This is a genomic window from Kitasatospora sp. NPDC058032 (genome assembly GCF_042885845.1).
In the GTDB taxonomy this organism is placed as follows: Bacteria; Actinomycetota; Actinomycetes; order Streptomycetales; family Streptomycetaceae; genus Kitasatospora.
This window is the reverse complement of the sequence record NZ_JBHVRK010000015.1, coordinates 1-56,033: the sequence shown is the minus strand read 5'-3', so window position 1 is coordinate 56,033 and position 56,033 is coordinate 1. Positions and strand designations below refer to the sequence as shown.

The window sequence follows — 56,033 nt, the reverse complement described above, 5'->3', positions numbered from 1 at the left end:
CGCAGCGTGTGCAGGTGGAACGGCCAGCCGCTGCGCAGCGCGTCGTACTCGTCCTCCCAGTCGTCGCCGAGCAGGCCGCTGTGCACGACGCGGAGCACGGTGGCGGCGCCCTCGCGGCCCTCGATGAGGTACTCGAAGGCCATGAAGCGGCCGTTCCCGGCGGTGGCGGTGCGGGTGGCCAGACGCTTGCCGGGCTCGTAGGCGGTGATCACCGCGTCCTCGCGGTGGCCGCCGATCTCCATGGTCGCGGTGCCGCCCTCGCGCGGGTCCAGTTCGTTGCGGCCCATGAACCAGGAGTCCAGGCCCGGTCCGGTGGCGATCGCCGCCCAGACCTCGTCCGGGCTCGCCGGCAGGACGGTCTCCAGCTCGATCTCGAACGGGTGGGTCATCGTGCGTGCTCCGGTCCTGGTTCGACGGCGGGGGTGGGGTCGCCCGGTGCGGGGGCGGGGGCGGGGGCGGCGGGGATCTGGTGGAGCCCGACGACCACCCGGTGGGTGCGGCCGCCGGTCGCGGACTCGTCGTGGTAGCGGCTGACCAGGACGGCCACCGCCTGGGCGAGTTCGTCGGCGAAGGCGGTGCGGTCGGCCGCGGAGGCGAACCGCACCTGCGCGTCGATGCCGAAGGTGGCGACCCGCCGCCGGGCCCGGGCGGCGCCGGTGAGCAGCGTGCCCACCTCCTGCACCAGCCGGGAGCCCAGCGCCAGCAGCCACCGGGCGGAGAGCTGGTCGGGCGAGCGGGACGGGTCCGGGCTCACGGCGGCCAGCACGGCGGGCGAGATCACGTAGGAGGCGGCGGTGGCCCGGTACACCCGTTCGGTGACGTTGCCCTTGCGCCGTTCCTCGGCGAGTTCGACCAGTCCGTGCCGCTCCAACTCCTTCAGGTGGTAGTTGACCTTCTGCCGGGGCAGGCCCAGCCGCCCGGCCAGCATGGCGGCCGAGCCGGGCTCGGCCAGGGCGGCGAGGATCCGGGACCGGATGGGGTCCAGGGACGCCTCGGCCGCGGCGGGTTCTTCGATCACAGCGACGTCCAGCACGTCTCCAGAGTGCGACCGACAAAAAAATTTGTCAAGGAAAAAACACCTGTCGGTGGCGAGTCGCCCGGAAAACCGCGCGGGGCCCACGCGTGCGCGTGGACCCCGCTCCCGGCCGCTCCCGGTCAGCCTGCGACGACCTGGACCTTGTCGGCCTGCAAGCCCTTCTGGCCCTGGACCGCCTCGAACGTCACCTTCTGGCCCTCGGCGAGGGACTTGAAGCCGCTCCCCTCGATCGCCCTGAAGTGCACGAACAGGTCAGGGCCGGACTCCGGGGTGATGAAGCCGTAGCCCTTCTCGTCGTTGAACCACTTCACGGTGCCGTTCTGGCGCTCGGCCATGTCTTCTCCTTGCACGCGGATCACGCTGACGGCGCCAGTCTCTCACGCAGTGGCGCCGGTTCAGCACGAAGCGTGACGGCGGACTCAGCTGTCCGCGTGCAGGTTCCCGTGGACCCGCAGATCGGCCTGGATCGCCACCTTCTCGTCGGCGGTGTGCAGGATCCACCCGGCGGTCTTGCTGCGGACCGACAGGTGGTCGTTGGCGTTGACCTTCCCGTGGAAGGCCGACTCCCCGCCGACCCGGAAGGCGTCCCGGACCGACACCTTCTCCTCGCTGACGTGCAGGATCCACTCGCCGCCGCTGCGGACCGACAGGTTCTCGTTGGCGTTCACCTTCTCCTCGAAGACCGACTCGCCGTGGACGGTGAGGGCGTACCCGCCGCCGGTCGTCAGCTTGCCGCCGACCGTCAGGTCGCTCGCGGTGACCGTGCCGCCGACCTCCAGGTTCCGCAGCGGACGGACGTCGCCGTGGACGGTGAGGTCGCCGTCGACCACCAGGCCGCGGTTGGCGTGCACCTCGTCCTGCGCCTCCAGCCGGCCGTGGACGATCAGGCGGGACGGGCCCTCCTGCGTCTCCAGCACGTCACCGACCGTCAGCCCGCCCTGGATGGTCAGCCGCTCCTTCACCAGCGCGCGGGCGGTGACCAGGTCGTCCAGGTCCGCCTTGCCGGCCGCGACGGTCCCCCACTGCCGGCTCCCGGCACCCTGGAACACGTTGACGCCCGCGGGCGGGAACTCGATCCACCCGGCGCCGCCGTCCCGGCCCTGCACCCAGGCGGTGTTGACGCCGGTCACGTCGGCCCGGTGGGCGGTGACGGTGCCCGCCTCCTGCTGCGGGCCGTGGAAGACGTTCACGCCGCTCGCCGGGAAGTCGATCCCGCCGTCCGCCTCGCCCCGGCCCCGCACCTGCCGCGACTTCACCGTGTCCGCGTCCACCGTGCCCAGGTCCCGGTTCGGGCCGTGGAACACCTCGATGCCGGTGTCCGGGAAGTCGATCCAGCCGGCGCTGTCGGTCCGCCCCTGCACCCACTTGGTCTTCACGCTGCTCACGTCGGCCTGGTTAGCGGTGACGTTGCCCGCCTCCTGCTGCGGACCGCGGAAGACGTTGATGCCGCTCGCCGGGAAGTCGATCCACCCGTCGGCCTCGCCCCGACCCCGCACCAGCACCGTCTTCACGCTCTGGACGTCGGTGCTGTCGGCCACGACCCTGCCCGGGACGTGGTTGCCGTCCTGGACCTTCTGGACCTCCACGCCGTCCGCGGAGAAGCGGACACGGCCCTTGTCCGCCACACCCTCGATCCACGGCGTGCGCGTGCCACTCCCGAACTCGGGGACCAGGGCGTGCACGGTGGTGGTGAGGAAGTAGCCCGCCTGCGGCCGCCCGGCGTCGGCCGCCGCGGCCACCAGGGTGTAGGTGGTGCCCCGCTGCGGGGCGTCGAGGAACGGGGAGTAACTGTCCTGCGTCACCGGGCCCTGCCGGGACGCCGGAGCGTGGTGGACCTCGTTCCCCGCGGCGTCGAGAACCCAGTAGTCGAGGTTGTTGGGTCCGTCCCACTGCAGGACGAGGGGGGCCGCGGCGTCCGCGTCCAGCAGCGAGGTCTCCGCGCGGAAGTTGCGCGGCGCCTTCGACGTCTGCTTGGTCACGCCCAGGGTCGTGGTGTAGTGGCCCGACCGTTCGGCCACCACGGCGTCCCCGCCGTAGGACCGCTCGTGGATGCTCAGCCTGACCAGGCCCTCCGCGCGGGAGACGGGGATGTTCTCCAGCTTCAGGACCAGGGCCTCGCCGCCGCGCAGGGCCACCCAGTCGTCGTAGGGGTCCTTCGCCCGGAACCGCGAGTCGCCCTCCCGCACGACGGACGGCGCCACCCGCCAGACCCGCCCGCCCGTCTGGCTGATGCTCGCGTTGATCGCGGCGGGATTCTCCGTCAGGTGCTCGGGGTCCTTGCCGGTCGGGATCTCGATCTCGATGTACTGCCAGTTCACCGAAGCCTGGTGACTGTTGGACGCGATCACGTACACCGTCCCGACCGACGGGACCCCGTCGGTGGAGACGTGGAGCGATGTCGGATCCGTGACGATCTCGTAGTGCAGCAGAGCGGGCACGAGAGGACTCCCAACCTCGGCGTTTCACACGATGCGGGCAGGACGTGCAGCGGAGGACCGGTACGGGGGCACGAGGAAGCGATGCCGACCAGCCTTTCGACGGTACGCGCCGCCCGGCGGCCCACGAACCGCGATGCCGGGAGCTGACCCGAACCGGACCCCGGCTGGCCTGAACCACCTTGAGCTGAGGTCCACATGACGACACATCAGCTTCGAGGGAAAGGCTCGCGCCGACCCGGACCGAGGCCGCCCGGAGCTCCCCGGCACCGGCCGGGACGGTGCCGCCCGCGCCCGCCGACTCAAGATCGTGTCCAGCATGCCCGTCCGGCATACTGGTCGTGGCCAGCGCGTTCGCGGCCACGCGGAGGCACACCCCTTCCCGATCGAAGGGCGGCCCCCGAACGGTGACGGCGCGGCAGGCCCTGGGGAGGGGACAGCTGTGGAGGACTGGCGCGCGTCCGGCGCACTCGGCACCGCGGAGCCGCTGATCGGCCGGGACGACGACCTGCGGCTGGTCCGCAACCGGCTGCGGATCGGGGCCGGCGGCGGTGCGCTGCTGCTGGCCGGGGAGGCCGGCGTCGGCAAGAGCGCCGTCCTGGACGCGCTGGCCTCCTCCGCGCGGGCGGACGGCGTCCGGGTGCTCAGGGCGGCGGGTGTGGAGTTCGAGGCCGACTGTGGCTACTCCGGCCTGAACCAGATCCTCTTCCCGTTCCTGGGCGCCCTGGAACACCTCGACAGCGCGCTGCGCGACGCCCTGCGGGTGGCGCTCGGCTTCGACGGCGGCCGGGCGCCGGAGCAGCTGCTCGTCTCCAACGCCGTGCTGCGGCTGCTGCAGACGGTGGCCGGCGGGAAGCCGCTGCTGGTGGTCGTCGACGACCTCCCCTGGGTCGACCACGCCAGTACGGCGGTGCTCGGCTTCGTCGCCCGGCGGGTGGCCGGACTGGGCGTCAGCTTCGTGGCGGCGGCGCGCACCGGCGAGCCGCGCCCCAAGGGGGCCGACGCCCTCCCCGGCTACGACCTCCCGCCGCTCGACGACGAGTCGGCGGCGCGGCTGCTCGGCAGCAGGTTCCCCGGCCTCGCCCGCGGCGCGCGCCGGCGGCTGCTGGCCGAGGCGGGCGGCAATCCGCTGGCGCTCCTGGAGCTGCCGGCCGCCCTGCGGCCCGCCACCGCGGACTCCCCCGCGGTCCTGCCGCTCAGCAGCCGGCTGGAGACGCTGTTCGGCTCACGGGTCACCGGCCTGCCCGCCGCCGCCCGGCGGCTGCTCCTGCTGGCGGCCCTCGAAGGGACCGGTGACCTGGGCGTGCTGCAGGCGGCGGCCCGCCGTGCCGGGAGCAGGTCCGGCCTGGAGGACCTCGCACCGGTCGAACGCGAGCGGCTGGTGCAGATCGAGGAGGGCGGGCAGCGGCTGAGGTTCCGGCACCCGCTGATCCGCTCCGCCGTGGTGGCCCAGGCGCTGAGCAGCGAGCGGCGCGCCGCGCACAGGGCGCTCGCCCACGCGCTCGCCGACCGGCCCGAGCGGCACGCCTGGCACCTGGGCGAGGCCACGGTGGAGCCGGACGAGGACGTCGCGGCGCTGCTGGAGCACGCCGCGGGCCTGACCCTGCGCCGCGGGGACGCCGCCGGGGCGATGCGCACGCTGATCCGCTCGGCGTCCCTCTCCCCCGCGGGCCCGAACCGCAGCCGCCGCCTCGCCGAGGCCGCCTACCTGGGCGCCGAGTCCACCGGGGCCCTGTCCAGCGCCCGCAAGCTCCTGGACGACGCCCGCCGGGCCGCCCCCGAGGCGTCGCTGCACTCCGCCACCGCGTCCGCGATGCTCATGCTGAACGGCGACGGCGACGTGGCGGCGGCCCACCGGCTGCTGACCGACGCCATCGAGTCCGCGGCCGGGGCGCACGGCTACCGGGCCGACGACAAGGCGCTGGTCGACGCGCTGCACGTGCTGGCGGTGGTCTGCTTCTTCGGCGCCCGGCACGACCTGTGGCAGTTCTACTACCGGGCCGTCGGGCGCCTCACCCCGCAGCCGCCGGCCGTGCTGGCCGTCCTGGGACTGACCTTCTCCGATCCGGCCCGCACCGGGGCGGCGGCGCACGGGCAGCTCGACGCGCTCATGGCGTCGCTGTCCGGGGAGCCCGACCCGGTGCGGATCACCCGGGTCGGCACCGGAGCCCTCTACCTCGACCGCCTCGGCGAGGTCCGCGACGCGGCCTGGCAGGTGGTGCGCGCGGGGCGCGACGGCGGCCCGGCCCGGCGGTACATCTCCTCCCTCATCCACCTCTGCCTGGACGACTACCTCACCGGGCGCTGGGACGAGGCCGTCGAGCTCGCCGACGAGGGGCTGGGGGCCTGCGAGGACCACGAGTACAGCGCCTTCGCCTGGTACTTCCTCTACATCCGCGCCATCGTCCTCGGTGCCCGCGGGCACGCGGAGGAGAGCCTGGCGACGGCCGGGCGGATCATCGGCTGGGCCGCGTCGCACGGCGCGCCCTGCGCCGCGCACTACGCCCACCACGCCGCGGCCGTCGCGGCCCTGGGTCGCGGGGACTACGCGCTCGCCCACGAGCACGCCGGCGCCGTCAGCCCCGCCGGCACCCTCGCCTCGCACGCCCCGCACGCCCTGTGGGTGGCCGCCCACCTGGTCGAGGCGGCCGTCCGCGGCAACCGGCGCGAGGAGGCCGCCGCGCACGTGCGGGCGATGCGCGAGGCCGGCCTCGCCGCCGTCTCCTCCCGGCACGCCATGCTGACGGAGGCGTCCGCCGCGCTGTGCGCCGAGGACGACGAGGAGGCGCTGCGCCTGTTCGCCCTGGCGCTCGGCACCCCCGGCGGGCAGCGGTGGCGCTTCGACCACGCCCGCGTCCAACTCGCCTACGGCGAGCGGCTGCGCAGGGCCCGGGCCACCGCCGGGTCGCGGGCCCCGCTGCGCGCCGCGCTGGCGGCCTTCGAGGAACTGGGCGCCCGGCCGTGGGCCGAGCGGGCGGTGAAGGAACTGCGGGCGACCGGCTGGGGCAGGCGCCGCCCGGACGCCGCGCACGGCAGCGCGCTGAGCGCCCAGGAACGGGAGATCGCCGATCTCGCCGCCTCCGGCCTGACCAACAAGCAGATCGCCGAACGCCTCTTCATCTCCCACCGCACGGTGGGCGCCCACCTCTACCAGATCTACCCGAAGCTCGGCATCACCTCCCGCGCCATGCTGCGCGACGCCCTCACCGCGCTGCCCGAGGACCCCGCCGCTCCCTGACCGGCGGACCACGACGACCGGGCGCCGTCACGGCGCCGGTCACTTGCCGAGCGCGTGTCGGGCCCCTGGAAGCCGCCGACGCGCGGAGGGGGCCCGACCCAGGACACGGCTTCGATCAGGCGGCGGCCCCGCGCACGGCCCGTTCCCAGAGGTCCAGCCCCGCGCGGAGGAGTTCGCGCACGGCCGCGGTCTCCTCGACCGTCCAGGCCTCGTCGCCGCCGGCCGGATCGAGGGCTCTGCCGCCGAAGATCTTCTCGTAGGCGCTGTCGTGGACCGGTCCTTGGGCGGGAAGGGACGGGTCGGCCCGCACGCTGCGGGCGAGGTCCTCGAAGAAGTTCCAGGCCTCCAGCAGCAGTCCCGCCGAGGCGGAGTCGAGGTCCGGCCGCTCGGCCCACCGCCGCACGACGAGCAGATCGAGGTCGCCCTCGCCCTCCCGGATGAGCTCCCAGCCGTTGCGATCACAGCATTCCTGCAGCGGCGCGCGCTCCCGGAACGCGAGCAGGCGCCCGAGTTCGTCCACGGCGAGCCGATCGGGCTCATCGCCGTCCCCGGACCGCCAGATCACCGTCAAGTCCCCTCTCCTGGTCCCGATGCGATACGGGAAGTGGTCGGCCATACGGATCTCCCTGATGCCGTGTCGGCAGGCCCCGACCGGGAAACCGGTCGAGGCCCGTGCGGTGCGGCCCGCGAACGACGGAACCGGCAATTCCCCTTCCACCGGGCCGCCGATTCCCACTATAAATGGAGGAAGGAAATCCAGATCCCGGGCCACCGTCGGACAATTCCACCGGCCCAGGCGATTTCCGGCTGTTCGCCCTATGGGCGACAAGGGCACCCGAGAGGCCAAATTCCCACAGCTGTACGGCAAGAGCCAAGATTTGACCGAAATATGAGTCGCATGCGATTCATCGTTATTCGATCGAAACTCTTAAAGATTCCTGAGAACTCCAAGGGCATGAAAGGTTCTCTGCCGAGCCAGAAGGCTTGCACCGTCTTGGCGATCTCTCGACGAGGATCTGATGTCACGACGTTCCACGGTCCCGCCCGCTGCGGCGGGCGGGACCCCTTCCATGTCCATGCGCTGGAAACGCGCCATGTCGGCGGCCGTGACGCTGGGTCTGCTGGTACAGACCGGCGTGGCCGTCGAAGCGTTGACCGCCTCCTCCGCCTTCGCGGCGCCGGCCCCGGAAACACCGCAGGCCAATGCGGCGGCCGGCACGGTCACCGAAGCGCCCGACGAGGCCTCGGCCCTGCTGTCGGCCCGCCTTCAGGGGCACCGTATCGAAGTGGTGAGCGCGCGAACCGAGTCGACCACCCTGTGGGCGAATCCGGAGGGCACGCTCACCTCCGATCGCTCCACCGGACCGGTCCGGATGAAGTCCGGCGGCTCCTGGGTTCCGGTGGACACCACCCTGGCGCCGACGCCGACGGGCAAGGTGGCGCCGAAGGCCCACCCCGGCGCCCTCGTCCTCGAGGGCGGCGATCCCACCGTCACGGTGGGCGACAGCCTGCCGGGTACCAACGGCGCGCCGGCCTCCGGGGATTCCCCGGCCTCGACCACCACCACGCTCCAGGAGCGTGAACTCGCCAGCTACGGCTCCGGCGACCAGAAGGTGGGCTTCGGCTGGCTGGGCAGGCTGCCCAAGCCGAAGCTGGAGGGCAACAAGGCGACGTACGTCGACGCCCGGCCGGGCGTCGACCTCGTGGTCAAGGCGACCCGGACCGGCTTCGAGCAGTTCCTGATCGTCAAGAACCGCTCCGCCGTCGCCCAGGCCAGCACGATGACGATCCCGATCGACACCACCGGCCTCAACGTCGCGGCGCAGCAGGACGGTTCGATCCAGCTGCTGGACAAGACGACCGGCAGGCTCGTCGTGAAGATCCCGTCGCCGGTGATGTGGGACGCGGCGGTGGACCCGGCCTCGCAGGAGCACCTGAACCGCGCGCCGGTGACGATGCAGCTGCGCGGCCAGGGCGCGGACACCGAGCTGGTGTTCACCCCCGACGCGGCGTTCCTGGCCAACACCGGCACCCAGTACCCGGTCACCATCGACCCGGTGGTGGGCGGTGTCTCCGCCACGTACGACACCTATGTGCAGAACAACGAGAACTGGGACGCCTCCGGCTCCGAGGACCTCAAGCTGGGCAGCTACAACGGCAGCGTCAAGGCGCGCTCGTACCTCACGATCCCGGGCGGCCAGTTCAACGGCAAGCAGATCCTGGACGCCAAGCTGCACCTGTTCAACTACCACTCGTCCTCCTGCGTCCCGAAGCAGTGGGAGGTGTGGAACGCGGGCGGCGCGGCCTGGTGGACCCGGTGGGGCAACGAGCCCCAGTGGGGCCAGATGTGGACCCGGACCTACGAGACCTACGACGTCGACGGCGGTGACAGCCACCAGTGCACCGCCCCGGACGGGTCCGCCTGGACGAACACCGACATCACCGACATGATCCGGTACTTCGCGCAGCACAATTCCGCCGACTACGGCCTGCTGCTGAAGGCGACGGACGAGAACAGCAACCTGTCCTGGAAGCGGTTCGGCTCCGCCGAGAGCGACGTCCCTCCGTACATCTCGATCACCTACAACGCGGTGCCGTCGGCGCCGTCCGGCATCGAGGTGCTGCCCTCGCAGCCGGGTGAGCCGCGGTACACCAACTCCGCGACGCCGCGTTTCCAGGTCCGCGCGGACGACCCCGACGACGGCACGGTCGGCGTGAACGTCGACCTGTGGCGCAACGGCAGCTTCGTCAACAGCATCTATCGGCAGGTCCCGGCCAACACCTACCTCCAGGTGGGTCCCGCCGACCTCGGTGTGGCGAAGCTGGACGAGGGCGTCCCGTACTCGGTGTGGACCAAGGTCTCCGATGCCAACTCGTCCTCCGGCTGGTCCGGCACGAGCTTCGTCGTCGACACCACCGCCCCCGGCACCCCGACCGTCACCTCGGCGGACTACCCGTCGGACGGGACGTGGCACGGCGCGGCCAACCAGGCCGGTTCGTTCACCTTCACCCCGCCCGCGGGGACGAACGACCTGGCCGCGTACGTCTACACCCTGGACGGCACCACGCCGGTGACGGTCAACGCCACGGCGGGCCTGACCACCTCGATCACCCCGGCCACCGAGGGCCGGCGGGTGCTCAAGGTGCAGGCCAAGGACCGCGCGGGCAACCTCTCGCAGGCGGCCGAGTACGTGTTCCAGGTGGGCCAGGCCGGCATCAGCTCGCCGGTGAACGGCACCCAGGCGGCCAAGCGCGTCAAGCTTTCCGTCGACGCCCAGGCGCAGTTCAAGCGGGTGGTCTACGAGTACCGCCGCGGCCCCGGCGCCACCGAGTACACGGTGCCCCGGGTGAACCTGACCAAGGCGGACAACACCCCGGTCACCGAGGACAAGCCGCTGCTGTCGGACCTCGGCCCGCACGCCAACTGGAACGTCCTGGACACCCTCGGCAACGTCGGCGGTGTCGTCCAGGTGCGCGCCAAGCTGTTCCCCGAGGACGGCTCCGGCAACGGCTACACCACCGTCTGGAACACCCTGACCGTGGACCGCAACGCGGACGGTGCCGCGAGCGCCGACGCGGGCCCGGGTTCCGTGAACCTGCTCACCGGTGACTACAGCACCAGTGCCACCGACACCAGCGCGTTCGGCATGTCCGTCACCCGCACCTCCTCCTCGCGGGGCACGGACCGCGGCTGGCAGACCCAGGGCGAGCGCCTGACCACCAACCAGCGCCAGATCGGCACCGACACGGCCGGCTTCACCGCCGGTCCGGCGGACATCAGCCGCTCGACCGCGCGCGGTCACGACAGTTCCACCGACTCGCTGCTGGTCAAGCCCAACGGCAGCCAGAACTCCTACGTCGAGATCGGCACGGGATACAACCTCGGCCAGGGCATGAAGCCGGGCCGGACCTACCGGCTCACCGGTTGGATCTACGTGCCGGGCTCGACCGGCCTGAACCCCGACCGCGCCGACATCGGCCTGCGTCTCGTCGGCGTCCACCGGACGCCGGCCGGCTACACGGACGTGCCGTCGCCGAAGGCGTCGTTCACGGACGGCTGGCAGCAGCTGAGCGTCGACATGACGGTGCCGAAGGACGCCACCGAGGCGTGGTTCCGGCTGGTCAACGGTTTCGCCGGGGCGGGCCAGGAGGTCTACTTCGACGACCTGTCGCTGAAGGAGATCGTCGCGCCGTTCGGTCCGCAGTGGGCCGGCGGCCCCGACGCGGGCGCCGGCTCCGACTTCCGCTCGCTGTCCTTCCCGCAGTCCGACCTGGTCGAGATCAAGGGCAACGACGACGGCACGCTGACCTTCGCCAAGGGCACCGACGGCACCTTCTTCCCCGAGCCGGGCGCGGAGTCGCTGACGCTCAAGGCCGTCGCGGCCACCTCCGGCGCGCTGCTGCTGAACAGCAGCGGCCAGTGCCTGGAGGTCCCGAACGGCGCGGCCGGCAACGGCGCCAACCTCCAGGCCACCACCTGCACCGGTGGCGCCAACCAGCAGTGGACCCGCGGCGACGACCAGACGCTGCGGCTGCTCGGCTACTGCCTGGACAACCCCTGGGGCCAGGTGGACAACGGCACCCAGCTGGTGCTGTGGGGCTGCAACGGCGGCGCCAACCAGAAGTGGGACGTGCGCACCGACGGCCAGGTCATCAGCCTCTACTCCGGCAAGTGCCTGGACACCGACCACGGCGCCTCGGTGTGGGTGTGCTGGGCCGGCCCCAACCAGGTCTGGGACGTGCAGACCAACGCCACCACCTACGAGCTGACCGAGCTGGACGGGACCAAGACCGTCTTCGCCCGCCAGGCCGGCTCGAACAGTTACCAGGTCGTCAGCGAGACCGGACCGGGCGCCCCCTCGGCGACCCGCTACCTGTACGACACCACCGACGGCCGCTCGCTCGTCAAGCGCGTGATCCCGCCGGTCGAGGCCGGGGTGGACGACGCCAACAGGTGCTCGGTGGAGCCGCTGCCGCGCGGCTGCGAGGTCATGGAGTACGAGTACGCCAAGTCGACCACGGCGACCGCGACTTCTCCCGGTGACTACCTGGACCGCGTCAAGGCCGTCAAGGTCTGGTCGTGGAACCCGGCGACGTCGAAGGAGGAGGCCGTCGAGGTCGCGCACTACGCGTACGACGACAAGGGCCGCCTGGCCGAGACCTGGGACCCGCGCCTGACCCAGCCGCTGAAGACCACCTACGGCTACGACGACGCGGGCCGGGTCACCCGGGCCACGCCGGCGGGTCAGCTGCCGTGGAACTTCGACTTCGGCAAGGCCGCCGCCGACCAGGACCCGGGGCGCCTGCTCAAGGTCCGCCGCCAGGCCCTGACCCAGGGCTCGAAGAACCAGGTCAACGGCGAGACCGCCGTCAACGTCGTCTACGACGTACCGCTGACCAGCGGAACGGCCGGCGGTCCGTACGACCTGTCCGGCGCGGAGGTGGCGAGGTGGTCCCAACTGGACGCCCCGACCGACGCCACCGCCGTCTTCGATCCCGAGGACGACCCGGGCACCAACACGGCGACCGCCGTCAAGCCGGGCAAGGACGGCTACAAGCCGGCCACCGTGCACTACCTCAACGCCAACGGCCAGGAGGTCAACACCGCCACCCCGTCCGTGACTCCGGGCGGTGACATCGACACCAAGGAGTACGACCGCTACGGTCATGTGGTGCGATCCCTGGAGGCCACCAACCGCGCGATCGCGCTCGGCACCCACGCGGACACCGGCCGGTACACGGCCGAGCTGAACCTCCCGACCGACTCCGCGTCGCGGGCCCGGCTGCTGGACTCGCGCACCGTCTACACCGCCGACGGCCAGGACGTCGCGGAGACGCTCGGCCCGGTCTACCGCGCCTCGCTGACCGAGCAGGTCAACGGCCAGAGCACCCCGGTCACCTCGACCTGGGAGGCGGAGAAGCTGCCGCAGCTCGGCGCCACCGCGCCGGTGCGGGTCGTCAACGACAACGGTGCGCTGACCTGGTCCGGCGGAGCGCAGCTCAGCCTGGCCGGCACGCAGGCGGGCGCCTACGACGTCATGCGTGTCAGCGTGCCGGAGGAGGGCGAGTACGTGCTCTCCGGTCAGCTGACCCGCTTCAGCGACCACGGCATCGTCCAGTTCGCGATCGACGGCCAGAACGTCGGCCAGCCGATCGACACCTTCGACGCCAACCCCGCCGGCTCGACCGCCCCCTACACCGCCGGCCGGTCCGTCCGGCTGACCCGCGGTGACCACGAGCTCAAGGTCACCGTCACCGGCACCAACGCGGGCACCCAGGGCGACCGTTACCACGCGGGCCTGGACACCATCACCCTGACCAAGAGCACCGTCAACCCGACGCTCGCCGCCGGGGCGCCGGTGGTGGTCCGCGACCACAACACCAACACCTACGACGAGAACAAGCCCGACGGCCAGGCGTACCACCTGGTCACCACCGCCACCGACGGCGCCCGCATCGACGGCTACGCCGCGGACGCGGAGGTGCGGGTCACCCAGAACGGCTACGGGACGCCGCTCGGCGGCACGTCCGGCTGGACGGTGAAGAAGCCGACCACGGTGACCACCGACGCGCTGGGCGCCAAGCTCACCACCACGACCCGCTACGACGCGCAGGGCCACCCCGAGGAGATCCGGGTCCCCGGGTCCGAGGTAGCCGACGCCAGTACCACCAAGTACACCTACTACACGGCGGGCGCCAACGCCGCCAACGCGGCCTGCGCCAACCGTCCCGAGTGGGCCGGCCAGCCGTGCGTCACCTCGCCGGGTGCCGCGATCACCGGCGGCGACGCGGCGCGGATGCCGACCACCCTGCCGGTCAAGCAGGCTACCCGGTACTCGCGCACCGGCAAGGCCGAGGAGGTCGTCGAGACCAACGCCGGCAAGACCCGGACGACGGTGACGGTCTTCGACGCCATCGACCGGACGGTCTCCACCGAGGTCACCGGCGACGAGGGCCAGGCCGTGCCGAAGGCCGTCACCGCCTACGACCCGGCGACGGGCGAGGCCGTGTCGACCACGGCCGCCGGCAAGTCCGTCGCCACCGTGAAGGACGTCCTCGGCCGCACGATCTCCTACACCGACGCGGACGGCGCGACCACCACGACCGAGTACGACAAGTTCGGCAAGCCGGTCAAGGTCACCGACCCCACCGGCGTCACCACCTACACCTACGACCGGACCAAGGAACCCCGCGGCCTGCTCACCTCGGTGAACGACAGCAAGGCCGGTGAGTTCACGGCCAAGTACAGCCCGGACGGCCAGCTCGTCGAGCAGACCTACCCCGGCGGCATCGTCCGCAGGGACACCCTGAACGCCTCCGGCAAGGCCGTCGCCCGCACCTACGCCCGCACCTCCGACGGCAAGGTCGTCTGGGCACAGAACGAGGAGGTCTCCACCCAGGGGCAGGTGACCAAGGACAGCAGCACCAACGGCATCAAGTCCTACGCCTACGACCGCCTCGGCCGCCTGGTCAAGGCCGAGCAGTCCACGGCCGCCGCCGGCTGCACCACCCGCACCTACACCTACGACGTCCACTACAACCGCACCGCGAAGAGCACCACCGGCCCGGCCGCCGACGGCACCTGCACCACCACCGGTGCCACCGCGGTGAACTCCACCTACGACAGCGCCGACCGGATCACCACCGCGGGATACACCTACGACGCGTTCGGCCGCACGCTCACCACGCCGAGCGGCACGGCCCTCGGCTACCGGGTCAACGACATGGTCGCCTCCCAGGAGACCGCGACCACGAAGCAGACCTGGACCCTCGACCCCGCCGGCCGCCTCAACGGCAGCACCACCGCCACCAAGCAGGCCGACGGCAGCTGGTCCACCACCGCCACCCGCGTTCACCACTTCGGCACCGGCGCCGACAGCCCCCGCTGGATCACCGAGAACGCGGCCGGCGCTTGGACCCGCAACGTCCCCGGCACCGACGGCAACCTGTCAGCGACCGTCACCGACCAGGGCACCGTCAAGCTCCAGCTGACCAACCTGTTCGGCTCGGTGGTGCTGGTCACCGACACCGCCCTGACGAGCCCGGTGCTGCTCGACTCCGACGAGTACGGCAACCCGACCGCGGGAACCGCGGCCGCCCGCTACGGCTGGCTCGGCGGCAAGCAGCGCTCCGCCGAGGCCCAGGACGGCATCGTCCTCATGGGCGTGCGCCTCTACAACCCCGCCACCGGCCGCTTCCTCTCCGTGGACCCCGTCCCCGGCGGCAGCGCCAACGCCTACGAGTACTGCATGGCCGACCCGATCGGCTGCACGGACCTCGACGGGCGCAAGGGCATCAAGGAGTGGTGGAAGAAGAAGGGGTCGATGTCCGTGGGGAAGGCCCTCGGCGGTATCTCGGCGGTCACCGGCGTCATGGGCATAGTGAACCCGCAGATGAAGGCAATCTCCGCAGTGACCGGAGCCCTGGCCACCGCCTCCTATGCCTCGGGCGGCCACTGGCAGCAGGCCAAGCGGCAGGCACGCAACACCGTGCTCAACGCGGCCGTCGGCGGCTTCGGGCGCTTCACCGCGGCGACGAAGGTCGGCGGTATGGCAAGCCGGTACAACGCGCTGACAGAGCGCTGGGCCGCCGGCATTCCCGGTCTTGCCGCACGGAGCACCTACTTCCTCAGGCCTACCTCGTTCGAGGCAAGGTTCCACAAGTACGCGGCCTTGACCATCGTCGGAGGCAACCAGCTGGCCACGAAGTACGAGTACATCTACTACGACATGGTCCAGCAGAAGATCGACGACATCAGCGAGCGGGGACGGAGGTTCCGGGATCTGGTGGCCTGATCCGGCTTCGTGCGGAACTGAACTGAACTAGAACCCACCCGGCAGCCGGCCATCGGTCGGCTGCCGGGCAACACCGCTTTCGGCAGGGAGGACGACGGCATGGCAGCGACGTACGGCCCGCTCCGGTACGAAACGGGCGGCGCCTACCTGGGGCGCGGGGAACGAACCACCGGAGTACCGGTCTTCGACCGGGACGGCTTGCGTCAGGAGGGGACGGAGGGCTTTCGCTGGGACGAGATCAAGGAGATGGATGTCGAGGTCCAGGACATCGGTAGCAAGTCCCTGGCGCAGAACATCGCGATGTTCCTCCTCACCGTCGGCTCGGTGACACAGCGGGCACCGGGCACCGAGGAGTCGTGGCTCTGGCTGCAGCCAGTGCACGGGAAGCCGATGGTGTGGAAGTTCGACGTACCGAAGCGTTCCGAGGCACGGTGGAGTCCAGGGGCTGTACGCCGGTTCGTTCGCCGCCTCGACAAGACCGGCAAACAGGCCCACCTGGGATCGCCGGAACTCGCGGCAAGCCTGGAAGCACTGCACCGGGTACCGCACTTCCCACCCTGGAAGCGGGACCGGGCGGTCGACCGGCTCGTTGACGCGCTGCCCGCCCCCGAGCCCGGCCTGGGCCGGGCTCGGGGGTGATGGACTCGTACCCGGAGGTGGCGCCACGATCGGATCGAGCCACTTCACTGGTGCACATGAGGTGGATGCCCTTGGCGACGGCTCCGACGTCGGTTGTCTGGAGGTTTCATGGTTGATCGCGAACTCTGCGGGTCGAACAGGCACCTCGTCGTCAAGGCCGAACCGTTGGACGGTCCGATCCATGCCGTTTCATGGTGGAGTTCGTTGAAGTACGGCCTTGCCGGCATGGGATTCCTGGCCGCTTTCTCAGCCTTCCTGTTCGTGGTCGCCGGCGTGACTCCCGGAGTCTTCGTCATCGCCCTTTCGCTGGCCCTGTTGATCGTATGCTCGGCCTGCTTCTTGATAGCGGGGCACAACTCCTCATGCGCGGTCAAGAAATCACTGGTGACGGTGTTCGACTGGTGGCAGTCCATCTGACGGCCTTGAGACGAGGAAGCCACTGATCCGGCTCCGTGCGGAACCGAACCGAAGCAGGACACTGCCCGGCAGCCGCCCACCGGTCGGCTGCCGGGCAACACCGCTTTTTGACGTCCCTTCCGCTCCTGGGGCTCATCCTCGGATGGCGCGGCAGCGTCCGGAGGAAGGGGAACCGGAAGCCCTGACCGCGGTGCGTGACGCGGGCAGATCGCGCCGGGCCGCCCGGAACTGACGCCCCTGCGGCCCTACTGGCCGGCGTCGCAGTCCTGGCAGCGGCTCACCGCGGAGCGCTTGAGGTTTCCCGCAGTGGCGTGCAGCGGGCCGGAGTCGGAGAGTCGGCGCCAGGCACCCGGGGCGGGGTCCAACACCCATCCGTAGACCGGGGGTTGCACGTCGGCCGGGACGATGTGGGGGCAGCCGGGCAGATGGGCCTTCCGGCTGGTGTGGATGATGATCGCCGACGGCGGCCAGCCGTCCCACTCGGCGCCGGGAGCGCCCACGGCAGCGGCCCGCGCGGGCGGGGCGCATTCCGCGCAGTTGCTCAACTCGTGGCGACAGTAGTCCATCGATCCTCACCCCGTCCGGCTCGCGCCCGAGTCTACGGGCACGAGCCGGGCCTGCCGACCCACCGGGAGAGGCGGGCCGCTCGGGGTGAGGGCGGCGCGACAGGACGCTAGGAGTGTTCCAGGCCCACGTAGCAGGTGTAGTTCGAGCCTGGATCATTGGAAGGCGTGCCGTTGTAGCCGTCCTCCCAGCCGCTGGAGCCCTCGGGAAAACCGGTGTAGGCCTCCTGCTTGGCCCCGCCGATCCAGAAGTGCGCCTCGCGGTCGTTGTTGACGTCCTTGTCGAGCACGCAGGAGAAGTTGTTCTTGCACCAGAACTTGCCCGACGAGCCGCTCTCCGAGACGAATTCGACGTACCAGTAGTCGAATTCCTCCGAGAAGGCGCCCGTCTGGTAGTGCCGAGGGAACGGTCCGGCGTCGGTCCCGTCCTCCATGTGCGGGATCTCATAGGTGTTGGACTCAACGCCGCTCTTCGATGCGCTGAACTTGATCACGACCTTGTCGATCGCACTGCCCCAGCGGTTGAAGAACCTGACGTTGATCGTATGGTCGGTGGCCATGGCGCCACCTCCTTGATCGGATCGCAGGGTGGCGGGCAGACGAGAGACTGTCGTCACGCTTCGGAGTCACCCGAACTCCCCACGTGTCCATTCTTCTCCCGATCGAGCCGCGCCGCGACCGGCGCTCGCCCCGGGTTTCGAGGTTCCGGGGGCGCCGACGCGCTGGACGCCAGGCCGGCCGCCCCCGACCGTCACCGCCACCGTTCGGTCACCTGCCGAGCTGTGCGGCGGGTTCCCCCGGGCGCTTGCCCGGAGGGAACCCACCGCACAGCTCACGGGACCTGCTGCGGGCTCGCCGTGGCCGCCGAGCGTTCGATGGTGGCGAGCAGCCGGTGGTACCGCAGGCCGTCCGCGAAGTCGGGGTCGGGACGGCGCCCCTCGGTGATGGCGGCGGCGACGTCCTGATAGAGGGCCGCGATGTGGGCGGGCGTGCCCGCCGGGACGCTCGCCGGTACGGTCCGGTAGGAGTCGGGCACCGCCAGGAGCTCACCGCCGACCCGGATCTCCCAGTCGCCCCAGTGGATGTACGCCGCCCCGTCCGCGGGGGTGGCGGTGAGGGTGCCGGTGCTGCCCGCGAGCTTGAGCAGGAACCCGTCCGCGACCCGCGCGTGGCCGCCGTGGATGGTCGCCGACGCGGTGGCGCCGCCCTCCAGCAGTCCGTGCAGCAGCACCTGGTCGGGCGTCCCGTTGGCCTCGGTGCGCTCCGTGCCGGCGACCCGGACGCGTTCGTGCAGGCGGGGAAGTCGCGCCGAGACCTCGGTGAACCGGCCCGCGACCCGTTCCAGGGTCGCCAGGAAGTGGCCCGCCATGATCGTGAGGATGGAGTTCCCGGCGGCGGGGTCGAGACTCCAGGCCAGGTCGGCCGGGATGCTGGTGCCGCCGAAGGGGTCGCCCGCGGCGATGAGCGCCGCCGATTCGAGCGTGCCGATCCGGCCCTCGGCGACCAGGTCGGCGACGAACCTGACGCTCGGGGAATGGTGGCCCTGGAGGACGACCGCGTGGCTCACGCCCGCGGCCTCGGCGGCGTCGGTCAGTTCACGCGCCTCCTGTTCGCCGACGGCCAGCGGCCACTCGGACACGACGTGCTTGCCCGCCTCCAGCGCGGCGCGGATCACCGCGGCGTGCCGGGTCACCCGCACCGAGACGACGACCAGGTCGACGTCCGGGTGGGCGGCGAGCGTGGCGGCGTCGGCGAAGGCATGCCGGACGCCGTACGCCTTGGCCACGCGGTCGGCGCTGGCCTGGTTGGTCGTCGCGACCGCGGTCACCTCGTACTCGGGGAGTCCCTTGAGCGCAGGCAGGTGCGAGCCGTCCGCCCATCCGCTCGCCCCGACCACTCCGACTCGGATCATGCTGCGCCCCCTAGTTGTGTACCTATCGGTAAGAAACTAGGGCGGGGGCGGGCGCGGGCGCAAGGGGTAATGTACCGATAGGTAAAAAACTTTCCGGGGAGCACGGAGGACACCATGCCCGGCGGACGCCCACGCTCGTTCGACGCCGACACCGCCCTCGACCGGGCCCTGGAGGTCTTCTGGCGGCAGGGCTACGAGGGCACCTCGCTGACCGACCTCACCACCGCCATGGGCATCAACAAGCCCAGCCTCTACGCGGCCTTCGGCAACAAGGAGGAGCTCTTCGGCAAGGTCCTCGCCCGCTACCTCGAAGGCCCCGGCGGCTACACCGCCGCCGCGCTGGAGGCGCCCACCGCCCGCGAGGTCGTCCGGCTCCTGGTCCACGGCGCCGTCGACCTCACCACCGGCCAGGAGACGGCGCACGGCTGCCTGTGCGTCAAGAGCGTCCAGGCCGGCGGACCCGACGCCGAACCGGTGCGGCGCGACGCGGTCGCGGCCCGCAAGGCCGGGGAGGCGGCGCTGCGCCGACGGCTGGAACAGGCCGACGACCTGCCGCCCGGCCACGAGCCGGCCGACCTCGCCGTACTCGTCCACACCGTCTCCGACGGCATCGCCGTCCAGGCCGCCGCCGGACGCACCCGCGAGGAGCTGACCCGGGTCGCCGAGTCGGCCCTGCACGCCCTGTTCGACTGACCGGGCCCCGGCCGCGCAAGGTCCTGCCGCAGCACCGGGGGGAACCGCCCCATAGCAACCTCGACAGGGCCTTGTGAAAAGCTCTGGGTACGTGCACGCCGGGGCGCGCTACAGGAGCGGGGCGGACCATGCGGAAGAGGCGCACTCCGTGGGCGGTTCTCTACGGCCTGATCGGGGCGGTGTTCCTGCTCATCGCTGTTTCCATGACAGCGTTCTTCGCCAGAGTGGACGACCTGATTCCCATCGTCCTCTGCGGAGTCCCGGGACTGGTGCTCACGTTCCGCGCCCCGATCTTCGGAGTCTCGTTCGGAAGCGCGGGTGTGAAGTACTCCGGGCTGCTCGTCTCGCGTTCGTACGCATGGTCCGAGATCGAGGAAGTGAGGTCGGTGGTCGTGTCGGGGACGCTGTTGTCCTCCAGCCTCCCGGAACTGGTGCTGACGTCGGGCAAGGCCCAGCAGATGCCGATGCTGGCGGGGTACGCAGGGGACGACGCTCGGAACGGTCGCGTGGAGCGTCTGGTGGCCGACCTGGATCGGGCGCGTACGGGTGCGTCGGCCCAAGGTGGGTAGAGCTCCTGAAGGCTCCCGGCACGGGTGGGCCACGGGGAGGGAACGGGTGTGAAACTCCGGCCTGTTGAGAGCCGCCGGTCGTGGCGAAATCCGGTCAAGTCACGGCGGGCGGCTGCGGAACTGGATTCGCCGCTGGGAAGGATCACCGTCTTCAGGGGACCGGTCGGTGCCTCTGTGTCGCTCGGAGGCGCCATCGAGCGCTGGGAGTTCGTGCTGGACGGCACCGAGATCCTCTCGGTGGACGGCATGGGCCCGCCGGGCTACCCGGCCCGGCGCCATGTGAAGGGCGGGGTCGAGGTCTCCCTGCTCGGAGTGAAGGGACGCCTCACCCGCAGGCGCACCCTCGGGGCGCGAGGCCGGTTCGTCAGGCTGGAGGCCGGTGACACCGCGTTCGTCGCCAGGGCGCGATTCCCGCGGAACCGCGTCGTGGACTCCTCGGGTGCCGAGCTCGCGGACTTCACCGGACGTGCCTGGCACTTCCGCGCGCCCGAGCGCGGTGTCGTCGCGTTCGCGGCCCTTGTTGTCGCGGCCGACCTCGAGGCGACGCTGGCCTCGCCGTTGTTGGAGATCTGCTGAGCGGGGCCCCGACCGGGAAACCGGTCGGGGCAGGCGCGGTGAGTGTGCGTCGGACGGAGTCGAATGGGCCGCCGGCCCGGGTCAGAGAGGGCTGAGGAGGCAGAACTCGTTGCCCTCCGGGTCGGCCAGCACCGTCCAGGAGACCGCGGACGGGTCGAAGCCGCCGGGGTCGGTGGCGCCCAGGGCGCGCAGCCGGGCCGCTTCCGCTTCCGGGTCGTCACCGGGGTAGGGGCGGACGTCGAGGTGGACGCGGTTCCACACGCTCTTGCTGTCGGGGGTGCGGACGAACTCCAGGTAGGGGCCGACGCCCGTGGCGGACCGCATGGTCGCGGTGTCGTCGGTGACCTCGTGCACCGTCCAGTCCATCGCCTGGCCCCAGAATCGGGCCATCTCCCGCGGGTCGGCGCAGTCGACCACCACCGCGGCGATCGGCCCGGTGCCCTGGTACACCGGGCGGGGCTCCAGAACGCAGAACTCGTTGCCCTCCGGGTCGGCCATGACCGTCCAGGGGACGTCGCCCTGACCCACGTCGGCGAGCGTCGCACCGAGAGCCTTCAGGCGCTCGACCAGCTCCGCCTGATGGGCGGTCGAGGTGGTGGCCAGATCGATGTGCACCCGGTTCTTCACCGTCTTGGGCTCCGGGCGGGCGACAATGTCGATGCAGACGGCCACGGGGGCGGGGTAGGCGAAACCCACGGGTTCGAGGTTGGTCACGCCGGGTCCCTCGCTGTCGACACCCCAGCCGAGGGCCTCCGCCCAGAACCGGCCGAGCGCGGAGTCGTCCTGGGCCTTCATGTTGATCTGCACGAGTCTTGTTGCCATGCCGAGGATCCTAGGAGCCGCCATCGGCCCAGGCCAACGCGATTTGGATGCGCCCAGACCGCCGCGGCCTGACCCTTGGAGGCCGATTCGGCAGGGGCACCCACACGGCGCGCACGTCCCTGCCGGCGCGCTGTCCGTAACACTCCGCCCGAGGTCGTGAACATCCCAACCCTCTGGGATGGGCATGTCATTCGTAGGCGAGGAATAATCCGGTGACGTGCCGGGCACGCACTGTCATTGGCCTGGCAGCCCGACCACCAGGAGGTTCCCTGTGGAAGCTGTCCCGCGGCACCACCTTCGCCGACGTCTGGCCGCATTGGCCACCCTGACCGTCACCCTCGCCGGAGTCAGCGGCCTCGCCGCGGGCGCGGCACATGCCGACCCGCTGCCTCGGCCGCCGTCCGACACCTGCAACCCGAACCTGGAGACGATCTGGCAGGACGTCGTCAACGTCCGGGTCACCCCCACGGTCACGCACTGGGCCGTCATCTCCATCGCGCCCGGCACCACCGGAACCTTCACGGAGACGCTCTCCGAGGTCGAGAGCGTCAGCACCACCTACAACAACTCGGTGGAGATCAACGCGTCGGCGGGCATCCTGTTCGCCAAGGTCTCGGCCAAGATCGGCTGGTCGGTGCAGAGGACCACGGCCAGCACCCACAGTTGGTCGCAGACGCTCACCGTGAACATCAACCGACCCGGTGACTACGGGATGTTCAAGGGGACCAACAAGGTCGAAGGCGATTTCGTCCGCTACCAGTGCGCCCGGACCGGACCGAGCACCGGTGTCTGGGTGAACACCCTGCCCGGCGGCACGAGCACCTATCTGACGTTCGACGCCGAGGTCAAGGGCTCCATCGCCTGCGACAGCACCGTCACCCCGGGCAGCGTCCAGGATCTGGCCCGGCGCAGGCTGCAGTGCCCGTGAGCACGGTCACCCGCCCCGCCCGCGCCCTCGCCGCGCTGGTACTCGCCTTCGCCAGCGCCCTGTTGCTGCTCGTGGCCCCGCAGGCCTCGGCGGCCGGTTCCCTGCCGGGCCCGGGCGGCACGGTGTGCGACCCGTCCACGGTCCGGTTCCAGAGCCCCTACGACGACTGGGGCAAGCCGTCGGATCCCCGTGTCTTCCCACGGCCGATACAGAAGTACGGTCCGACCTATCTCTCCAGCCACCCCTACAAGAAGTCGGACCCGGACCGGCCGTTCCGCCGCCACCAGGCCGAACTGCTGACCGCCGACTGGGAGGGGAGCACCAGTTGGTACATCTGCCGGGGTGAGGGGCCGGCCGTCTACCTCATGCCCTGGCCCGCTTTCGACTGCCTCACCGTCACCGATCCGGTGGCGAGCCCCAACGCCGAAGTCACCGTCGACCCGTGCGTCGATATCCAGGGCCGGGGACTCAAGTTCCGCATCCACACCAACGAGGCGGGCTGGTCGGTGATCCAGGACGATCGCTGGGGCTACTTCCTCGACGCCGTCCGGACCACCTACCGGGACGAGGTCTACGGAACGGTGTGGATCTACACCCTCAAGCTGTCCGCCGACAACGCCCTGGCGTTCCGGATGGTCTGAGCCGCCCTGCGGGGCGTGTCCACGGTGGCGCCCCGGTTCACGGTGGCGCGGCACACCCCGAGCAGCGGGCACCGACCGGGAATCCGGCTGCTGTTGGTCGATTGCGAGTGATCGGCTGCGGTGGGTGACGCCGGTCTCCGAGACTCGTCCCGGAGACCGGCGTCGGTCATTCCCACCTCACCGCGACCCGATCCTGGCCACCCTCTCCGGGTGGAGCTATGCCAACGCCCTCGCGCTGCTCGACGTGACCGGCCCCGGAGAGGCCACGGGCCGGTTCCTCCCCGGGTACACCAGCTTCATGATCGCCCGGCCGCACGACCGGCCGCCCCGCCCGACGCCGGCCCTGCTGCCCGGGGAGGAGCGTCCGAGTCACATCGGCCCCGCGAAGCTCGACGACTGGACCGGCGGTTGGATCGCCCAGCTCGCGGCCCCCTCCGCCGAACGCATGGGGGCAGGGGCCGAACAGATCCTCTGGGACGTGGCCACCGGTTCGCAGGCCCGGACAGCCTCCGACGCGGACGGAGGGTGGACGGTCGTCCAACGCGGTCCCGTTCGCCTGTGGGACCGGGTGGAACGAGCGGTGCAGCGCCGGCAGTCCGCCGACGAACCCCATCAGGACCGGTTCGGAATCACGGTCTCGGCCGCCGGTCAGCGCGTGTGGCTCGGCACCGAGGACGGCCCCGGGTGGGACCTGCCGATCTGACACACGCGGGCCCTCAGGTCAACATCGTGCACGCCCTGGCGGGTGGCCGGACAGCAAGACGCCCCGTTCGGCCGAGCACACGGCGGGGCGCTGTCGTTGGTGCTGACCTGCGGCTGTTCTGGGGTGACCCCGCAGGGACACCAATGGGGTGGCGTGCGGCTGCCGGTGCCCGTCATGCTGGCCGCGTGGCCGATCGAGCGAACTTCGTCGTTGTCCGCGAGAGCGGCGAGTACGAGCTGTATCTCGACCGCTGGGGTGCGGTGGGCCTTGATCTCGACCTGCTGGCGGGGCCTGCCGAGACGCTCTCGACGGTCCGGCGGCTGGGGGTCGTTGACTGGTGGCTGGACGACGTGTACTGCCAGGGAGCGGCGCTGATCGACCTCGGTCGGAAGGTGCTGCTGCTGTTCGCCTGGGAGGGGCCGAGCACCGTGATGCGGTACCGGGCCGCGACCCTGGAACTGCTGCGGGACGCGTGGCCGGGGTGGGACGTGCGGTGGATGTACGACGGCCCCGCCGAGTTGCGGACCTATCTGGGACTGGACCCGGAGCCTGTGCGTGATCGCGGGCGGGACACGTTTCGAGGAGCGGTGCTGGAACCGGGGCACGAGGAGCTGTTGGACCCCGAGCCGACGGTCATCGTGGTGACCGTCGGCTCGGAGCACTGCTACGTGGTGGCGAACGTCTCCGACCACCCGGTCCGGGAGGGCGCCGCGCTGCTCGACCGGCTGCGGGGCGGCCCCGAACACGGGATGTGCAGGGTGCCCGCCGATGCCGGCCTCCACATCGATCCGGCGCGGCGCCGGGTCGGGTGGTGGGTGCTCGGGGCGACGGCCGAAGCGTACGAGATGGCGGAGCGATGGCCCGGCTGGACCGTGGAGTTCTGGCAGGACTCCTGGCAGGAGCACGTCCGGCTGGCTCCGGACCGGTTCCGGCCTCCACCGGTCGACCGTGGGCGCGCCCTGGCAGAGGTTCGGGCGACTGCCGCACGGCGCCGTTAGCGCGACGCCACAAGCAACGGGCCCCGACCGGGAATCCGGTCGGGGCCCAAGCAGTGAGCTTGCGTCAGACGGTGTCGAACTCGCCCGCCTGCACGCCAGCGACGAACGCGCGCCAGGCAGAGGCCAGGAAGACGAGGGCCGGGCCCTCCGGGTTCTTGGAGTCACGCACGGGGACGAGACCAAGGAAGTTGGGCGAGACCTCGATGCAGGCCCCGCCGTTCTGGCTGTAGCTCGACTTGAACCACGTCGCCCCAGCCAGATGTAGAGAGTGAGTCATGGTCGGAGTTCCTTCCGAGCAGCGCGGATCCTTTCGAGCGAGGCCACATCCGAACTGGCGCCCACCTGAAGCCGATCGTAGTCCCTAGCCCACATGGTCACCGTCTCGGATTCCCGAGCCAGGAACCCCCGCTCCTGCGACTCCGTGTATCCGAGAAGTGTGCGGTCGGACATGGTGAGCAGATAGACCGACGCAGCGAACGGCCTGCGCTCGCCCATCACGAAGGGCGCGATCTGAACGATCGTCTTGGGCCGGTCCGCAAGCTGCGCCAGGTGGTCGAGCTGTCCTCTCATCACGGCTGGTCCGCCGACCAATCGGAGAAGGCAGCTCTCGTCCAACACTGCGTGCACGAGCGGGGCGGACGGCCGACCGAGCCGTTGTTGGCGAGCGAGGAGATAGGCAACCCGCTCTGCGGCGCCCTCTTCGGTGACGGCGCCGCGTCGGACATCCGCCGCGGCCAACGCCTCGGCGTAGGCCTGGGTCTGGAACAGCCCAGGAATCACACCAAGCTCGAACATGCGCAGCTCGACGGCTTTTGCCTCGTGTGCTGCGTACTCCGGGAATCCCTCCAACAAAGAGGAGCCATTGAGGCTCCAATACATCAGTTCTAGTGTCCCACCCGTGTCCAACACCTTGTCGGCCACTCGGACCCAGTCGAGTGTGGGACTGCGCGTACCTCGTTCGAGGTTGGAGATCTGACTGTCGCTCAGGTTGGTGAGCTGCCCCAGCTGGACTTGGCTAAGCCCCGCAGCCTTGCGCGACCTGCGAAGTTGAACGCCGAAGGCCGCAAGGGGAGATGTCGCCGGGTCAAGTTCCGTCTCGCGCATGATCAGACCTCTTCGATCCCTGAATCCCACGGGGAAATCTGTCAAGTGGGGATGCCTTCCGATCCTAGGGCCCGGAAGTCCACTATGGCTACACCCCGTGAGAGATCCGGGACCCTGCGCAACCAATGGAGCCCCCATGCCCAGTCGCCCCCGCATGCCCATTTACACCCCCACCGTCGGCGAGGTCGTCCGCGACCTCGGGCACCGGGACTTCTCCGGCAAGCCCATCGAGGCCGTCTACATGGACACCCTCGCCGGGCTCGTCTACCTCCGCCCCGAAGCCGGCGGGTGCGAGTGGACCACCAAGCCCGAGTTCGTCCAGGCCCTCGACGAGCCCCGCTTCATCAGCGTCCAGCACCCCAGCCGGCCGCGTACCGCCGACGTGGCGTGAAGCTGCTCGCCACCGTCCTCGGCGTCCCCGCGCTCAGTGCCCTCGCCGCCGCCCTCGTCTGCTGGCCCATCCACAACGGGCCGCTCGCACCGCAGTTGCTGATATCCGGGCTGATCCTCACCGCCGGCATCTGCGCCGGACTGCCCGCCTGCTTCACCTGGCTCTCGCCCAACAGGAGCACCCCGTGCTGCACCACCTCCCCGCCATCCTCACCAACCCGCCCCGCCGACGCCTCGGCCACCAGGCCCTCATCCTCAACCGCGACGGCGCCGTCCTCCTGATCGGAACCGCCTACAAGTCCGGCCTCATGCTCCCCGGCGGCAGCGCCGAAGCCAACGAACTCCCCCACCTCGCCGCCCGCCGCCACACCGAAACCGAAACCGGCCTCGTCCTCCCCCTGCGCCACATCCTCGCCACCGACTACGTCGACGCCCAACTCCTCCCCGAAGGCATCAACTTCGTCTACTGGGGCGGACGCCTCACCGGCGCCCAGGAAACGATCGTCGCCCGCCACCGACCCCCCGCCACCATCACCGCCGTCCACTGGCTCCACCCCCACCAACTCCCCGACGCCATGGCCCCCGACCAGCACCGCCGCACCACCCAAGCCCTCACCGCCCTCACCAACGGCACCCACCTCCCCTTCCTCCTCCGCGGCACCCCCGCCGAATAGGAACCGCCGCACTCCCCGGGCCCGGAACCACACGGTTCCGGGCCCCGGGAACACTCCGTGAAGTCAGGCGGATCCCCGCACCTCACCTCCACAACAGGCACGTTGAAGCGGTCATCGCACGAGAAGGAAGCCCACATGAGGAGCACCGTGGAGGCCGCCGAACACCTGCGTGAACAGGTGATCGAGGTCGGCGAGAGCCATGCGGTTTCGTTTGGATCAAGGCGGGGGTGAGGGGTGACGGTGGTTCCCGGGTGGCACCCTGGAGCGATGCGATCTGGAACTGACATCACCGAGAACGGCCTGCGCCATCTGCTCAACGAGTGGGATCCGATCGGCGTCGCTGACGAGGTGCAAGACGAGTACGATTGCATGCTTGCCCCGCTCCTCCAGCGGCTCCGGGGTGGTGCCGACCAGACGGAGATCGGCGAGTTCCTGCGGCACGAGCTGGAGGATCACTTCGGCCTTACCCCTCTGCTGTCAGAGCCGGAAGTGACGGCTGCCCGACTGATGTCTTGGTGGACAGCTGCAGGCACGGCCGATGGCACCGGCTGCGCGTAGTCGCTCCATCCGGATCGTCTGCTCGTTTGTCAGGGTGTGTCGTTGACTGACGCGCAGTGGGCACGGATCGAGCCGCTGCTTCCGGACCGGATACCGAAGCGGGGCGGCCGGTGGCGGTCCTCGCCGACAAGGCGTATTCGTCACGGACCATCCGTGAGCACCTCAGGCGGCGCGGCATCCGGGCGGTCATCCCCGTGCCAGCCTATCAACGCGGCCACCGTCTGCGACGCGGCAGCCGGGGTGGTAGACCACCCGCCTTCGACCTCGAGGCGTACAAGGAGCGCAACACCGTCGAACGTTGCATCAACCGCTTGAAGCAGTGGCGCGGGATCGCCACCCGCTACGAGAAGACAGCGGCCATCTACTTGGCCGGACTGCACATCGCGGGCATCTTCCTATGGTCTGCCAGGTGATCCAAACGAAACCGCCTAAAGGAATGATGCGAAGGGTTAGTGGTCGTAGGCGGTCAGTGAGCGCATGACGGGTTGGCCGGTGTGGTCGTTGTGCCAGATCGCGGCGGTCAGGGCGAGGACGCGTTGCAGGACGCGGACCATGACGCCGCCCGGGGTGCGGCCCTGGTGTCGCTCGAGGTCGAGCTGGGCCTTGAAGGTCTGGTTGACGGACTCGATGACCTGCCGCAGCGGCTTGAACAGAGCGGAGCCGGCCCGCACGGGCTCGCCCTTGCGGGCCGGCCGCAGCAGACGCACGCCCCACGTGGCGAGTTCCTCTTCGAAGACGCGGCCGTAGTACTGCCGGTCGCTGATCAGGGTCTGGCCCGGGCGGGAGGCGACGAGGTCGGGCTCGGCGTGGAACATGCCGAGCAGGGTCTCGCGCTCGTCGGCCTTCGCGCCGGTCGACGCGAAGGCGACGGGCAGGCCGTGCAGGGTGCACAGCAGGTGCAGGCGCAGGCCCCAGAAGTAGCGTGAGTGGCTGGCGCAGTAGCCGTACTCGGCCCATCCGGCCAGGTCGGAGTCGACGACCCACACGGTGTCGGTCCACATCGAGGTGCCGGTCGCGAGGAGCCGGTTGACGTGGGCGATCAGGTCGGCGGCCTTGCGCAGCCGCCGGTTCTAGCCCGATTGCCCGGGCAGGTACGGGAACAGGTGCCGCAGGTGAGCCTGGGCGTGGCGGATCCAGCGGCGTTCGGAGGTGAAGCCGAGCAAGGCCTGCATCACAGCAAGGGTGACCAGCTCGGCGTCACCGAGCCGGGGTGCGATGCCGATCTCGGGTCGCCACGGCGCCAGATGCGGCGATTCCTTCAGCAGGTCGTCGGTCTTCACGTAGAGTGCGGTCGCGAGGGAGTCCAGGTCAGGCGTCACAACCGACCTTTGGACTCCCTCGCTTCATTTCATGCGCGCCAACGAGCCCTTGGCATCAATCATCTAGACCGGCACGCGGGCGAAGCCTTCGGTCCAGTGGTCCTCATCGAGGTCGTACTCTCGAATCTGGAAGCAGTTTGGCTCGTCGACGAAGCCCGGGAGAAGACGCGCGCGACGCATCCGCTCTTCGGCCGCGGCCTCAGACGAGTAGATGCCCAGCAGCTTGACGTAGCCGCCGTCCTGCTCGTCGATGAACACGCCGCCATCGTCGAGGTGAATCGTCGCGCTGTTGGGGCCCGCTTCGTTCTGGTGGCTGATGTGCCAGAGGGGATAGACCTTCACGGGCGCAGGCTACCCCTGGCTCAACTGGTGAACGTTCCCGGCCAGAGCACTAGCGGCGGAGGAGGAAGGATGACCGGGGTTATCCTTCCCTCTCCTGGGGCCTCGTCGGGGTCAGCTGATCAGCTTGTGCAGCGCCATCACGCTCGCGCCGAACGCCTCCAGGCCGGCCACCGCCGCAGCGGCACTGTGACCGCCGCCGAGGAAGGTCAGCCCGCCGACGACCAGGCCGATGACGGCCGCGGTGAGGAGGACGACGACGGTGCGGACCGTCAGGAACGGGGTGGGGCTGGACTGGTTCGAGGGGTTCGGGGTGGGCGTGCTCACGTTCTCCTCCATCGGGTGCCGGGGTCTGCGGAGCGGTTCCCGGATCGGGTCCGTGCGGCGGAGTGCCGACGGACAGGAACAGCATGCGAGCGTTCTCGGTAGTCCCTAAGCGGTGGGGCTGTTTGCCCAGGTAAAGTCCGGACAACGGTGGGGTTGTCCCGGGAGGTCCAGGACACGACCGGTGTTAGGGGCGGGAGTTCACATGGGCAGGCCGTGGGGGCCGATCCGGGCACGGACGCCGGAGGCCGAGGCGCTGGCGATCTTCTTACGGGCGCGGATCGACGAGAGCCCGCTGACGATGACGTCCGTCGCGGAGCGGGTGCCTTACTCGAAGACGCGGGTCGGGGAGTACCTGTCCGGCGATCCGGTCCCCGAGGAGCGCTTCGTGCTCCTGCTGGTGAAGGTGACCGCCCCCGACCCGCCGCGGTGTGCGCGGCTGCAGGCCGAGGGCCGCCGCCTGCTGACGGAGGCCAGGAACCCGAAGGACCGGCGCGCGGACCAGGACGGCACCACGGCCCTGGCCGGTCAACTTGAACAGGTACGCGCGCAGCAGGTGGAGACATATGAACGCCTGACCCGGGCCCTGGAGCGACAGACCGAGTTGCAGGAGACGGCGAAGCACTCGACGCAACTGGTCATGGTGCTGCTGTCCATGATCAACACCCTGGTCGGCCGAGTGCAGGGCCTGTCCTCCGAACGAGATGGGCTCCTCCACCGGGCCGGTGACCGCCGGGAACTCGAGGACACCCAGCAGCGGCTCACACGCGCATTGGACCAGGAGCGTCGCGCGAAGGAGGAGCTGGATCGCGCGCGGGACAAGCAGCGGCAGGCCGAGGACCTCGCGGCCCGGGTGCAGCAGGAGGTTGACGAACTGACCGATGCACTCAAGCAGCTCCGCGCCCGAGACCACAGCACCGACCCCTCGGCGGCCGCGGACGGCATCACGCACACGACGGCGGGCAACACCCGCGCAGGGGCGGACCCGGTCGCCGACGACATCGACCGGGCCCTCGCCCGGGCAGCGTCCGTCAACGACACCGACGAACAGACCCTTCAGCGCATCACCGACGAACTACAGGCCGCATACCCCAACCAGGCCGAGCCCGATAGTCCGGCCGCAACCCCGGACCACACGGAGGTCGTCCCGGACAACCCGGACCACACGGAGGTCGTCCCGGACAACCCGGACCACACGGAGGTCGTCCCGGACAACCCGGACCAACCCCCAGCTGGGAAAGACTCGACCGCCGGGACCCAAACGTCTTGTGACCCGCCGGATGCCGACCACCCCGCCACCCTCGCCGCCCGCCACGGCCATGCCGTCAGCCGCGGAGCGGCGGGGGAGCGGGTCGAGGCCGCCCGCCTTCTTGAGGCCGTGGTCTTTGACAGCGCCGATGTGCTCGGCGCCGACCATCCCAATACCCTGACTGCTCGCTTCAATCTCGCCATCAATCTCGGGGAGGCCGGCGAGCGGACCAAGGCGGCCCGCCTTCTTTACGCCGTGGTCCGGGACAGCGTCCATGTGCTCGGCGCCGACCACCCCAATACCCTGGCCGCCCGCCACGGCCACGCCACCAATCTTGGGGAAGCGGGGAAACGGGCCAAGGCAGCCCGTCTTTTCGACGCCGTGATCCAGGACATGACCCGTGTGCTCGGCGCCGACCACCCCAGCACCCTCGACGCCCGCCACGGCCACGCCACCAATCTCGGGGAAGCCGGCGACCGAGCCCAGGCAGCCCGCCTTCTCGACGCCGTGATCCAGGACATGACCCGTGTGCTCGGCGCCGACCACCCCAGCACCCTGGCCGCCCGCCACGGCCACGCCACCAATCTTGGGGAAGCCGGAGGGCGGGCCAAGGCAGCCCGCCTTCTCGACGCCGTGATCCAGGACAGCATCCGTGTGCTCGGCGCCGACCACCCCAGCACTCTCGACGCCCGCTACAACCATGCCGTCAGCCTTGGGGTGGCGAGGGAGCGGGCCAAGGCAGCCCATCTTCTCGACGCCGTGATCCAGGACAGCATCCGTGTGCTCGGCGCCGACCACCCCGACACCCTCACCAGTCGCCGAGCGCAACAGTTCTTCGAGGGAAAGTGATCGATCATTATCCTTCTGTTCTCAAGCTTCCCCGATCGGCGGGAACGAGACCTCCACAATGCCGTCCATGTCGGCGGGTCCCCGGCTGGCCCAGGGAGCTGGGCTGGCCGAGCACGGTAACCGGCGGGGGCGCCATGGGGCGAACAGGCCCAGGCCGACTCTGGTGACACCGGAGTCAGGGCCTGGTTCGGTCTACCCCAGCCTGAGGGGCGATCGGACCTGCATCACCTGACGTGATCTCCATCGCGTATACCAACTCGAAGTAATCAGCGATGAGCTGACGTACCGTCGTCAGGTAGGCGTCGACCGTCTTGCATGGGTAGACCGAGTTGTCCTTGTCCTTCAAGTCCTCGGTCGACATGACGGAGACCACCTCCAACCTGACGCTCGCAAGGCGGACCATCAGATCCGGCAGGCTCACCGGCCGCATGAGATCAACGATCGCGGCCAGCAGCTCATCTACTTCTGCGGACCAGTAGCTGGGCACAAGTGGTTCATGGCTCAAAGGGGCGTGGGGATCCGGAAGCCTGGGCACCCACACCACACTGCCGAAATCCGGCTTGGGAAGGCTGGCAGCCAACCGGCCGAAAGCCGCACTTCTCGCCCAAGAGGGGTGCTCCCGGTCAGCCCGGGGCACTGACGCTCGGTGCTCCAGTTGGTCAAGGCGGCGTTGCACAGCCTTCAGCTGGGCCGTCACCTCTTCCAGCCGGTACTGAAGTTCGGCGACAGTCGGCGCACGGCCAGCCTTCCCTCGCTGGTCCCGGTCCGCCCGCTCCCAAGCCGCGGTCCACGGCCGCACCGGCCCCCCAAGTGCCTGCACCAGAGCCTCGACGGTGTCCTGCCGGAAGAACCCCGCCGCCCCCGGCGTCACCGCGCTGCGAACTGTCACGTCCCGCATGCCGGTCGCCGACACCAGCTGGCGGAAGCTCATGCTCTTGGTGGCCATCAGCTCGGCCAGCGCACGCCGCAACTCATCAGCCGTACCCACCCGCTCCGGGTCCACCTCAGTTCCCCTCGCTGCAATCAACTGCGTCGGCCTGCAACGCATACCGACCTGGTCTTTTACTCAGGGCGGCCGCAGGTTTCCGCAACGTGCCGCAATTGCCCCCTGCTGATCCTTCCAGTGCGCGGAGATGGAGTCATCCACCCCGCATTCAGAAGGAGTTGGGCGCACAGATGTACGAGATCTGGGTCGAGATCCTGAAGGGCCTGGCCGGGGAACTCCCGGCCAGCCTGATCACCGCAGGCATCACTGCAGGCATCACCCTCGCCACTCAGAAGCTCCGCAAGAAGACGAAGAAGACGAAGAAGCACCCGGTTACGGTGAGGAATTCCTTGGCAGGGCCGGCCTCTGGGGAGGATCGGATCGACCAGTAGCGACAACGTCGGCCTGGCCCACGATCTGACCCGGATGCTCCTACTCAGGTTGAACTCGCAATGTCGGTGGTCAAGGTGGCGCGATGATCAAGCCGGTCCCGGCCAGACAGCCGTCGATGGCTGGGACCGGTACTGGATCTTTCGTAGACCCCGTCTGACCGTCCGGACGAGGCGGTTGGGGTCGGCGAACGCGACGTTGGCCAGGAACCCTCGCCGCAGCAACGACCAGATCCCCTCGACCGGGTTGAGATCCGGGGCATACGCGGGCAGCTGGTAGACGGTCAGCCAGTCCCGCGCGGCGATGAACTCCTTCATGCCCGCTGCCAGGTGGGTGTTCAAGCTGTCCCACATCAGAACGATGGGGCCGCCGAGTTGATGGTGTGCGACGGTGACCAGGTCCCGGTAGTCGGTCCAGGCGAAGCTCTTGCGGCCCTTGGTCCGCCCCTGGCCGTCGTCCAGCCGGGGCCGGTAGATCAGCCGGGACCGCTCGCCGGGCTTGTAGCAGGTCAGGGCGGCGATCGAGATCCGTCGGCGGGAGCGACCACGCACCCGAACGACGGGCGTACAGCCGCAGCGTCCCCAGGTACGAGCCCGCGACGGTGTCATCGACACCCCGGCCTCGTCCTCGAAGACCACCCAGGCCCCGATCGCCTCCGCCAGGCTTTTACCTGCGGCCACACCTGCTTCTTCCACACCTCGACCGCACCATCGTCGCGCTCGATCGCCCGGCGGATCGGCTGCCGGCAGGGCCAGCCGTTACGCCGCAACAGCTTCCAGACACCCTGAACCGTGCAGGAGACGTGGAAGCGACGGCCGATCAGAGTCTTGATCCGCGCCAGTGTCCACCGCTGGCCTTCCCAGCCGTGAGCCAGTGGCCCCTTCTCCAACTCTCGTTCCAACTGGGCGAAGTGCCGCTCGCTCAAGCGTGGAGGCGACTGCGGCCCTTTCGATTCCAGGGCCGGAGAGCGACCTTCGCGCCAGGCTCGCCGCCACCGCTCCACCGATCGCACCGTGACCCGCAGGTCGGCGGCGATCATCCTGTTGCTGTCACCACGCTCGAACCGCTCAACGGCATCAAGCCGCACCCGCTCCCGGCGCTGCTGTTCCTGGGCAGTGAACCCGCCCCCCAGCGCGTATCGCACGACGACGGCATACCCAAGGATCACCGACTCTCAGCATCCACGACATGACGAGTTCAACCTGAGTGACCCCATCGAGTCGACCTTCGCCACCGTCCGGCTCCGTACCAAGGTCACCAAGGGCGCCGGCTCCCGCGCCGCTGGCCTGGCGATGGTGTTCGAGCTCGTCGAGTCGGCCCAGGCCCGATGGCGCTCCGTCAACGGTGCCCACCTCGTCCCGCTCGTCCCGCTCGTCCGCGCCGGAGCCCGGTTCGAACGCGGCCAGGTCGTGGAACCGACACTGACAGCAGCGTGAGCGCGGCTCCGTCGTGCGATCCTCGGTCCATCGATCGAGAGGAGGGGGATCACGTGCTGCTGACACTGACCGGTGGTGCAGGGGCGGGCAAGACGACGTTGGCCCATGCCCTCGTGTCGTCTGCCGTGCAAGGTCCGGCAAGCGTGCTGCACGGCGACGACTACTACTTCACCGCCCCGGAGCGAGGAATCTGGACATGCGACGAGGCCGGAGTCCCGCGCCTGGACGTCGGGGATCCCGGTTCGGTGGATATTGAGCGGCTTGACGCCGACACTGACGCCGCGCTCGCCATCACCCCCGTCGTGATCGTCGACGGGCTCTTCGCCCGCCGGGTCACCCCACAGCAGTCGTGCCTCCGCCTCGACGTCTTCATCGATCTCGCGGCGGACCTTCGGCTGGCCCGCAAGATCGAACGAAAGTGCGTCAGGGGCGGCTTCCCGATCGAGGTTCTCCTGCGGAACTATGTAGAGCACCGGCGGGCGGCCCACGAGCATTACATCGAACCGCTGCGAGACGAATGCGACGTGATCGTCGACGGCACGCTGAGTCCGGAGATCTTGGCCGAACAGATCTGGTCAGCAGCCGCCGCCCAGGCACTCAACCACACCCTTGGCGGAGCTCAAGCGGACCACGACAGCCAGGGCACTGGCGGGAGACCCCGGCGACGAGCGTGAGTACCCGATGTACCCGGCCGGGCTGGCCTCGCCGCATCTGGACCGCTTTGCGGCTGCCGCCGCCCAGCGGTACGAATCACTGGGGATCGAGCGCGACGACCCAGACCGGCCCAGGAAGATCGCCACCCTGAACTCGGAGGCGTTCGGGGCGCCGGCCGTCCTGTTCTGCTACCTCGACCGGACGATGGGGCCCGAACAGTGGGCTGACGCGGGGATGTACCTGCAGACGGTCATGCTGTTGTTGAAGGCCGAGGGGCTGCACAGCTGCCCCCAGGTGATGTGGACCGTGTACCGGGAGACCGTCAGCCGGGCAGTCGGAGCCGGCGACGGACTCGTGCTGTTCTGCGGTGTCTCCGTGGGGTTCGAGAAGGAGGGCGTGCGGCAGCTGCGCACCGGGCGGGCGGACCTGACGGAAACAGTGAGCTTCATCGGAGCGTGACCGTTGGACGGTCGAGATCGACAGGACAGGCCCGGTCGCCCGAATGAGATGGGTTCTCAACGTCGGGCCGGGCTGACCGCGGACGACTGTTGCGTCGATATGCCTTGACCGCCACATAGACCGAAATCGCCACAGCACTCCCGATCAGCGCAATCCACCACGAACCGCCATTGATAAGCATGCGCACTGTAGCGCCAATGAAATGGAGCACTAGAGACACCTCAAAAGGTTACCAACGTCGAATGATTCGGACGCCCTGACCACACGAGTGTCCACGCAGCGCACTCGTTCCGGCCGGTCCGCGCACTCATGGGCCAGAACGCGCGCCAAGGCGCCGAACAGGGTTCGCTGCTCCTTCGGGACATGGCGCTGCGGTCAAAGCCGGACAGTTGGGGGGATTCCGCTATCGATCGCCCTCTGACGGTGCGCTCACGATCCTGCGGGCACTCGTGCACGTACCGCCGCCACCTACAATGCGGCCATGACTGGCTTACTACGTCCACAGGTTGCGCGAGGAGCTTCCTCGCCCGGTGACATGCCTCGACGGCTGGGAACCATGACAGCCGTGGCAGTCACGCTCCTGGCGTCGGATCTCATCACCAAACAGATAGCGCTGACGAACTTCTCGGGGCTCGATCCGACCGAGGCACTCGGCGGGCTTCTGAAATTCACGCTGGCCTTCAATTCGGGCGGAGCGTTCTCCATCGGCGAGGGGGAGACATGGTTCTTCACCGCGGTGAAGACGACGGTCATCGTCCTCATGCTGGTGATATCGCCCCGAATCCGCACGCCCGTCTGGGCGGTCTCCTTCGGGCTGGTCATCGCCGGGGCGGCCGGGAATCTCGTCGACCGGCTGTTCCGGGCCCCCTCCCCGGGGCAGGGGCTCGTCGTGGACTGGATCCAACTGCCGCACTGGCCGGTCTTCAACCTCGCCGACTGCGGCGTGGTCTGCGGGAGCGCCCTGGTGATGTGGACCTTGATGCGGGGCATCCGCCTGGACGGCACGGTCGAGTCCAAGGCGCCGACCGAGTCGGGCGGTGTGGTTCCGGACCCCGGGAACGACTGAGGACCAGTCGGTCCGCTTCCGCACAGCGGTAGCATCCGCGCGAGCAACTGATCAGCGACCCTCAACCGGCGGCGTCGGCCGCGGGATCCGGCACTCCCGTGGCCCAGGCCCCCATGGCTTCCAGGACGTCGCGAAGCCCTTCGCCGAGCGGGGTGAGCTCGTACTCGACACGCGGCGGGATCTCCGCGAAGGCCGTGCGGGTGACGATGCCGTGCCGCTCGAACTGGCGCAGCCGGCTGGTCAGGGTGTGCGGGCTGATACCGGGCAGGGCCTCGCGCAGCTGGTTGAAGCGGTGGGGGCCGTGCAGCAGTTCCCGCACGATCAGGGTGGCCCACGGGCCGTTGAGCAGGGTGAGGAACCGGGCGACACCGCACTCGGGGAGACGGGAATCGGTCACGTTGTTGACCGTACCCCATTAGTGCAGTTGATGTAACTGATGCATCGCATGCACTAATTGACGCCATGACCTACGTGATTCACGGCGCCACCGGCGCCCAGGGTGCCCCCGTCGTCGCCGCTCTCGCCGCCGCGGGCAAGTCCGTGACCGCTCCGACCCGTAAGGCCGACGCCGTCGTGGACGGCGCGCGCGTGGTGGCCGCCGGATACGACTCCGTCGCGGAGCTGACCCACGTCTACCGCGGCGCCGAAGGCGTGTTCGTCCACCTGCCGATGGGTTCCGAAGAGGACCGCCAGACCTATGCGCGCAACATCCTCACCGCCCTTCGCGAGGCCCGCCCGGCCCGCGTGGTGTTCTCCACCAGCGGCGCCCCGATCGACCCGGGCACCGGCGGCGCGGCCTCGGAGCTGGTCCGCGGCCTGGCGGACAGCGGGCTGTCGCACGCGGTGATCGAGCCCACGCTGTACCTGGAGAACCTGCTCCTGCCGTTCGTCATCGGCGCGGTGCACGAGCGGGGAGCGCTGCCCTACCCGATCCGCGCCGACTTCCCCGTGTCCTGGGCGTCGCACCTCGACATCGCCGACGCCGCCGTCGCCCTGTTCGACCGCCCGGACGTCACCGGCGTCGTCTCCATAGGCCAGTACCCGGCGCCCACCGGACCGGACCTCGCCACGGCGTTCGGCACCCACTTCGGCAAGGACGTGGCCTTCGAACCGACCACCCCCGAGCAGTTCGGCGCCTCGGTCGCCCCCTTCATCGGCGAAGGCCCCGCCGCCGGCGTCGCCGCCGTCTACGAGGCGATGAGCACGCTCGCCGACCGCTCGATCACGCCCGAGAACTCCGCCCAGAAGCTGCTCGGCGTCACCAGCCGCACCACCGGCCAGTGGCTGACGGACATCGGCCTCTGACCGGCCGACCACGGCACGCTCGGACGGCCGGGCCCCTCGCCGGAGGGCCCGGCCGTCCCGCTCCCAGGCGGGACCGCCGGCGCTGCCGCGCCGGGTCGGTACCGAGGGGGGAACGGGTCGGTGGGCGCGGCGGTTTCGCCGGCCCGGCGAGGTGGTCGGCGTGAAGGCCTTGTTCGAGGCGACCGGGATCCCGGCGAGGGTCAGGTCCACGCTCCACCGCAGTGCGGGCGCAGCGTGTGCGGGTCTACGGTGGACGGCCATGGGCTACGACCTGCACATCACCCGGCGTGGGTACTGGTGGGACGAAGAGGGCAGTGACATCAGCGCGGCGGAGTGGGAGGGAGCGGTCACCGCAGACCCCGGCCTCGTGGTGGTCCCGTTGCCCGAAGGCTGCCCGGAGAGGGTCGTCGAGCTCGTTCTGCGGAAGGGCGGGGAATCGTCTGGCGAGCCCTTGTGGTGGAGGGCCGGGCAGATCTGGGCCAAGAACCCTACGGATGCGATGGTCGCGACCATGTGTCGGTTGGCGAAGGCGCTGAGTGCCCGGGTCCAGGGCGACGACGGGGAGCACTACGACATGTGACGTGTCCACAACACGTCCTGTCCCATGCGGCTACGAAGGTCCCGCCCTCAGGGCAACCAGGAGGTGGCCTGCTTCATCCTGCCCCCGCGCCCGCCGGGCCCAAGACCTGGATGCACCGTGCCCCGGGCCGTCCGGACGGCGCGGGGCACGGTGATCGACGGCACCAGCCGTCGAGGTGGGCGAACGGTGCGAGGTCGGCGCCCGGGCGGGCGGGGGGCCGCGCGGCGCGGTCAGTAGCCCGCGGGGTGCCGAGCGTCACATCGGAGGGTGTGGGGGTGCTCCGGGGGCGCGTTCGGCCCGGGGTTGCAGGGCGGGGGCGGCTTCGGCACGGGCCGAGGGCCCGTCCGATTCGGGACGTTCGCCCCGTTTTCTGCTGACCTTCGCCCCCGGGGGACACCCTTCCGGCCCGGGCAACTGTGGACGGTCGCCCGGTGGACACCGGGCGAGTGGCCCGCTCTTCCGGGTGGGCCTCCCACGATCGTCTACGCGGCGCACGGGTGCGACAGCACGCGGTGCGGCCCGGAGGACCCGAACGAATGTCCCGCACTATCGACAACGCCCCGTATACCGCCTTCCACCGCAGGCTCGCCCTCGCCTGCTCCGGTGGACCGCTGCTCGACGGGTACATCCTGAGCATCGTGGGCGTCGCCCTCATCGGCATGCGCCCCGAACTGGGCCTTTCCACCGCCGACGTCAGCCTGATCGGCGCCGCCGCGCTGGTCGGCATGTTCGTCGGCGGCGCGCTCTTCGGCGTGCTGACCGACAAGATCGGGCGGGAGGTGATGTACACCGCCGATCTGCTCGTCATGATCGTCTGCTCGGTGCTGTCGTTCTGGGTCGACGCGGTCTGGGCGATCGCCCTGCTGCGCTTCGTGCTCGGCATGGCGGTGGCCGCCGACTACCCGATCGCCACCTCCCTGCTCGCCGAGTGGCTGCCCGCCAAGCACCGCGGGCGGCTGCTCGGTCAGCAGATCGTCGCCTGGTACGCCGGCGCCGTGCTCGCCTACCTGACCGGCTACCTCTTCCTGGAGATCGGCGGCCCCGGCAGCTGGCGCTGGATGCTCGGCAGCTCCGCCGTGCTGTGCGTGGTCTTCCTGGTGATCCGCCGCGGCTCGCCCGAGTCGCCGCGCTGGCTGGCCGCCAACGGCCGGGTCGGCGAGGCCGTCCGCCTGGTCGAGCGGCACCTCGGGGTCAAGGTCGACGGCCGCGAGCTGATGCCCGAGCGCACCGCCCCCGGCACGCCGACCGGCCTGCGCCTGCTGATGACCCCGCCCTACCGGCGCCGGACGCTGTTCTGCGGACTGTTCTTCCTCTGCCAGGTCGCCCCGCTGTTCGCGATGCTCACCTTCGGCCCGCAGCTGCTGGAGGCCTTCGGCATGCCGGGCGGGACCATGGTCGAGACCCTCGGCACCGGCCTGATCAGCCTGGTCTTCCTGCTCGGCTGCTACCCCGCGCTGCGGCTGATCGACACCTGGGGCCGCCGCCCCGTGATCATCCGCTCGTTCGCGCTGATGATCGTGCCGCTGGCCGTCCTGGGCATCTGGCCGGACGCCCCGGCCGCCGTCGTGGTCGTCGCGCTCTGCGCCTACGCCTTCCTGTGCGGCGGGCCGAACGTGCTCGACTGGACCTACCCCAACGAGCTGTTCCCGACCGAGATCCGGGCGACCGCCGTCGGCGTGGCCACCTCGGTCAGCCGGATCGGCGCGGCCGTCGGCACCTTCCTGCTGCCGCTGTCGCTGTCCGGGATCGGCACCGGGCCGACCATGCTGATCGCCGCCGCCGTCACCGCGGCGGGCCTGCTGGTCTCGGTGCTCTGGGCCGAGGAGACCCGCGGCACGGCGCTGGGCGCGGCGGCCTCGGCCGGCACGGCGAAGGCCCCGGCGGCCCGCGTGGCACGGCCGGCGCCGCAGCCGGTGCGCTGACGGTCCGTCACCGAAGCTCCGCCGGGGCCGCGTCCGATGCGTTCGGACGCGGCCCCGGCGGCGTGAGCGGAACCAAGACGGATCACCGCGGGCGACCCCGCGCAGGTCATCGCGGACCACGGGTTCGCGGTGGACCGGCCGCTGTGGGAGGCGGACCACGCCAGGGGTGCCGAGGTCCTGGGCGCACCGACAAGGGCGCTGGATCTCGGCCCGGCCGAGGGGGAGAACGCCGCGTTCCTCGCCCGGGGCGGGGTGGAGGTGGTCGCGGTGGACTTCTCCCCTGTTCAGGTGGCCCGGGCCCGCGGCTTCTGGGCGGACCTGGCAAACCTGCGGTTCGTGGCCGCGGAGGCCTGCGCGTTCCTCGACCAGGAGGTGCGCACGTTCGACGCCGTCTACTCGACGTGGGGCGCGGTCTGGTTCACCGATCCCGAGGAGCTGTTCCCCCGCGTGCGGCGGCGCCTGGCCCCTGGCGGTGTCTTCGCCTTCTCCCATCGCGAACCGGCCGTCGGTGCGTACGGGGCGCAGCCGATGGGCGGGCGGTGGTTGGAGGGCCGCGAGGAGGAGCTCACCGTGCTGCGGTGGCAGCACACGGCCGCGCAGTGGGCCGACCTGTTGAAGCGGCACGGCTTCGACGATGTCGAGGCCCGGGTGGTGGCGAACCCGCAGGCCGGTGCGCTCGGCACGCTGCTGGTCCGCGGCCGGGGCTGAACCGACCCCCGGGGGCGGGGGGCACCCGGCGCGTGCGCCCTGTCACACGCCCCGCACGCAGCGCTACGGGGTGGCTCCGCCGGGTTCGGGGAGGGGTCGTGTCGCGGACCACGGAGAAAGGGTGCGCCTGGCGCGCGCTGCCACCCCGCTTCGGAGCTTCACGGGAGCTTCACTGGGAGCCTTTGCATGCTCATGCAAAAGCCTGGTCGACGCGCTTCCGGCAGTCGATCGTTGAGCCACGACTTCGATCACGGCTCGGCCGCCACGACGGCGGGGCGAGTGCGCGAAGTGCCATCGGTGCAGGCTCACAAGGGGAGAATGATCATGGACACTCGCAGGAAGCTCGCCGCGGCGGCCCTGACCGCCGGCGTCCTGGCCGGAGGGCTCGCGACGGCGGTGCCGGCCAGTGCCATCGACCAGGTGTCGTGTCCCACCAGGGGGATCACGATCTACTACAGCAACGGCAACAAGTCCTACTGCTACGCCGGCACCCCGGGCTACGGGTACGCCAACATCCAGGGCGTCACCAAGGTCACGTCCGGCGTGAACAACGGGCAGGTCAGGATCGAGAACGCCAACGGCTCCACCACCTACCTGGGCTTCGGGGCCGGCGCCAACATCCCGCTGGGCAACGTCTGGGTGACCGGGGTCTGGATCATCTGACCCGGCCCGCGCTCGAGCAGGAGGCGGGCGCCGCACGTCGCGGCGTCCGCCCCCTCCGGTTGTCCCGGCCCGTCCCGCTGCTACTGGCCGACGCGGCCGTCGACGCACTCGCGCAGCAGGTCGGCGTGACCGCAGTGGCGGGCGTACTCGTCGACGATGTGCACCATCAACTCGCGGACCGCGATCTGCTCCCGGCCCAGGCGCGCGCCGAGGTCGGCGGAGTGCCTGGCCAGGGTGGCGTCCAGGGCGGCCTGCTCGCGCTCCAGGTCCGCGAACGCGGCGTCCGCCACGGCCTGCTCGGCGACGGCGCCGTCGAAGTCGGCGTCGCGCGGGCCGTACAGCTTGGGCAGCGGCTCGCCGTCGGTGATCCAGTTGTGCCAGTCGCGCTCCACCTCGGCGAGATGGCGGACCAGGCCGAGCAGCGACATCGTCGACGGCGGCACCGAGCGGCGCGCCAGCTGTTCGGCGTCCAGGCCCTGGCACTTCAGACGCAGGGTGAGGCGGTAGTTCTTGATGTAGTCGAGCAGGACGGCCAGTTCGCCGTCCGGGGCGGGGCCTTCGAGGGAACGCGGGTCGTCGTCCGGGTCCATCCACATGTCGGGGTAGACGGTCGCCTCGGTCCATCGCGCGGGTTGGTCGCTCATGCCGGACATCGTCGTCCGCGGCGGGCGGGGCCGCCACCGGGTTTCCCGGCGGCAGCGGACGGGGGATCGGAAGGAGCTCGGAAAGCGGCTCAGAAAGGGGCGGTCCCGGTGTCGTCGAAGGACCAGACGAGCACCTCCCGCGACCCCGACTGCGCGATGCCCCCGGCGCAGCGGTACACCGAGCGGGCCGCCGGGTTGTCGGCGTCCGCGACCACCCGCATGCCGTGGCAGCCCAGGTCGCGCGCCAGGTCCGCGAGGGCCGTGGTCAGCGCCGGGCCGATGCCGCGCCCGATGAACCGCGCGTCCACGCCCAGCTCGTGCAGGAGCATCTCGGTGCCCCGGTCCGGGCGGGTGGTCTCCACCCCGGTGACCAGCGCGGCCGGCGCGTCGTCGACGTAGGCGACGAGCAGGTGGTGGCGGTCGTCCGCCAGGAACCGCGCGGTGGCCTCGGGGAGCGGTGGCGAGTCGAAGAGGTGCCCGGCGGCCTGGACGTCCTCGGCGCGGGTGACGCGGCGGATTTCCATGAGGAAATGCTGACAGAATCCTTGCGCGGGATACAGCGTTCCTTCACATCGGCTGGTCAAGTCCGGCCGGGTTCGTTCTCGTCCGTTCCGGCTCGGCGAGATACGGGTGCGCCCGTCCGGTTGGAAGCGGTACCGTCCGCGCGTGAACGAAGGAAAGGGTCACGACGAGGAACGGCTGACCGGCGGGAACGCGACCGCGGCCGTCGTCCGGATCGGGAACACCGTGCGGCGCCCCGTCGGCCCGTGGACGCCCGCCGTGCACGCGCTGCTGACGCACCTGCACGACACCGGCTTCCGGGCCGCGCCGCGACCGCTGGGCATCGACGAACAGGGCCGGGAGGTCCTGGAGTTCATGCCGGGCCGGGTGGTCTGGCCGGACCGCTTCGCCCTGCTGGACCCGGTGGCACGGCTGACCCGGGTGGCCCGGCTGATCAGGGAGTTCCACGACGCCGTGGCCGGCTTCACGCCACCGGCCGACGCCCGGTGGCAGGTGCTGATGCGGGACGACTCCGCCGCGGCCGGCGAGATCATCGCCCATCAGGACCTCGCGCCGTGGAACCTGGTGGTCGACGAGGGGCCCGACCGCTGGACGATCATCGACTGGGACACGGCCGCGCCCGGCTCCCGGCTCTGGGACCTCGCCTACGCCGCACACGGATTCCTGCCACTGGCCGCGGACCCCGCCTTCCGGCGCGCCGACGCCGCCGGCCGGCTGCGCGCCTTCGTCGACGCCTACGGCCTCGACGAGGACGAACGGCGGCTGCTGGTCCCGCTGCTGGGGCGGCGCACCCGGGCCATGCACGACTTCCTGCGCGAGCAGGCCGGCCTCGGCGTCCAGCCGTGGACGCGGCTGTGGCAGGAAGGGCACGGAGACACCTGGCTGGCGAACACCGGGTACATCGAGCAGCGCGAGGAGCGGTGGCTGCGCGCGCTGCTCGACGGCTGAGGGGCTGAGCAGCGGGGCGGGCTACTCCCCCGGCAGGCCGTCCAGGCCGGGTAGACCGGGCAGGCCCGGGGTGAAGCCGTCGAGGGCGTTCCGGCACGGGCAGTCGCGCACGGCCGGCAGGGCCTCCAGCGCCTTGAACAGCACGCCGCGCAGCCGGTCGACGTTGCGGCCGAACACCTCCAGGACCTCCGCGTGGGTGACGCCCGCGCCGGTCTCCACGCCCGCGTCCAGATCGGTGACCAGGTTCAACGAGGTGTAGCAGAGCGCGAGTTCACGGGCCAGCACGGCCTCCGGGTGGCCGGTCATGCCGACCGTCGACCAGCCGTTGGCCGTGAACCAGCGCGACTCGGCGCGGGTGGAGAAGCGCGGGCCCTCGATCACCACCAGCGTGCCGCCGTCCACCGGCTCCCAGTCGGCCCCGCGCGCCGCAGCCAGCACCGCGGCGCGCCCCGCCGGGCAGTACGGGTCCGCCATCGGCGCGTGCACCACACCCGGCACCGAGCCGTCCGGCAGCGGCACGCCGTCGTAGAAGGTCTGCGCCCGGGCGGCGGTGCGGTCGACGAACTGGTCCGGCACCAGCAGCGTCCCCGGCCCGTACTCCGGCCGCAGCCCGCCCACCGCGCACGGCCCCAGCACCTGCCGCACCCCGAGCGCGTGCAGCGCCCAGAGGTTGGCGCGGTAGTCGATCCGGTGCGGCGGGATGGTGTGCGCCCGCCCGTGCCGCGGCAGGAACGCCACCCGTCGGCCGCCCACCTCGCCGAGGAACAGCGAGTCGCTCGGCGGCCCGTACGGCGTCTCGACGGCCACCTCGGTCACGTCGTCGAGCAGCGCGTACAGCCCCGACCCGCCGATCACCCCGAGTTCCGCCCGGTGGTCCGTCATGCCGCCCGCCTCTCGTCGAAGAAGATCCGGTGCGGGACCCGTCGCAGCAAGCGGCTGTGGCGCACCACCGCACTGCCCTACCGTAACGATCCATGGAGCGCGCCGAGGAGGGCCCCGTGGCCGAGCCGGAAGGCACCGGCCCCGCCGGTGGGGACGGGGGACGGCCGGCGGGGTCGTCGCGGGTGTTGCGGTACCTGGGGAGCAGCACGAACCTGGCCGGGTCGCTCGGCGGAATGGTGGGTCTCGGTCTCCACTTCACCGGCGTGGTGTCCGGCGCCCGGCGGGAGCGCCCCGCCGACCCCACGCCGTCGTAGTCGTACCCCGGTTGTAGCTTGGCGGGATGACGATGCAGGGCGTGGGACCACTGGTGCACGTGTGTGACGGGCCGGGTGGGCTCGTGGTGTGGGGGCTGGCGGAGCCGGAGCGGTGGGGGGTGGGCGTGCAGGTGATGGTGGAGGCGGGTGAGGACGTCGGGGCGGTGGATCTCGATGGGCTCGGGGAGGTGTTGGAGCACCTGGACGCGGTGGTGGCGGAGGCACGGCGGTTCGTCTGTGCCGCGTGGGGGGTGACCGAGGAGGCGGCGGCGTTGGACGGGCCTGAGGTGGACGTCTATGTCGACGGGTGGATGCTGCGGTTCGCGGAAGGGGATCTGCCGTGCTGTGAGCCCTTCGGGGTGGGGGTGTGGTTCGAGGGGCAACGGCCGGTGCGGGTGGAGGACCTGAGCGAGGCGGAGGAGATCGTGGACTGACGGGACGTCACTGCTCCTCGTCCCACTGCTGGAGGGCCGCCAGCGCGGTGGTGCGGCCGGCCGGGCCGAGGAGGTAGTCGGCGACGGGGGTCAGCAGCAGGGTGGCGCGGTCGGGGGCGGGGAGGAGGCGGGCCTCGTCCCAGGTGTGGCGGATGACGGTGCGGCGCAGCAGGGTGCCGTGGCGGGCGGTCAGCCGGGGGGTGGTGGTGGCGTCGCCGCGGCGGCGGTGCTCGGGGGCGAGTTCGGGGGTGAGGGCGGCGCGGACGGCGGCGAGGGTGCCGAGCGGGAGGCGCGGGGCGGCGAGGTCGAGCAGCGCGGCGGCCTCGGGGGCCAGCCGGTAGGCGGCCAGGACGGCGGCGGTCTCGGCGGGTTCGAAGGACTGGTGGGTGAGACAGGAGAGGTCGAGGAGGGTCAGCGGGTCGGGTTCGGCCCCGGCGGGCGTGTGCAGCCGGGCCTCGGCGAGGGCGATCAGGCACTCGACGTGGTCGTCCGCGACGAGGTAGGGGCGGACCGGCACGGTGGCCTGGTCGCCGGGGAGGGCGGCCGTGGTGAGGTGGACGCGGTACCAGGGGTCGAGCAGCGGGTCCTCGGCGGGCCAGCGGACGGTGACGGCGGTGTGGTGCGGGCGGTCGCCGAGCAGGGTGACGTCGATGGTCTCCACGGGGTGGTCGGTGACCAGCCGTACGACGGCCTGCCAGAGGGCGGCCTCGCCCGGGGCGACCAGGTCCAGGGAGGCCTGGGGCCGGAGCAGGTCGGCCGGGTAGTAGCCGGCCAGCGGGATGCCGTGGATCGCGCGCACGCCCGTGGAGCGGGCGAGGTCGTGGGCGAGGCGGGCGTAGTGGTCGGCGCGGGTGCGGGCGCGGCGCAGCTCGGCACGGGCGGGCTCGCCCATCCGGACGTCGTCGCGGGCCAGTGCGGAGAGCACGAGGTGGGGCAGGTGGCGGCTGCCGCGGGCGCGGTGGAGCAGTTCGGCCGGCCCGTCGGCCGGGTCGACGTCGAGCAAGTTGTACAGCAGAGCGGTGTTCACGGACGTCCGCCTCCGAAGGTATCGTCATGGCGCCCGACGCCGCCGACGGCCGAGGGCGGGGGCAATCACGGCCGGTTACCAGGGGTACCCGGTCGCGGAGGTGAAGGAGGGGCGGACCGGACCGTCTCCGGCGGGCCCCGGCACGGTGATTCTGGCCGGTCGGGTTCAACGTGCGGTCACCACAGGCTCAACGGAGCCTCGACACCGCGCGCGAGCCGGTGGTTAATAACGTCACAGACATAGCTGACATGTGCACGAGCGGGGCGGGCACTGTCCTGGGTGGCAGGGGGCAGGATGGGCGATCTCCGTTTTTCCGTACTGGGTCTGATGCGGGCTCACCGCGGCGCGACGGCGCTCAAAGTGGGCAGCCCGCAGCAGCAGGCGATGCTGGCGGTACTGCTCCTGCGACCGGGTCATTCGGCGAGCGCCACGGATCTGATCGCGGCGCTGTGGGGCGAGGAGCCGCCGGGCGCGGCGATGACCACGGTGCGGACGTACGCGTGGCGCTGGCGCAAGGTGCTGGACGCCGTGGAGCCCGCCGGGAGCAGCGGAACGGGTGGGTCCGGGGAGCCGGGCGAGAAGGCGGCGGGCAGCGTCCTGGTCTCGATGGGCGACGGCTACCGGCTGGTGCTGCCCAAGCTGGCGGTGGACGCGGCGCAGGCGGAGGCGCTGGCCGCCGAGGCGGAGCGGACCGCCCGGGCCGAGCCGCTGCGCGCCCGCGACCTGCTCAACCAGGCGCTGGAGCTGTGGCAGGGCGAGCCGCTGGCCGGGATCCCCGGGCCGTTCGCGGAGCGGCACCGGCAGCGGCTGGAGGAGTTGCGGCTGACCCTGCTGGAGGAGCGGATCGGCCTGGACCTGGCGCTGGGCCGCTACTCGCGGTGCATTCCGGAGCTGACCGCGCTCACCACCGAGCACCCGCTGCACGAGCGGGCGTACGGGCTGCTGATGCGGGCGCTCTACCAGGCCGGGCGGCAGGCGGACGCGCTGGCGGTGTTCCGGGGCGTGCGGCAGTTGTTCCTGGCGGAGCTGGGGGTGGCGCCGGGGGCGGAGCTGGAGCAGTTGCACCGGAGGATCCTGGAGGGGGATCCGGCGCTGGCGGCGCCGCAGGCTCCGGGCGCCGGCGCGGCGGCCGTGGCGCCGCCGGTCCCGGCCCCGGCGGCGGAGGGTGTGACCGGTGACCGCGCGGAGGCGGCGGACGCGGAGGGCGGTGCGGCGGACCCGGGCAGCGGCGCCGACGCGGCCCCGGCGCCCGGCCGGGCCGGCCGTCCGTCGGGCGCGCCGCCGAGACCGGCCCAGCTGCCGCCGGACGCCGCCGACTTCACCGGGCGCACGGCGCCGGTGCGGGTGCTGTGCGAGGCGCTGGCCGCTCCCCCGCAGGACGGCGCGGGCGACGGCGCGGGCGGGGCGGCGGAACCGTCGCAGGCGCTGGTGGTGGCGACCGTGGTCGGGATGGGCGGGGTCGGCAAGACGGCGCTGGCGCTGCACGTCGCGCACCGCGTCCGGGAGACCTACCCGGACGGCCAGCTGTACGTGGACCTGCGCGGCTCGGACCCGGTGCCGGCCGATCCGGAGGCGGTGCTCAGCGGCTTCCTGGTGGCGCTCGGGGTCGCGGCGGACGCGGTGCCGGACGGACTGGAGGCACGCTCGGGGCTGTTCCGCTCGGTGGTGGACGGCCGGCGCCTGCTGCTGGTGCTCGACAACGCCAAGGACGCGGCGCAGATCCGGCCGCTGCTGCCGGGGGCGGTGGGCTGCGCGGTGCTCACCACCGGCCGGACCAGACCGGCCGGACTGCCGGCGACCGTGCAGGTCGACCTGGACGTGTTCCAGCCGCAGGAGGCGCTGGACCTGCTCGGCCGCACGATCGGCGCGCAGCGGCTGGCCGCCGAGCCGGACGCCGCCCGGGAGCTGGTGGTGGCCTGCGGGCACCTGCCGCTGGCGGTGCGGATCGTGGCCGCCCGGCTGGCGGCGCGGCCGGGCTGGACGGTGGAGACGCTCAGCCGACGGCTGCAGGTGGAGCGGCGGCGGATCGACGAGCTGCGGATCGGCGATCTCGCGGTGGCGGCGGCCTTCGAACTGAGCTACCGCCAGCTGGCGGAGGACCAGGCCAGGGCGTTCCGGCTGGTGGCCTCGGTGGACGGGCCGGACATCGGGCTGCCGGCGGCGGCGGCGCTGCTGGACCTCGACGAGTACGACGCCGAGGACCTGCTGGAGGCGCTGGTGGACGTCGCGATGCTGGAGTCGCCGTTCCCCGGTCGCTACCGGTACCACGACCTGCTGCGGGCGTTCGCGCGCCGACGACCGGCGCAGGGACCGGGCGGGGCGGACGGACCGAACGGGGCCGGCGGAGCGAACGGGGCAGCCGACGGCGGGGCAGCGGACGGCGGGGAGGCGGTGGCGGCCCGGGACCGGCTGCTGGACCACCTGCTGGCCACCGCCTGCACCGCGTTCCAGCACGCCGTGCCGGGCGACCCGGCGGCGGGCGCGCTCGGCCCGGCGCACTCCCCCGGCGTCCCGCTGCCCGGCCGGGACGCCGCCCGCGAGTGGGCGACGGTCGAGCGGGCGGGCGCGGTGGCGCTGGCCGCGCAGGTGGCCGCCGACACCGCCGCCGGGCGGGGGCCGGCGCTGCGGGCGGCGATCGACCTGCTGATCGCGCTCACCCCGTTCGTCCTCACCCCGCCGAGCCGTCAGCTCGCCGCGACGGCCGACGCGCTGGCCGAGGCGGCAGCCCGGGACGGCGACGTCCGGGCGGAGGGGCGGGCGCACTTCCTGCGCGGCAACGTCGCCCTGGCCGCGACCCGACTGGAGGCGGCCGAGGAGGCGTCCCGGCGGGCGGTGGAGGCGGCGCGGGCCGCCGAGGACTCGGTGGTGCTGCGGCAGGCGCTCAACGACCTGGGTCTGATCTGCCAGTTCCTCAGCCGCTACGACGAGGCGGTGGACCACTACGACGAGGCGCTGCTGCTGGCCAACCGGCTGGGGCACCGCTCCGGCGCACTGGTGACGACGGTGAACGCGGCGCTGGCGCGGGTGCGCAGCGGCCGGGCGGAAGAGGCGGTGACGATCTGCCACGAGGTGCTGGCCGAGCTGCGGACCCGGCAGGACGACCCGGGCCGGGCGTACACGCTGTACGTGCTGGGGCTGGCGCTGCACGCACTGGGCCGGCACGAGGAGGCGGTGACCTGGTTCGGCGAGTGCCTGGCGGTGTCGGTGGCGGCCGGTCTGCGGGACCGGGCCGCGCACGCGCGCTACCGGCTGGCGGACAGTCTGCGCGAGCTGGGCCGGGCGGACGAGGCGCTGGACCACGCGGAGCAGGCGTTGGCGCTCTGCGTGGAGCTGGGGGCGGAGCGGGACCAGGCGCAGGCGCTGGTGGTGCTCGGCTGTGCGCTGGCGGACCTCGGACGCGGGGCCGAGGCGGGGGCGCGGCTGCGGGAGGCCCACGCGATCTTCCAGCGGCTGGGGCTTCCGGAGGCCGCCGAGGTGGCGGGGCTGCTCGCGGAGCCGGCGTTCGCGCTGGTCGATCCGTGAGCGGGGGTGGCTCGGTGAGTGCTGGTAACTCGGTGAGCGCTGGTGGCTCGGGTACGGGCAGAAACGGTTCTGCGCGCGGTTGTTCGGACTGCCGGAGCTCAGGACCCGGTGCTGTTCCAGTCCGAGTGACCGCTGCCGTCGGTCGGGGTCGGGGTGGGGGTCGGCGTCGCGGTGGGGGCGGTGGTGCCGCTGCCCGTGCCGGTCGCGCCGTCCGCCATCGCGGTGCCGGCCGCGCCGCCGAGGGCGAGCAGGGCGCCGAGGCCGAGACCCGCGACGGCCAGGCTGATCCGGGCGCTACCGATCGTCGAACGCTTCGCCATGACTGCTCCTCAAGTGGTCTTCCCTGTCGGGAAGGGGCTGCGCCGGGCTCTCCCCGGCTGACGTGATCAGCATGGCAAGGGGCGTTCAACGGCCGATCGACGCACGAGCAGCGTGCGTCGATCGGCCGCGTTGATCGGCGTGTTGATCGCCGTCGTCCCAGGTCAGACGGCCTCCCGGATCTCCAGCGTGCAGCACTTCACGCTGCCGCCGCCCTTGAACAGCTCGGACAGGTCCATCCCGATCGGCCGGAAGCCGCGCTCGCGCAGCCGGGCCGCGACCCCGGTGGCCGGCTCCGGGATCACCACGTTCAGCCCGTCGCTGGCCACGTTGAGCCCGAACGCCTCCGCGTCCTCCTCCCCCACCAGCACCGCGTCCGGGAAGAGCCGGCGCAGCACCGCCCGGCTGCCGGCCGAGAACGCGCCCGGGTAGTACATGATCTGATCGCCGTCGAGCACACTGAGCGCGGTGTCGAGGTGGTAGAAGCGCGGGTCCACCAGGTCCAGCCCGATCACCGGGCGGCCGAGGAACTCCTGCGCCTCGGCGTGCCCGGCGGAGACGCTGCGAAAGCCCCGCCCGGCCAGCAGGTAGCGGTCGGTCAGCAGCAGGTCGCCCTCGCCCTCGTTGACGTGCACCGGGTCGAGCGTGGTGAAGCCGTGCGCCCGGAACCACTCCAGGTACGCCGGGCCCTCGGCGGCCCGCTCGGCGTTGCGGAACCGGGCGCCGAGCACCCGGCCGTCGACGACGGTGGCGCCGTTCGCCGCGTAGACCATGTCGGGCAGGCCGGGCAGCGGGTCGATCAGGTCGACGCGGTGGCCGAGGTCGACGTACAGCTCGTACAGGCGCTCCCACTGGGCCACCGCGAGGTCGGTGTCGACCGGCTTGGCCGGGTCCATCCACGGGTTGATCGCGTAGCTGACCTCGAAGTGGGTCGGACGGCACATCAGGTAGCGGCGGGGGCGGGCGGTGCGGGTCATGGCGGGCTCCGGGAGGGTGAGAGGGTGGGTGGAGCGGCGGGGCTCGGGAGGCGGCGGCGCTCAGGCGTGGGCCGGGCGCTCCGGGAAGTCCCGCATGGCGCGCAGCGGGCTGCTCAGCAGCACGGCGCCGGCGGAGAGCAGCACGCTCGCCATGATCCAGATGGTGGTCCGGGCGCCGAGCACCTCGCCCAGCCAGCCGCCGAGCAGGGCGCCGACCGGGATGGCGCTGAAGTTGACGGTGGAGGCGCTGGCCCGGATCCGGCCGATCATCGCGGGCGGGCAGTAGGCCTGGTAGAAGCTGCCGGCGATGACGTTGCCGGCGATCACCCCGCAGACCGCGACCGACCAGGCGACCGCGCTCACCGCGAGCGGCAGCCGCGCGCCGGCCATCGGCAGCAGCAGGATGAACGGGGCGGCGACCAGCTCGCAGAGCAGCAGCCCGCGGGCGGTGCCGAAGCGGCGGGCGATCCGCCCGGCGAGGGCCGCCCCGGCCAGGCCGCCGACCGAGACCACCGCGAAGACGGCGCCGACACCGCCGGGCGACACCCCGACGCTGCGGACCAGGAAGACCGTCTGCACCGCCTGGATGCCGTTGAGGCCGAGGTTGCCGACGGCCGCGAAGGAGGCGAGGGTGCGCAGGTAGGGGTCGTGGACCAGGAAGCGCACGCCCTCGCCGATCTCGCGCAGGATGCCGCGCCGCTCGGACTTGGCCGGCGGCGTCTCCTCGGCCCGGATGGTGCCCAGGCAGAACGCCGACACCAGGTAGGTGACCGCGTCCGCGAGCAGTCCGCTGGCCGCGCCGAACACCTGGGAGAGCAGGCCCGCCAGGCCGGGCCCGGCGATCTCCGCCGCGGAGTCCCCGGAGCGCAGCTTGACGTTGGCCTCCAACAGGTCCGGCTTGGCGACCAGGGACGGCAGCACGGCGCTGTACGCGGTGGAGAAGAACACCTTCACCGCGCCGGCCAGCAGCGCGACCACGATCAGCTGGGCCATCGTCAGGGCGTCGAACCAGCCCGCCACCGGCACGCTGGCGAACAGCAGGAGCAGCAGCAGGTCGCAGACCAGCATGACCTTCAGTCGGGGCCAGCGGTCCACCCAGGCTCCGGCCAGCAGGCCGAGGAACAGCCAGGGCACCCAGGCGGAGGCGGTGAGCACGCCGACCATGAACGGCGAGGCGTCCAGGGTGACCACCGCCACCAGGGCGAGGGCGACGTTGCCGACGGCGGTGCCGAGACCGCTGGTGGTCTCACCGATCCAGAGCTTGCGGAAGTTCCCCTGGGCCCACAGGCCCCAGCGGCCGCGGGGCGGCCGGTCGGCCGCCGCGGGCGGCTGGACCGCGGTCTCGGTCGTGGTGCTCGTGGTCATCGCGGGTCACACTCCAAGCGTGTCGGCCAGCACGGCGGCGATCCGTGCGAGGGGCTCGGGCTGGGTCAGGGCGCCGTGTGCGCAGTCGATCCGGTGGGCGGTGACGGGGCCGGTGAGGTACGGGGCCCAGGCGGCCTCGTAGGGCCAGTCGGCGGGCTTGTCGGCGGTGGCGCCGACGAAGACGGCCTCGCCCCGGTAGTGGCCCGGCACGTGCTCGGCCATCAGCTTGCGGTGCAGGTCGAAGACGTCGGGCAGGACGTCGGCGGCCTCGCCGAGCAGCGCGGTCAGCTCGGCCCGGCCGCGCCCGTCGGCCGGGTCGTAGCCGAGCGAGGCGAGCAGTTCGGCCAGCGTCTCGACCGGGTCGTCGGACGCCGGGGCGGTCCGCCGGGTGCCGGCGTGGTCGGCCGGGAGGCCGTCGAGCAGGGCCAGCAGGGCGACCTCCTGGCCGTCCGCCTGGAGCTGGACGGCCATCTCCTGGGCGACCACCGCGCCGAAGGACCAGCCGAGCAGGTGGTACGGGCCCTGCGGACGGACGGCGCGGATCTCCCGCAGGTAGTCCTCGGCGATCTCGGTGACCGAGGCCGGGGAGCCGCCGCGCAGGCCGCGGGCCTGGAGGCCGAACACCGGGCGCTCGGGGTCGAGGTGGCGCAGCAGGCCCGCGTAGACCCAGCTGATGCCGGCGGCGGGGTGGACACAGAACAGCGGGGCGCCGCTGCCCTCGGCGCGCAGCGGGAGCAGCACGTCCAGGGCGTCGGAGCGCTCGCCCCCGGCGGTGTCCAGGCGGCGGGCGAGGCCGGCCACGGTGGGGGCCTCGAACAGCGCCCGGATGCCGAGGTCGGCGCCGAAGGCGGCGCGGATCCGGCCGAGCAGCTTCATGGCGAGCAGCGAGTGGCCGCCGAGGTCGAAGAAGCCGTCGTCGACGGTGACGCCGGTGACGCCGAGCACGTCGGCGAACAGGCCGCAGAGCTGTTCCTCGCGCGGGGTGCGCGGGGCGCGGCCGGTGGGCGAGGCGGTGAGGTCGGGGGCGGGCAGGGCGCGCCGGTCGACCTTGCCGCTGCCGGTCAGCGGGAAGGCGTCGAGCCGGACGACCGCCGTCGGGACCATGTAGCCGGGCAGCGACTCGGCGACGAAGGCGCGCAGCTCGGCCGGGTCGGGCGGGGCCGTGGTGGAGCCGGGGACCACGTAGGCGACCAGGCGGGGGCCGGCGGCGCCGTCCTCGCGGGCCGTCACGGTGGCGGCCCGGACGCCGGGGTGGCGGGTGAGCACGTGCTCGATCTCACCGAGTTCGATCCGGAAGCCGCGGATCTTGACCTGGTGGTCGGTGCGGCCGAGGTAGTCGACGCCGCCGTCGCGGGTGCGCCGGACCAGGTCGCCGGTGCGGTACATGCGCTCACCGGGCGTGAAGGGGTCGGCGACGAAGCGCTCGGCGGTCAGGGCCGCGCGGCCGAGGTAGCCGCGGGCCAGGCCCGCGCCGGCGAGGTACAGCTCGCCGGGGACGCCGGGCGGCACGGGGGCGAGGTGCTCGTCGAGCACATAGGCGCGGGTGCCGCGCACGGTGCGGCCGAGCGAGGGGCGGTCGGTGGCGGTGAGGGGCTGGGTGAGGGCGTCGACGGTGGATTCGGTCGGGCCGTAGAGGTTGCGGGCGGCGGTGCGCGGGGCGGCCTCGCGCAGCCTGCTCCACAGCGCCTGGCCGACCGCCTCGCCGCCGAGGAGCAGCAGGCGCGGGGCGGCCTCGCCGTCCAGCAGGCCCTCGGTGAGCAGCAGTTCGGCGTAGCTGGGGGTGATGCCGAGGGCGTCGACGCCGGTGGTGCGCAGGTGCCGGACGAGCGCGCCGGCGTCGCGGCGCAGCTCGTCGCCGATCAGGTGCAGCTCATGGCCGGCGATCATCCAGAGCAGGCTGTCCCAGGAGGCGTCGAAGCAGAGCGAGGCGGTCAGCGCGACCCGCAGGCGGCCGTGCGGGCGCCCGGGGTGGGGCTCGTCGAAGGTCTCGGCCCGGTGGTGGGCCAGCAGCGCGGCGATCGAACCGTGGGTCACCACCACGCCCTTGGGACGGCCGGTGGAGCCGGAGGTGTAGATCACATAGGCGGCGTGGGCCGGGTCGGGAGCGGCGACGGGTGCCGGGTTCGGGTTCGGGTTCGGGTTCGGGACGAGGGGCTCGTCGGAGTGCACCGGAAGGGTGGGCAGACCGGCGAGCAGGTCCGGCAGCGGCCAGCCCTCGTCGGTGACGACCAGGGCGGGCGCGGCGTCGGCGAGCATCGCCGCCGTGCGGTCGGCCGGGTACTCGGCGTCCAGCGGGAGCGAGGCGGCCCCGGACCTGAGGACGGCGAGCAGGGCGACCACCGTCGCGGCCGAGCGCGGCAGGGCCAAGGCGACCACCGTGTCCGGTCCGGCGCCGGCCGCGCGCAGCCGGGCGGCGAGGTGCTCGGCGCGGGCGTCCAGTTCGGCGTAGGTCAGCCGGGTGGCGCCGAAGACCAGCGCGGTCGCCTCCGGGGTGCGGGCCGTCTGCGCGGCGAAGGCGGCCGGCAGCAGCGGCACATCGGCGGGCAACGGCTCCGCGGGGGCGAGGAGTTCGGCGCGCTCGGGCTCGGTCAGCAGCTCGGCCCGGCCGATCGGCCGACCGGGCTGCGCCGCGACGGCGGCCAGCAGGCGGCCGAAGCGGGCGGCGATCGCCTCGACGGTCTCGCGGTCGAACAGGTCGGTGGCGTAGTCGATCGCGCACTCCAGACCGGCGGGGGCGCCGTCGGCGTCGAAGGACTCCCCCATCGCGACGGAGAGGTCGAACTTGGCCGCGTACCCGCCGACCGGCTCGACGGCGGCCGGCAGCCCGGCCAGGTCGAGCGGCGCGTCGCCGGGCGCGGCCCCCGGGGTGCCGCCCTGGAGCAGCAGCATCACCTGGAAGAGCGGGTGGCGGGCCAGCGAGCGGGCCGGGTTGAGCTCCTCGACCAGCCGCTCGAACGGCACGTCCTGGTGGGCGTGGGCGTCCAGCTGGGTCTCCCGGACCCGGCCGAGGAGTTCGGCGAAGGAGGGCTCGACCGGAGGGGCATCCCCAGCGGAGCGAGGGGAAGTGTCGGTGCGCAGCACCAGGGTGTTGACGAAGAAGCCGACCAGGTCGTCCAGCGCCTCGTCCGAGCGGCCGGCGAC

The 56,033-nt window shown here is 71.6% G+C and carries 50 protein-coding genes and 5 pseudogenes (1 of these 55 running past the window's edge); 29 read left to right on the top strand and 26 right to left on the bottom strand.

Features of this window, described 5'->3' with window-relative positions; translation table 11 throughout:
• From ACFVUH_RS23505 to ACFVUH_RS23490, 4 genes are all read right to left on the bottom strand, one after another.
• Positions 1-389, bottom strand: the 5' portion of a protein-coding gene (locus tag ACFVUH_RS23505) for an SRPBCC domain-containing protein (RefSeq protein ID WP_387915217.1). The gene continues 349 nt to the left of window position 1, outside the view; 389 of the gene's 738 nt are visible here — the first part of the coding sequence; it begins with the start codon at positions 387-389; the stop codon falls past the left edge of the window.
• Complete coding sequence (locus ACFVUH_RS23500) at positions 386-1,033, bottom strand: ArsR/SmtB family transcription factor (RefSeq protein WP_387915216.1); 648 nt, start codon at positions 1,031-1,033, stop codon at positions 386-388. Before ACFVUH_RS23500 ends, ACFVUH_RS23505 begins: the two co-directional genes overlap by 4 nt.
• Positions 1,034-1,155: 122 nt before the next feature.
• A complete protein-coding gene (locus tag ACFVUH_RS23495) occupies positions 1,156-1,371 on the bottom strand; it encodes a cold-shock protein (protein ID WP_387915215.1) in 216 nt (71 codons plus the stop codon).
• A gap of 84 nt (positions 1,372-1,455) precedes the next feature.
• On the bottom strand, positions 1,456-3,474 hold the full coding sequence (locus ACFVUH_RS23490) for a hypothetical protein (protein WP_387915214.1): 2,019 nt from the start codon (positions 3,472-3,474) through the stop codon (positions 1,456-1,458).
• 439 nt (positions 3,475-3,913) lie between these two features.
• On the opposite strand from ACFVUH_RS23490, the gene ACFVUH_RS23485 reads away from it, so the two are divergent.
• Positions 3,914-6,709 carry an AAA family ATPase gene (locus tag ACFVUH_RS23485; RefSeq protein ID WP_387915213.1) on the top strand — a complete coding sequence of 932 codons (2,796 nt, stop codon included), beginning with the start codon at positions 3,914-3,916 and terminating at the stop codon, positions 6,707-6,709.
• Positions 6,710-6,824: 115 nt separating this feature from the next.
• On the opposite strand, the gene ACFVUH_RS23480 is transcribed toward ACFVUH_RS23485, so the two are convergent.
• Positions 6,825-7,274 carry a hypothetical protein gene (locus ACFVUH_RS23480; protein ID WP_387915310.1) on the bottom strand — a complete coding sequence of 150 codons (450 nt, stop codon included), beginning with the start codon at positions 7,272-7,274 and terminating at the stop codon, positions 6,825-6,827.
• 505 nt (positions 7,275-7,779) lie between these two features.
• Here ACFVUH_RS23480 and ACFVUH_RS23475 point away from each other — a divergent pair.
• From ACFVUH_RS23475 to ACFVUH_RS23465, 3 genes are all read left to right on the top strand, one after another.
• Positions 7,780-15,504: a ricin-type beta-trefoil lectin domain protein gene (locus ACFVUH_RS23475; RefSeq protein WP_387915212.1), complete on the top strand. Its 7,725-nt coding sequence runs from the start codon at positions 7,780-7,782 to the stop codon at positions 15,502-15,504.
• A gap of 99 nt (positions 15,505-15,603) precedes the next feature.
• A complete protein-coding gene (locus ACFVUH_RS23470; protein WP_387915211.1) occupies positions 15,604-16,143 on the top strand; it encodes a hypothetical protein in 540 nt (179 codons plus the stop codon).
• 108 nt (positions 16,144-16,251) lie between these two features.
• Positions 16,252-16,560, top strand: coding sequence for a hypothetical protein (locus tag ACFVUH_RS23465; protein WP_387915210.1), 309 nt, complete (start codon positions 16,252-16,254; stop codon positions 16,558-16,560).
• A gap of 245 nt (positions 16,561-16,805) precedes the next feature.
• Here the strand turns inward: ACFVUH_RS23465 and ACFVUH_RS23460 are convergent, their stop codons facing one another.
• From ACFVUH_RS23460 to ACFVUH_RS23450, 3 genes are all read right to left on the bottom strand, one after another.
• Positions 16,806-17,126: a hypothetical protein gene (locus ACFVUH_RS23460; protein WP_387915209.1), complete on the bottom strand. Its 321-nt coding sequence runs from the start codon at positions 17,124-17,126 to the stop codon at positions 16,806-16,808.
• A 107-nt stretch (positions 17,127-17,233) separates the two neighbouring features.
• On the bottom strand, positions 17,234-17,683 hold the full coding sequence (locus tag ACFVUH_RS23455) for a hypothetical protein (protein ID WP_387915208.1): 450 nt from the start codon (positions 17,681-17,683) through the stop codon (positions 17,234-17,236).
• Between the two features lie 272 nt (positions 17,684-17,955).
• Positions 17,956-19,035: a Gfo/Idh/MocA family protein gene (locus tag ACFVUH_RS23450; protein ID WP_387915207.1), complete on the bottom strand. Its 1,080-nt coding sequence runs from the start codon at positions 19,033-19,035 to the stop codon at positions 17,956-17,958.
• A 114-nt stretch (positions 19,036-19,149) separates the two neighbouring features.
• On the opposite strand from ACFVUH_RS23450, the gene ACFVUH_RS23445 reads away from it, so the two are divergent.
• The 3 genes from ACFVUH_RS23445 (at position 19,150) to ACFVUH_RS23435 (ending at position 20,873) form a co-directional block, all read left to right on the top strand.
• Positions 19,150-19,728 (top strand): TetR/AcrR family transcriptional regulator, encoded by a 579-nt coding sequence (locus ACFVUH_RS23445; protein ID WP_387915206.1) that lies wholly within the window; start codon positions 19,150-19,152, stop codon positions 19,726-19,728.
• Between the two features lie 128 nt (positions 19,729-19,856).
• Positions 19,857-20,297: a hypothetical protein gene (locus tag ACFVUH_RS23440; protein ID WP_387915205.1), complete on the top strand. Its 441-nt coding sequence runs from the start codon at positions 19,857-19,859 to the stop codon at positions 20,295-20,297.
• Positions 20,298-20,471: 174 nt separating this feature from the next.
• A complete protein-coding gene (locus tag ACFVUH_RS23435) occupies positions 20,472-20,873 on the top strand; it encodes a hypothetical protein (RefSeq protein ID WP_387915204.1) in 402 nt (133 codons plus the stop codon).
• An 81-nt stretch (positions 20,874-20,954) separates the two neighbouring features.
• On the opposite strand, the gene ACFVUH_RS23430 is transcribed toward ACFVUH_RS23435, so the two are convergent.
• The gene (locus ACFVUH_RS23430) at positions 20,955-21,695 is read right to left on the bottom strand and encodes a VOC family protein (RefSeq protein ID WP_387915203.1); all 741 of its coding nucleotides are present in this window, start codon (positions 21,693-21,695) and stop codon (positions 20,955-20,957) included.
• Positions 21,696-21,966: 271 nt separating this feature from the next.
• Here ACFVUH_RS23430 and ACFVUH_RS23425 point away from each other — a divergent pair, with 271 nt between their 5' ends.
• The 4 genes from ACFVUH_RS23425 (at position 21,967) to ACFVUH_RS23410 (ending at position 24,965) form a co-directional block, all read left to right on the top strand.
• Positions 21,967-22,623, top strand: a complete 657-nt coding sequence (locus ACFVUH_RS23425) for a hypothetical protein (RefSeq protein ID WP_387915202.1) — start codon at positions 21,967-21,969, stop codon at positions 22,621-22,623.
• A complete protein-coding gene (locus ACFVUH_RS23420) occupies positions 22,620-23,264 on the top strand; it encodes a hypothetical protein (protein WP_387915201.1) in 645 nt (214 codons plus the stop codon). The genes ACFVUH_RS23425 and ACFVUH_RS23420 overlap by 4 nt, the downstream gene beginning before the upstream one ends.
• Before the next feature lie 244 nt (positions 23,265-23,508).
• Entirely contained in the window at positions 23,509-23,967 is a 459-nt protein-coding gene (locus ACFVUH_RS23415) for a hypothetical protein (protein ID WP_387915200.1), read from the top strand.
• Between the two features lie 185 nt (positions 23,968-24,152).
• Complete coding sequence (locus ACFVUH_RS23410) at positions 24,153-24,965, top strand: hypothetical protein (protein ID WP_387915199.1); 813 nt, start codon at positions 24,153-24,155, stop codon at positions 24,963-24,965.
• Between the two features lie 64 nt (positions 24,966-25,029).
• On the opposite strand, the gene ACFVUH_RS23405 is transcribed toward ACFVUH_RS23410, so the two are convergent.
• A complete protein-coding gene (locus ACFVUH_RS23405; protein ID WP_387915198.1) occupies positions 25,030-25,242 on the bottom strand; it encodes a DUF397 domain-containing protein in 213 nt (70 codons plus the stop codon).
• On the bottom strand, positions 25,239-26,069 hold the full coding sequence (locus tag ACFVUH_RS23400) for a helix-turn-helix domain-containing protein (RefSeq protein ID WP_387915197.1): 831 nt from the start codon (positions 26,067-26,069) through the stop codon (positions 25,239-25,241). Before ACFVUH_RS23400 ends, ACFVUH_RS23405 begins: the two co-directional genes overlap by 4 nt.
• A gap of 154 nt (positions 26,070-26,223) precedes the next feature.
• Here ACFVUH_RS23400 and ACFVUH_RS23395 point away from each other — a divergent pair, with 154 nt between their 5' ends.
• From ACFVUH_RS23395 to ACFVUH_RS23380, 4 genes and pseudogenes are all read left to right on the top strand, one after another.
• Positions 26,224-26,460 (top strand): hypothetical protein, encoded by a 237-nt coding sequence (locus ACFVUH_RS23395; RefSeq protein WP_387915196.1) that lies wholly within the window; start codon positions 26,224-26,226, stop codon positions 26,458-26,460.
• Between the two features lie 184 nt (positions 26,461-26,644).
• A complete protein-coding gene (locus ACFVUH_RS23390) occupies positions 26,645-27,133 on the top strand; it encodes an NUDIX domain-containing protein (protein WP_387915195.1) in 489 nt (162 codons plus the stop codon).
• A gap of 267 nt (positions 27,134-27,400) precedes the next feature.
• Positions 27,401-27,691 carry a hypothetical protein gene (locus ACFVUH_RS23385; RefSeq protein ID WP_387915194.1) on the top strand — a complete coding sequence of 97 codons (291 nt, stop codon included), beginning with the start codon at positions 27,401-27,403 and terminating at the stop codon, positions 27,689-27,691.
• 68 nt (positions 27,692-27,759) lie between these two features.
• Positions 27,760-28,104, top strand: a pseudogene (locus tag ACFVUH_RS23380) (transposase); the annotation flags it as partial.
• Between the two features lie 36 nt (positions 28,105-28,140).
• On the opposite strand, the pseudogene ACFVUH_RS23375 reads toward ACFVUH_RS23380, so the two are convergent.
• The 3 genes and pseudogenes from ACFVUH_RS23375 to ACFVUH_RS23365 all read right to left on the bottom strand — a co-directional run bounded on the left by ACFVUH_RS23375 (position 28,141) and on the right by ACFVUH_RS23365 (position 29,676).
• Positions 28,141-29,010: pseudogene (locus tag ACFVUH_RS23375) on the bottom strand (transposase).
• A 63-nt stretch (positions 29,011-29,073) separates the two neighbouring features.
• Positions 29,074-29,352, bottom strand: a complete 279-nt coding sequence (locus ACFVUH_RS23370; RefSeq protein WP_387915193.1) for a hypothetical protein — start codon at positions 29,350-29,352, stop codon at positions 29,074-29,076.
• A 111-nt stretch (positions 29,353-29,463) separates the two neighbouring features.
• Complete coding sequence (locus ACFVUH_RS23365) at positions 29,464-29,676, bottom strand: hypothetical protein (RefSeq protein WP_387915192.1); 213 nt, start codon at positions 29,674-29,676, stop codon at positions 29,464-29,466.
• Between the two features lie 202 nt (positions 29,677-29,878).
• Between ACFVUH_RS23365 and ACFVUH_RS23360 the strand changes: the two genes are divergently transcribed.
• Positions 29,879-31,771: a tetratricopeptide repeat protein gene (locus ACFVUH_RS23360; RefSeq protein WP_387915191.1), complete on the top strand. Its 1,893-nt coding sequence runs from the start codon at positions 29,879-29,881 to the stop codon at positions 31,769-31,771.
• A gap of 175 nt (positions 31,772-31,946) precedes the next feature.
• On the opposite strand, the gene ACFVUH_RS23355 is transcribed toward ACFVUH_RS23360, so the two are convergent.
• Positions 31,947-32,774, bottom strand: a complete 828-nt coding sequence (locus ACFVUH_RS23355) for a hypothetical protein (RefSeq protein ID WP_387915190.1) — start codon at positions 32,772-32,774, stop codon at positions 31,947-31,949.
• Positions 32,775-32,947: 173 nt separating this feature from the next.
• Between ACFVUH_RS23355 and ACFVUH_RS23350 the strand changes: the two genes are divergently transcribed.
• Positions 32,948-33,148, top strand: a complete 201-nt coding sequence (locus ACFVUH_RS23350; RefSeq protein ID WP_387915189.1) for a hypothetical protein — start codon at positions 32,948-32,950, stop codon at positions 33,146-33,148.
• A gap of 70 nt (positions 33,149-33,218) precedes the next feature.
• Here ACFVUH_RS23350 and ACFVUH_RS23345 read toward each other — a convergent pair.
• Positions 33,219-33,754, bottom strand: a pseudogene (locus ACFVUH_RS23345) (transposase).
• Positions 33,751-34,290, bottom strand: a complete 540-nt coding sequence (locus ACFVUH_RS23340) for a transposase (protein WP_387915188.1) — start codon at positions 34,288-34,290, stop codon at positions 33,751-33,753. The pseudogene ACFVUH_RS23345 and the gene ACFVUH_RS23340 overlap by 4 nt, the downstream one beginning before the upstream one ends.
• A gap of 61 nt (positions 34,291-34,351) precedes the next feature.
• Here ACFVUH_RS23340 and ACFVUH_RS23335 point away from each other — a divergent pair.
• The 4 genes and pseudogenes from ACFVUH_RS23335 to lspA form a co-directional block, all read left to right on the top strand.
• Positions 34,352-34,582, top strand: a pseudogene (locus tag ACFVUH_RS23335) (IS256 family transposase); the annotation flags it as partial.
• Positions 34,583-34,635: 53 nt separating this feature from the next.
• Entirely contained in the window at positions 34,636-35,256 is a 621-nt protein-coding gene (locus ACFVUH_RS23330; RefSeq protein WP_387915187.1) for a uridine kinase, read from the top strand.
• A pseudogene (locus tag ACFVUH_RS23325) lies at positions 35,189-35,695 on the top strand (nitroreductase family protein); the annotation flags it as partial. The gene ACFVUH_RS23330 and the pseudogene ACFVUH_RS23325, both read left to right, overlap by 68 nt.
• Positions 35,696-36,260: 565 nt before the next feature.
• Positions 36,261-36,761 carry a signal peptidase II gene (gene lspA / locus ACFVUH_RS23320; RefSeq protein WP_387915186.1) on the top strand — a complete coding sequence of 167 codons (501 nt, stop codon included), beginning with the start codon at positions 36,261-36,263 and terminating at the stop codon, positions 36,759-36,761.
• Positions 36,762-36,822: 61 nt separating this feature from the next.
• Here lspA and ACFVUH_RS23315 read toward each other — a convergent pair whose 3' ends face one another.
• Positions 36,823-37,158 (bottom strand): winged helix-turn-helix transcriptional regulator, encoded by a 336-nt coding sequence (locus tag ACFVUH_RS23315; protein ID WP_387915185.1) that lies wholly within the window; start codon positions 37,156-37,158, stop codon positions 36,823-36,825.
• A 65-nt stretch (positions 37,159-37,223) separates the two neighbouring features.
• On the opposite strand from ACFVUH_RS23315, the gene ACFVUH_RS23310 reads away from it, so the two are divergent.
• The 5 genes from ACFVUH_RS23310 (at position 37,224) to ACFVUH_RS23290 (ending at position 41,939) form a co-directional block, all read left to right on the top strand.
• Complete coding sequence (locus tag ACFVUH_RS23310; protein WP_387915184.1) at positions 37,224-38,066, top strand: SDR family oxidoreductase; 843 nt, start codon at positions 37,224-37,226, stop codon at positions 38,064-38,066.
• 259 nt (positions 38,067-38,325) lie between these two features.
• Positions 38,326-38,646 carry a hypothetical protein gene (locus ACFVUH_RS23305; RefSeq protein WP_387915183.1) on the top strand — a complete coding sequence of 107 codons (321 nt, stop codon included), beginning with the start codon at positions 38,326-38,328 and terminating at the stop codon, positions 38,644-38,646.
• Between the two features lie 536 nt (positions 38,647-39,182).
• Complete coding sequence (locus ACFVUH_RS23300) at positions 39,183-40,568, top strand: MFS transporter (RefSeq protein ID WP_387915182.1); 1,386 nt, start codon at positions 39,183-39,185, stop codon at positions 40,566-40,568.
• A 129-nt stretch (positions 40,569-40,697) separates the two neighbouring features.
• On the top strand, positions 40,698-41,276 hold the full coding sequence (locus tag ACFVUH_RS23295) for a class I SAM-dependent methyltransferase (protein WP_387915181.1): 579 nt from the start codon (positions 40,698-40,700) through the stop codon (positions 41,274-41,276).
• Between the two features lie 324 nt (positions 41,277-41,600).
• Positions 41,601-41,939: a hypothetical protein gene (locus ACFVUH_RS23290; RefSeq protein WP_355371882.1), complete on the top strand. Its 339-nt coding sequence runs from the start codon at positions 41,601-41,603 to the stop codon at positions 41,937-41,939.
• Positions 41,940-42,019: 80 nt separating this feature from the next.
• Here the strand turns inward: ACFVUH_RS23290 and ACFVUH_RS23285 are convergent, their stop codons facing one another.
• On the bottom strand, positions 42,020-42,592 hold the full coding sequence (locus ACFVUH_RS23285) for a DinB family protein (protein WP_387915180.1): 573 nt from the start codon (positions 42,590-42,592) through the stop codon (positions 42,020-42,022).
• 80 nt (positions 42,593-42,672) lie between these two features.
• Positions 42,673-43,107, bottom strand: coding sequence for a GNAT family N-acetyltransferase (locus tag ACFVUH_RS23280; protein ID WP_355371877.1), 435 nt, complete (start codon positions 43,105-43,107; stop codon positions 42,673-42,675).
• A 142-nt stretch (positions 43,108-43,249) separates the two neighbouring features.
• Here ACFVUH_RS23280 and ACFVUH_RS23275 point away from each other — a divergent pair, with 142 nt between their 5' ends.
• The gene (locus tag ACFVUH_RS23275) at positions 43,250-44,053 is read left to right on the top strand and encodes a phosphotransferase enzyme family protein (protein WP_387915179.1); all 804 of its coding nucleotides are present in this window, start codon (positions 43,250-43,252) and stop codon (positions 44,051-44,053) included.
• Positions 44,054-44,074: 21 nt separating this feature from the next.
• Here ACFVUH_RS23275 and ACFVUH_RS23270 read toward each other — a convergent pair whose 3' ends face one another.
• On the bottom strand, positions 44,075-44,935 hold the full coding sequence (locus ACFVUH_RS23270; RefSeq protein ID WP_387915178.1) for an S-methyl-5'-thioadenosine phosphorylase: 861 nt from the start codon (positions 44,933-44,935) through the stop codon (positions 44,075-44,077).
• A gap of 340 nt (positions 44,936-45,275) precedes the next feature.
• Here ACFVUH_RS23270 and ACFVUH_RS23265 point away from each other — a divergent pair, with 340 nt between their 5' ends.
• Positions 45,276-45,683 carry a hypothetical protein gene (locus ACFVUH_RS23265; RefSeq protein ID WP_387915177.1) on the top strand — a complete coding sequence of 136 codons (408 nt, stop codon included), beginning with the start codon at positions 45,276-45,278 and terminating at the stop codon, positions 45,681-45,683.
• A 7-nt stretch (positions 45,684-45,690) separates the two neighbouring features.
• On the opposite strand, the gene ACFVUH_RS23260 is transcribed toward ACFVUH_RS23265, so the two are convergent.
• Complete coding sequence (locus ACFVUH_RS23260) at positions 45,691-46,710, bottom strand: hypothetical protein (protein WP_387915176.1); 1,020 nt, start codon at positions 46,708-46,710, stop codon at positions 45,691-45,693.
• A 327-nt stretch (positions 46,711-47,037) separates the two neighbouring features.
• On the opposite strand from ACFVUH_RS23260, the gene ACFVUH_RS23255 reads away from it, so the two are divergent.
• Positions 47,038-50,232, top strand: a complete 3,195-nt coding sequence (locus ACFVUH_RS23255; protein ID WP_387915175.1) for a BTAD domain-containing putative transcriptional regulator — start codon at positions 47,038-47,040, stop codon at positions 50,230-50,232.
• 98 nt (positions 50,233-50,330) lie between these two features.
• On the opposite strand, the gene ACFVUH_RS23250 is transcribed toward ACFVUH_RS23255, so the two are convergent.
• The 4 genes from ACFVUH_RS23250 to ACFVUH_RS23235 all read right to left on the bottom strand — a co-directional run.
• A complete protein-coding gene (locus tag ACFVUH_RS23250) occupies positions 50,331-50,552 on the bottom strand; it encodes a hypothetical protein (protein WP_387915174.1) in 222 nt (73 codons plus the stop codon).
• A 162-nt stretch (positions 50,553-50,714) separates the two neighbouring features.
• On the bottom strand, positions 50,715-51,527 hold the full coding sequence (gene ddaH, locus ACFVUH_RS23245; RefSeq protein WP_355371854.1) for a dimethylargininase: 813 nt from the start codon (positions 51,525-51,527) through the stop codon (positions 50,715-50,717).
• A 60-nt stretch (positions 51,528-51,587) separates the two neighbouring features.
• The gene (locus tag ACFVUH_RS23240; RefSeq protein WP_355371851.1) at positions 51,588-52,892 is read right to left on the bottom strand and encodes an MFS transporter; all 1,305 of its coding nucleotides are present in this window, start codon (positions 52,890-52,892) and stop codon (positions 51,588-51,590) included.
• 6 nt (positions 52,893-52,898) lie between these two features.
• Positions 52,899-56,033, bottom strand: a 3,135-nt coding sequence (locus ACFVUH_RS23235; RefSeq protein ID WP_387915173.1) for an amino acid adenylation domain-containing protein, incomplete at its 5' end; no start/stop codon positions are given.

Excerpts from the sequence above, each read along its gene's own strand:
- ACFVUH_RS23495 (WP_387915215.1), bottom strand. The coding sequence starts at position 1,371 with ATGGCCGAGCGCCAGAACGGCACCGTGAAGTGGTTCAACGACGAGAAG.
- ACFVUH_RS23475 (WP_387915212.1), top strand. The coding sequence starts at position 7,780 with ATGTCCATGCGCTGGAAACGCGCCATGTCGGCGGCCGTGACGCTGGGT.
- ACFVUH_RS23470 (WP_387915211.1), top strand. The coding sequence starts at position 15,604 with ATGGCAGCGACGTACGGCCCGCTCCGGTACGAAACGGGCGGCGCCTAC.
- ACFVUH_RS23465 (WP_387915210.1), top strand. The coding sequence starts at position 16,252 with ATGGTTGATCGCGAACTCTGCGGGTCGAACAGGCACCTCGTCGTCAAG.
- ACFVUH_RS23460 (WP_387915209.1), bottom strand. The coding sequence starts at position 17,126 with ATGGACTACTGTCGCCACGAGTTGAGCAACTGCGCGGAATGCGCCCCG.
- ACFVUH_RS23455 (WP_387915208.1), bottom strand. The coding sequence starts at position 17,683 with ATGGCCACCGACCATACGATCAACGTCAGGTTCTTCAACCGCTGGGGC.
- ACFVUH_RS23450 (WP_387915207.1), bottom strand. The coding sequence starts at position 19,035 with ATGATCCGAGTCGGAGTGGTCGGGGCGAGCGGATGGGCGGACGGCTCG.
- ACFVUH_RS23445 (WP_387915206.1), top strand. The coding sequence starts at position 19,150 with ATGCCCGGCGGACGCCCACGCTCGTTCGACGCCGACACCGCCCTCGAC.
- ACFVUH_RS23440 (WP_387915205.1), top strand. The coding sequence starts at position 19,857 with ATGCGGAAGAGGCGCACTCCGTGGGCGGTTCTCTACGGCCTGATCGGG.
- ACFVUH_RS23430 (WP_387915203.1), bottom strand. The coding sequence starts at position 21,695 with ATGGCAACAAGACTCGTGCAGATCAACATGAAGGCCCAGGACGACTCC.
- ACFVUH_RS23405 (WP_387915198.1), bottom strand. The coding sequence starts at position 25,242 with ATGACTCACTCTCTACATCTGGCTGGGGCGACGTGGTTCAAGTCGAGC.
- ACFVUH_RS23400 (WP_387915197.1), bottom strand. The coding sequence starts at position 26,069 with ATGCGCGAGACGGAACTTGACCCGGCGACATCTCCCCTTGCGGCCTTC.
- ACFVUH_RS23395 (WP_387915196.1), top strand. The coding sequence starts at position 26,224 with ATGCCCATTTACACCCCCACCGTCGGCGAGGTCGTCCGCGACCTCGGG.
- ACFVUH_RS23385 (WP_387915194.1), top strand. The coding sequence starts at position 27,401 with ATGCGATCTGGAACTGACATCACCGAGAACGGCCTGCGCCATCTGCTC.
- ACFVUH_RS23360 (WP_387915191.1), top strand. The coding sequence starts at position 29,879 with ATGGGCAGGCCGTGGGGGCCGATCCGGGCACGGACGCCGGAGGCCGAG.
- ACFVUH_RS23350 (WP_387915189.1), top strand. The coding sequence starts at position 32,948 with ATGTACGAGATCTGGGTCGAGATCCTGAAGGGCCTGGCCGGGGAACTC.
- ACFVUH_RS23310 (WP_387915184.1), top strand. The coding sequence starts at position 37,224 with ATGACCTACGTGATTCACGGCGCCACCGGCGCCCAGGGTGCCCCCGTC.
- ACFVUH_RS23305 (WP_387915183.1), top strand. The coding sequence starts at position 38,326 with ATGGGCTACGACCTGCACATCACCCGGCGTGGGTACTGGTGGGACGAA.
- ACFVUH_RS23300 (WP_387915182.1), top strand. The coding sequence starts at position 39,183 with ATGTCCCGCACTATCGACAACGCCCCGTATACCGCCTTCCACCGCAGG.
- ACFVUH_RS23290 (WP_355371882.1), top strand. The coding sequence starts at position 41,601 with ATGGACACTCGCAGGAAGCTCGCCGCGGCGGCCCTGACCGCCGGCGTC.
- ACFVUH_RS23285 (WP_387915180.1), bottom strand. The coding sequence starts at position 42,592 with ATGTCCGGCATGAGCGACCAACCCGCGCGATGGACCGAGGCGACCGTC.
- ACFVUH_RS23280 (WP_355371877.1), bottom strand. The coding sequence starts at position 43,107 with ATGGAAATCCGCCGCGTCACCCGCGCCGAGGACGTCCAGGCCGCCGGG.
- ACFVUH_RS23270 (WP_387915178.1), bottom strand. The coding sequence starts at position 44,935 with ATGACGGACCACCGGGCGGAACTCGGGGTGATCGGCGGGTCGGGGCTG.
- ACFVUH_RS23265 (WP_387915177.1), top strand. The coding sequence starts at position 45,276 with ATGACGATGCAGGGCGTGGGACCACTGGTGCACGTGTGTGACGGGCCG.
- ACFVUH_RS23255 (WP_387915175.1), top strand. The coding sequence starts at position 47,038 with ATGCGGGCTCACCGCGGCGCGACGGCGCTCAAAGTGGGCAGCCCGCAG.
- ACFVUH_RS23250 (WP_387915174.1), bottom strand. The coding sequence starts at position 50,552 with ATGGCGAAGCGTTCGACGATCGGTAGCGCCCGGATCAGCCTGGCCGTC.
- ddaH (WP_355371854.1), bottom strand. The coding sequence starts at position 51,527 with ATGACCCGCACCGCCCGCCCCCGCCGCTACCTGATGTGCCGTCCGACC.
- ACFVUH_RS23240 (WP_355371851.1), bottom strand. The coding sequence starts at position 52,892 with ATGACCACGAGCACCACGACCGAGACCGCGGTCCAGCCGCCCGCGGCG.